Origin of the sequence: Streptomyces cyaneus, from assembly GCF_004028635.1 — a bacterium.
Taxonomy (GTDB): Bacteria; Actinomycetota; Actinomycetes; order Streptomycetales; family Streptomycetaceae; genus Streptomyces; species Streptomyces cyaneus.
In genome coordinates, this window is sequence record NZ_ML138680.1 from 1 (window position 1) to 57,671 (window position 57,671).

The window sequence follows — 57,671 nt, forward strand, 5'->3', positions numbered from 1 at the left end:
GGCGACGGCGGCACCAGGCGACCGCCCGCATGTGCCACTACAAACGGCGCACTGCGACGACAAGTCACGAACCGCCATCACATGACGCATCGCCAGTCAGGTAGCCTCAGAAACAGCACCCTGACCAGCACAGATACCGAAACGCTGCTGGAGTACTAGGTGCTGTCTCTTTGGTCATCTACGGGCCCAGATGAGGATGGCCGCGAGGTGAAGTGCGGCCTGGTAGGCGATGGCGAGTTTGTCGGTGCGCATGGCCAGGCCACGCCACTGCTTGAGGCGGTTGATGCACCGCTCGACCGTGTTCCGCTGCTTGTAGGCATCGGCATCGAAGCCCAGTGGCCGACCGCCACGCGGGCCGCGCCGGAGCCGGTTGCGGACCTGGTCCACGGGCTGCGGGATGACCGCCCTGATGCGCCGTTGCCGCAGGTGGGACCGGATCGCGCGGGAGGAGTACGCCCGGTCCGCGATCACCATGTCCGGTCTGGTGCGGGGACGCCCCCGCCCGGCGCGGGGCACTCGGAGCGCGGCCATCACGGCGGTGAACGACGGTGCGTCACCTGCCTGCCCGGCGGTGACCGTGATGGCCAGAGGCCGTGCCCGGCTGTCGCTGGCCAGGTGGACCTTGGTGCTCAGGCCGCCGCGGGAGCGTCCGAGGGCGTGGTCGGCGGGCTCTCCACGGATCAGTTCACCCTTTGCGGGCTCCGGCAGCGTGCTGGTGGGCCCGGCAGACGGTGGAATCCACCGAGGCAGTCCAGCCGATATCGTCGTCGGCGTCCGCCGCGGCCAGGACGGCGGCGAAGATCTTCTCCCACGTTCCGTCGACGGCCCAGCGCAGCAGTCGCTTGTGCGCGGTCTTGAAGGAGCCGAGTTCTGCGGGCAGGTCGCGCCAGGGCGAGCAGGTGCGGTACTTCCACGCGATGGCCTCGATCGTGCGGCGGTGGTCGGCCCATCGTCGTCCACGGACCGGATCGGCCGGCATCAACGGCTCGATCCGGTCCCACATCGCATCACTGATCACCAACCGGACAGACACATCCGATCAACTGCTCAGCGCATCAAAGAGGCACGCCTTAGCCCCCGCTACTAGCTCCCCCTGCTAATCCCTCGCTGCCATGCGCGTGGCCGCCGCGAAGACCAGGTCGGCGTGGAGTTCGAACATGGCCACCAGGTCGACGCCGTGGCGTCCGGGAGGGCATGGAGGTGGTCTACCTCGAACGCATCCACGGCCACGAGGCCCTGCGGCTGCCCTCCTGCATCGGCGGCAGCCTGCCGCTGAACTGCGCCGACGTGGGCAAGGCCCTGCTGGCCTTCTCCGGTGCCGAGTTGATGGAGGAGGTGCTGTCCCGTCCGCTGCAGCTGCACAGCCTCACCTCGCACTCGATCACCGACCCGGCCCGCCTGCGCATGGTCCTGGAGAAGATCCAGGTGTCGGGCCTCGCCTACGAGGAGCAGGAGGCCGCGCCCGGCGTGAGCTGCCTTCGGGGCCGGGGGTCCGTGCGGCGCGTCAGGGGCTCGGTCGAGGGGTCGGGTCGGCCGGGGCGAGGAGGTCCGAGTGCAGCGGATCGAGGCCCGTCGAGCGGAGTTCGTCGCGGGTTCGTGAGCGCTGGATCTTGCCGCTGGTGGTGCGGGGCACGCTCATCGGTCCGACGATGACGACTTGGACGGCCAGCCGCAGTTCTTGGGCCAGGCGCTTTCTGATGAGGTCGGCGAGGGCTGCGGGCGTGCGGCCGCTCAGGTGGAGCGGTCGGAGCTCCTGGACGAGGACGATCTGCTCCTGGCCGGAGGCGTCGGGCAGGGCGAAGGCGGCGCAGGGGCCGGTCGCGGGGTCGGTTGTCTCGCTGATGCGTTCAATGTCCTGGGGGTGGATGTTGCGGCCGTTGACGATGATCAGGTCCTTGGCGCGGCCGGTGACGTAGAGCTCGCCGTCCTGGAGGAAGCCGAGGTCTCCGGTGCGCAGGTACGGGCCGTCGCCGTCGGCGGTGACGGCGCAGAAGTGGTCGGCGGTGGCGTGTGGGTCGTTGAGGTAGCCGTCGGCGATGCTGTCGCCGCGCACCCAGACCTCGCCGACCTGTCCGTCCGGTAGGGGAGAGGAGGTCGTGGGGTCGACGATCCTGACCTCGGCGCCGGTGGGGCGGCCGCAGCCGACCAGGGCGACGCCGTCCGGGGTGGGCGCGGCGCGCCCGGTCTCCAGGGCGTCCCGGTCGAAGCGCGTCACGGTCGGGCCGCTGCCGCAGGACGTGCCGGTCACCATGAGGGTGGCCTCGGCCAGGCCGTAGCTGGGCGCCCAGATGTCCGGACGGAAGCCGATGGGGGCGAGTCGGCGGGCGACCGCGTTCAGGACGTCGGCGCGGACGGGCTCGGCGCCGCTCAGTGCGAAGCGCAGGCAGTCCAGGTTCAAGTCCGGGTTCAAGTCCGGGTCCAGGTCGGTGAGTTGGCCGTCCTTGAGGCTCCTCAGCAGCCAGTCGTAGCCGAAATTCGGGGCGAGGGTGTAGAAGGCCCGGTACCGGCTGATCATCTGGAGCCACAGCAGCGGGTGGGCGATGAAGGACACCGGGGAGCAGAAGACTAGGTTGCCGCAGCTCGTGAGCGGGCTGAGCAGCATGCCGACCAGGCCCATGTCGTGGTAGTGCGGGAGCCATCCGGCGCCGCACTGCGACGGGTCGAGGCGCAGTTCGTCCAGGACGTCCTCGGGGAGGAGCTTCTCCCTGATCGCCAGCAGGTTGTGCAGCAGGTTCCGGTGGGTGATGACGACACCGCGCGGCTCGCTCGTCGACCCGGAGGTGTACTGGATGTAGGCGGTCGCGGAGAGCTCCAGGGCGAGGGGGGACCAGGCACCGGGGTCCGGCAGGACGGTCCCGCCAGTCCCGCCGTTCCTGTCAGTCCCGCCGTTCCTGTCAGTCCCGTCGGTCGCGATGCACTCCGTCCGTGATGTGCGGCCCAGACCCGCCAGCCAGGAGCCGAGTCTCGGCTGGTGAGAGGTGTCGCTGAGGACCAGCCCGACGTCCGCGTCGCGGATGATGCCCTCGGCGCGTTCCAGGGCCCGCCGGTCGGTGGCCGGCAGCGGTGCGGGGATGGCGACCCGTCCGGAGTACAGGCAGCCGAGGAAGACCGCGAAGAACTCCAGGCCCGCCGGATACATCAGCAGCACGCGTGCCCCGGGCGGTGTCCGCTCGGCCAGCCATGCCCCCACCGCTCGGGCCCGTGCGTCGAGTTGGGCGTACCCGAGACGTTCCACCTCGACGAGCTCGCCCCGGACGCTGTCCGCCCGCGCGTACCAGCGGGTGTCGCCGAAGAGCCACATCTTCTCGCGCAGGAACCGGACGAGCTCACTCACCGCCGGCTCCGACCCGTCCGGCCAGGGCCTCCTCGACGTATCCGACCACGGCACCGACCGTGTCCAGCTCCCAGGCGACCTCGTCGGGGATACGCACCCCGAACCGCTCCTCGGCGACGACGGTCATCCGCACCAGGACGAGCGAGTCGAGGGCGAGGTCCGCGATGAACGCGGTCTGCTCGTCGACCTGTTCGGGGTCGACGTCACCGAACTCGGCGAGCATCGCCCTCAGTTCGGCGAGGATCTCGGCACGGTTCACCGAACCGCCCCTTTCTGGGGCTTCTGCATCTTCTGCAGCCTCTGTCCCTTCTTCGCCTTCTGTGTCCTCTGTGTCTTCTGCGCTTTTCGTGGCAGGTCCCAGGCGACGGGCAGGGCGCTGAGTCCGCGCTCGAACATGCTGGGCCGCCACCGAGGCGTGCCGTCCAGCCGCAGGCCGGGCAGCCGGCGCAGGACGGTGGTGACGGCGGCCTCGGCCGTCATCCGGCCGATGAGGGCGCCCAGGCAGTAGTGCGCGCCGTGCCCGAACGCCAGATGGCCGGGGGTGGGCCGGTGCAGATCGAGCCGGTCGGGGTCGGGGAAGCGGGCGGGGTCCCGGTTGGCCGCGCCGAGGCACAGGAACAGGGACTCGTTCGCCGGGACGGTCACCTCGCCGAACTCGACCGCTTCGAGGGTGCCCCGCCAACTCGTGAACGGCAACGGGCTCTCGTAGCGGAGGAGTTCACCGATGCCCGTCTCCAGCAGGGTCGGGTCGCCACGGAGTTCGGCGAGTTGGCCGGGGTGGGAGAGCAGGGCGTACAGGCTGTTGCCGACGCTGTTGATGCTGGGGTCCTGGCCCGCCACCAGCATCATCATGACCTGGCCGTGCAGCTCGTCCTCACCGATCAGACCGTCCTCGTCGCGGGCCCGGACGAGCAGCGAGATCAGGTCGTCGCCGGGGGCGCGGCGCTTCTCGGCGACGGCCCTGCGGACGAACGCGTCGATCTCGTGGGCGAGCGCCGCCACGTAGGGGACGTCGTTGTTCCATTCGGCGGTACGCCAGATCATCGCCCGCAGATGGTTCATCCGGGGCGGGGTTGCGCCGAGGACGGAGAACAGGACGTTGCCGCCGAGCGGGTAGGCGACGGCCGCCATCAGATCGGCACGGCCCCGGTCCACGATCTGGTCGATCCGGGTGTCGACGACGCGCTGCACCCGGGAACGCCACTGCTCCTGGCGCGCGGGTGTGAAGAACGGCCGCATGATCGCCCGCAGTTCGGCATGGCGTGGGTCGTCACTGTCCAGCAGGTGGGTGAAGAGCCGCTCCCGCAGCTCGGACGGCCAGTGCCGCAGCCACATACGGCCGGCGGTGATGCGTTTGCTGTCGCAGCTCACCCGCGGGTCGGTGTGGGCCCGGCGGACGTCGTCGTAGCGGGTCAGCAGCCAGCCCGGACCGTCCGGGGCCATGATCCGGCTCACCGGCCGGTGCTCGCGCAGCCAGTGCAGCGTCGGGTACGGGTCGTGCTGGAACGCCTCGGTGAAGGGGGCCGGCAGCCCGCCGGGCAGCTCCTCGGGCGGCCAGCCGGGCGGGTACTCCCGGACCGCCTCGACCCTGGGCCTGCGTCGCGCCGGGAGGTAGGGGGCGACGCCGTCGGACTGCGCGGGCGGGGACTGCGCCACGGACACGCCCTGGAGGCGGCTGGTGCGCAGCATCGGGTAGTTGAGCTCGCCGAACCGGTCGCCGCTCAGCCCCGGGCCACCGTGGTTGGACAGGTACGGAACACCCGCGAGGTGCGAGTCGTTCACCCGGAGCTGGCCGCACGAGCGGACGTCCCGGACGAACCGTTCGACGACCGCCGGGTCCTCGGCCCACAGGGAGTTGCGCAGACCGTAGGCGCCGGCGGCGACGAACGACACCGTCTCGGCGAGGAGTTCGTCGTCACCGGCGGGCTCGGGGACGACGACGGTCAGCATCGGGAAGAACGTCTCGTGCCGGACCGACCGCAGCTCCCGCGCCCGGGCGAGCCCGTCGACCCGGATGAGCGCCGGCTCCGCGAAGACGGCGACGTCGCTCTCCCGGCCGCCCACGTCCAGATGGCGTCCGCCGGTCAGCACCCGGGCGCCCGCCCGCCGGGCGTCGGCGAGCGCGGCGTCGTATCCGGCGGTGTTGGGCGTGGCGGCCAGCACCACCTCGGGATCGTCGGGGAAGCCCGGCCGCAACGCCCCGACCCGTTCGGCGAGTTGGTCGGTCAGCCGGTCGGCGATCTCCGGATGGACGAGCGCGATGTTGGGCGCACAGCAGATCTGCCCGCTGCCGTGGTACGACTCCAGCAGCGCGTCCACGGCCCGGTCGAGGGGCGCGTCGCGCCACACCACGACCATGTCGTTGCCGCCGAGTTCGAGGATCGGCTTCTTGCCCGCGACGAGGCACGCCTTCTCGATCTGTTCGCCGCGGATCGAGTCGCCGAAGTACAGCACGTCGTCCACCAGCGGACTGTCCAGCCAGGCGTCCAGCGCCTGGGCCGGATCGGTGCACAGCGCCGACAGGATTCCGGGCGGGGCACCGGCCTCGGCCAGCGCCGGCACGGCGATCCGCTCCAGCAGATACATCGCGGCGATCGGCGCCTGCCGGGACAGCCGCACCACCAGCGCGTTGCCCGCCAGCACGGACTGGAAGGCCGCGCCGACACTCAACGCCGGCGTGTTCTGCGGCGGCTGCACGCATACGACGCCGTCCGGCACCCGGCGCAGCGACACCGTCCGTCCGCCGGTGGTGTGCCGTGTCTCCAGCTGCCGCAGACACCAGTCGGTGGTCTCGGCCCCGAAGAAGGTGACGAGGTCGGCGACCTCCATGCGGGCCAGCCGGACCGGGTGCCCTTCCTCGACCAGGAGGTCGGTCAGCGCGTCCGCGTGCTCTCGCAGCCGTGTGCGGAACGCGTCGGCGACGGCGGCGCGTCGGGCTCGCGGACTGCCGCCCCATTCGTCCGCGGCCGCCCGTGCGGTGCGCAACGCGGTCTGCATGAGGCCGGGTCCGGCGACGGCGCAGCGCCCCAGGATCGTCTCCGGGTGGGCGTCGGGGCCCATGCGCCCGGCGTTGAGCGCGTTGCGGTAGCAGCCGCCGCCGATGGGGTCGTCGATCAGCGCGCTCGCGCGCAGTGCGTAGACCCACTCGGTCGGGCTGGGGACGGCGATGCCGCCGATGAGGGGACCGAAGCTGAGAAGGCCTTCGATGCGGTCCGCCGCCGGGGCATCGGCCGTCGGGGTGTCGGCCGTCGGGGTGTCGGCCGTGGGGGTGTCGGCCGTGGGGGTATCGGGTTCCTGACAGGTCACCATGACGGGCCTCCCTTTCAGCCGTTGGCGGTGTCGGTGGTGCGCACGCCGAGGCGCAGCAGCACATGGCGGGCGAGATCGGTGACGGTGACGCCGCCCTGGAGGAGTTCGAGGGGCGGGATCTCGACATCGAGGCGTTGCCGCAGTGTGGTCAGCAGCTCGGCGGCCATCAGTGAGTCGACGCCGTAGTCCTGCAGCGGCAGCTTCGGGTCGAGGCGGGCGGCGTCGGTCTGCAGGATCTGGGCCAGGTACTCGGCGAGTGTGTCGCTGACCGTCTTCAGCGCCTCTTCGGCGGTACGGCCGGCCAGGGCCGCCACGAGGTCCTGGCGGGTGTGGCCGCCCATGTCGCCGTCGGCGGGCAGCAGCGCCGCGAAGCGGGGTGTGGTCAGGGTCGGCAGGAAGGTGCGCAGCCGGGCCCAGTCGTATCGGCCGACGCCGGCGACGGCGCTGCCGGACGCCGCGAGCGTTGCCAGGGCGGACAGCGCCTCGCGCGAGCCGATGGGGACGGTGCCGAGCGCCTCCATGGAAGGTGCGAGGCCCTCGCGGGCGATATGGCCGCAGTCCCCGAGCGCACCCCAGTTGACGGCGAGAGTGGGTCGCGCGCCGTGCCGTGTGCGGGCCAGCGCCTCGGTGAACAGGTTGCCGCCGACGTAGGCGGACTGCTTGACGTTGCCGACGGCCGTGGCGAAGGAGGAGTACAGCCAGAACAGCCGCAGGTCGTGCTCGCGGGTCAGTGCGTCGAGGATCGCCGCGCCGGCCACCTTGGGGGCCAGTACCGCGCGGATCCGCTCGTCGGTGAGTTCGGTGAGCGGGGCGTCGTCGAGCGTCATCGCCGCGTGGACGACACCCGCGAGCCGGTGCCCGGTGGCGTCGACTCGGCTGATCACCTCGGCCATGGCGGCCGCGTCGGTGACGTCGGCGGCGTACGGGGTGGCGGTCACACCCAGCGCGGCCAGGTCGGACAGCACCTCGGCAGCCTCCGGACCGTCGGCGCCCCGCCGGGAGACCAGGGCCAGACGGCGGGCGCCGCGGTCGGCGAGCCAACGGGCCGTCGCGGCGCCGTAGCCGCCCAGCCCGCCGGTGACCAGATAGGTGCCCTCGGGGTCGAGCCGGGGCGGCTCGGGCCGGACGCGGACGGGAACCGGGCCGTCCTGCGGATCGAGGCTCACGACGACCTTGCCGATGTGCCGCGAGTGCTGCAGCAGCGCGAACGCCTCGCCGACCCGTGCGGCCGGGTACACGGTGTGCGGCAGCGGCCGGTAGCGGCCGTCCGCCACCCGTTCGGCGACCCCGGACAGCAGACGCCTGCCGTGTGCGAGCCCGGCCGCGTCGCACAGCAGGGCGGTGACGTCGACGCCGAAGAAGGCGATGTTGCGGCTGAACGGCCGCATGAGCAGCGGCTTGTTGGCGTAGATGTCGCGCTTGCCGAGTTCGATGAACCGGCCGCCGGGCCGCAGCGTCTCCAGGCCCCGGTCGATGGCCTGCCCGGCCAGCGAGTTGAGCACCACGTCGACCCCGCGCCCACCGGTGATCCGCAGCGCCTGACCGGCGAAGTCCAGGCTCCGGGAATCCAGTACGTGCTCGATGCCCAGCGCGTGCAGCAGGTCGCGCTTGGCCGGGCTGCCCGCGGTGGCGATCACCGTGGCCCCCACCAGACGGGCGTACTGGACGGCGGCCAGCCCCACCCCGCCGGCGGCGCCGTGCACCAGCACGGTCTCCCCGGCCGCGAGCCGCGCCAGATCGTGCAGCGCGTAGTGGACCGTCAGGAAGGCCACCGGCAGGGTGGCGGCCGCCGCGAAACCGAGACCGTCGGGGATCTTCACGACGGCCGCCGCGGGAGCCACTGTGTGCGAGGCCAGACAGGCCGGCGCGACCGCGCAGACCCGGTCCCCGACGGCCACGTCGCCCACGCCCTCGCCCACGGCCGTGACGATCCCGGCGCATTCCAGCCCGGGTCCGTCCCCGCCGAAGCCCCCTTCGCCCGCCTCCGGGGGCAGCAGCCCCGTCGCCTGCATGATGTCGCGGTAGTTCAGCGCGGCGGCACGCACCGCGATCACCACCTCACCGGTCCCGGGAGCGACGGCCGGGGTCCGGGTCCAGACCGGCTCGTACGACAGCCCGGGCGCGCGGATCTGAAGGGCGAAGCTTTCGTCACCGCCCCGCTCGATGTACTCGCCGGACGGGAGTTCGCGTTCCCGGGGTACGAAGCGGCCGCCCGAGGTGATGACGATCTCGTCCTCACGTGCGGCAGAGCCCTCCTCGTCACCGAACGACACGGCGGGTTCCAGCAGTTCGCGGGCCAGCCGGTGCGCGTCGACGGCAGGGTCGCCGAGGCGTTCCAGCGACAGCCGGGTCACCCGCAGGTCGGGGTGCTCGTTGGCCAGCGTGCGGGCCACGCCCCAGGCGGCGGCGTCCTGCGGATGGGCGGCGCGTTCGGGTGCGGGCAGCGCGCCGCTGGGCCGGGTCACCAGCCACAGGGCGGGCCGGGCGCCGTCCGGGAGGCGCCGGCAGGCCGCGGCCAGGCCACGCAGCGTGGCCGCACGCCGTACGGCCCGGTCGAGCATCGCCTGCGGATCGGCAGGGGAGTCGACAGGGGAGTCGGCGGGGGAGTCGCCCAGCACGAGCACCACGGCCGGGTCGCCGTCACCGGTGAGCGACGCCGTCCAGGCCGCAGGGTCGACGGGAGCGGGCGTCACCGGGACGGACCGTGTTCCGCCGTCGGCCAGGAGCGCGGCGAGGTGCTGGGCAAGCGGCGTCTCGGTCTCGCTCTCCGCGGCCACGATCCACCGGGTGCCGTCGTCCGGGCGGGGCAGCGCGGGTGGGGCGGTCTCGTATGCGGGAGCCGAGGCCAGCAGCACGGAGAGGCCGTCCCGGGCCGGTGACTCGATACTGCCACCGAGGCAGACGACATCGCCGAGGCCGCATGCGGGCAGCACATCGGCCCACTGGTCCCGGCTCAACAGGGGCGAGTCCGCACGCAGTTCGTCGTCGTGGCTCCAGAAGCTGTCCAGCGTGCCGAAGAACGGCAGCAGATAGTCGGTGTCGTGTACCTCGAGGGCCACCAGTCGGCCACCGGGGGCCAGCAGCTTGCGTACCCGGTGCAGAGCCGCCCGCAGGTCCGTCGCGGTGTGCAGGGAATTGGCCGCGACGATCAGGTCGTAGGCGCCGTCGGCGAAGCCCTGTTCGGCCAGGTCGGCGTTCAGGTCGAACGGGTGGTAGTCGACGAAGTCGTGGTCGCCGAAACGGTGTCGGGCGCGGGCGAAGAAGCCCGCGGAGACGTCGGTGAAGTGGTAGACGGTCCGCTCTGGCGGCAGTACCGGCAGCACCGTGGCGGCGGTGCCACCCGTGCCCGCGCCGATCTCCAGGATCCGCAGGGGCCGGTCCTCGGGCCAGGTCCGCGCGATCTGTGCCGTGAGCGCGGCGACGATCCGGTTGTGGAACCGGCTCGACGGCGCCACGTCGTAGAACTGCTCCAGGGCTTCCTGCGACCCCTGGCCGGTCAGCAGGTGCAGTGGGTCGCGCTCGCCGCGCAGCACCTGCGGCAGGTGCGACAACTGGCCGGTCGCCAGCTGCACTTCGGCACTGTAGGCCGGGAAGTCCATGGGCAGCCGGGCCAGGAGGTACCCCGGGTCCGGGGCGCCGGAAAGCCGCCACCGTCCGTCCTCGCCGGCCGCGGCCAGACCGTGACCGGCCATCAGGGCGAGCAGGGCCCGCGCCAGCCGGTCGTATCCGGGGAGCATCCCCTGCCGGATCAGGTCGGCGGCCGTGAACCCGGCCACGTCCGCGGGCAGCAGATCCCCGAACGCGGCGGCGGCCACATGGGCGGTCACCTGCTTCAGCCGGTCGACGAAGTCCGCGAAGCGCGCGCAGCGCCAGCCGGCGTCCAGCGCGTCGACGCTCCCCACGGCGGCAGCGGCGAGGTCATGGTTGCAGGGCAGCGGCGAGGGCGCGGCCGGCAGGTGGAGATGCGGCGCGGCCCGCAGCACGGTCTCGTACCGCAGGGGCGCCCGGTCGGCCGGTCCGGGCACCCGCCGCATGCGTACGCCGTCCAGTTCGGCGGTGACGCTGCCGTCCGGGTCGGTGACGGCGATGTCGAAGCAGAGCTCGGCGGTGCCGCGCGTGCGGTCGCGGACGTGCAGCATCCCCGTCACGGACGGACTCCGCCACACGCGTACAGCCCCGATCGCGGCCGGAAGCCAGCATTGGCCGGTGCCGGCCCGGGCGGCCACGAGCGGCACGCAGGCCTGCAGAGCGCCGTCCAGCAGCGCCGGATGCACCACGTACTGCGCGGTGTCGGCCGCGTCCGTGGTGTGCCGGTAGGCCGCCAGCACCTCCCCGTCCCCGATGTGCAGCCGTGCGAGCTGCCGGAACGCGGGCCCGTAGTCCAGGCCGGCCACGGCCAGTTCGGGGTACAGGGCGTCGGCGTCGCCCCGGCGGGTGCAGCGGGCGCGCACTGCGGTCAGGTCGATCCGGACGGGTGGGTGGCCGATCAGCTCGCGGACCCGGCACCGGGCGTGCGGACGGGGCCGAGTGCCGTCGGCCTCGTCGCCGTCCGTCGCCTCGGTGCTGGTGATGGACACCATGCCGTCGTCGGGGGAGAACCCGAGCTGCAAGTGGACGTCCCCGGCCCGGTCCCACGGGACGACCAGCGGGCGGCTCACCTCCAGCCAGGCCAGTTCCACCGGGCCGTCCAGCAGCCGCCGGCCGGCGGCCAGCGCCATCTCGACGTAACCCGTCGCGGGGAGCACCACCGACCCGGCGACCTTGTGGTCGGCCAGCCAGGGCACCAGCACCGGTTCGACCGGCCCGTGCCAGGAGGGCTCCGCCGTCGGCAGCCGCTCGCCCAGCAGGGGGTGGTCCAGCCGTCCCGATCCGCTGCTGATGATCCACTGCTGCGGGGTGCCGCTCCAGTGCCGCTCCCGCTGCCACGGATACGCGGGGAGGTCCGCCACCCGGGCGGGGCGCGGGAACCAGCGCGTCCGGTCCATCTCCGCCCCGGCGGCGATCAGCGCCTCGACCGACCGGCGCAACGTGGCCGGGCCGGCGGCGCCGCGGCGCAGGGTGTCGAGTACGGCCACCCGGTCGCGTCCGGCGGTGATCCGGCGCAGGTACGTGCGCAGGACGGCATGGGGGCCGACCTCCAGCAGGACGTCGACGCCCGCGTCCAGGGCGTGCTCGACGGCGGCGGCGAACCGGACCGGCTCGCGGACGTTGCGCCACCAGTACTCGGCGTCCAGGCCGCTCGCGGGCACCGGGCCGCCGGTGACCGTGGAGATCAGCGCCTCGGTGCTGCCGCTCGGGGCCAACCCGTCGAGGCCGACGGCCAGCGGGGCGCGGACCCGCTCCATGACCGGGCTGTGGAAGGCGTAGTCGAGGTCCATGAGCCGGAAGAACACCTCGCGGGCCGCCAACTCCTCGCCCAGCGACTTGAGTTGGTTCACCGGCCCGGCGATCGTCACGTCCCGGGCACTGTTCACGGCGGCCACGACCAGACCCGGGTACGGCGACAGGGCCCGCTCCGCCTCGGCCGACGGCAACCCCACCGCGGCCATCCGGCCCCGGCCGGCCGTGGCCGCCTGGGCCCGGCTGCGCTCGGCGACCACCCACGCCGCCTCCTGCAGCGTCAGCGCGTCGACGGCGTACGCGGCGGCCACCTCACCGACGCTGTGCCCGAGCGCGACCGTCCACTTCAGGCCCCGTGCACGCAAGGCCGCGACGATCCCGGCCTGCACCGCGAACAGCAGCGGCTGCGCCACCTCGGTGGCCTCCAGCCCCCACTCGTCCGGCGGCCGGCGCAGCTGCGCGGCGACCGACCAGCCGATCCGGGGCGCCAACGCGCCGTCGACCGCCTCCACCTGGGCGCAGAACACCGGGTCGGCGTCCAGCAGGTCGGCGGCCATCCCCGCCCACTGCGAGCCGTTGCCCGCGAAGACCAGCCCGACCCGGCCGCGTTCGACCGCCTCACCGGTCACGCCGTCGTCGGTCAGGATCCGCGCGGCCTCGTGCGGGGACGAGGCGAGCGCCACGCGGCGGAAGCGGTGCCTGGCGCGGCGGACGCCGGTGGTGGCCGCGATGTCGTAGAACTCCGCCTGCTCCGTCGGATCTGCCGACTTCTCCGGTGCGGCGCCCGTCAGCCGGGCGGCCAACCGCCGCGCCGCCTCCTCGGCCGCCTGCGGGGTGCGCCCCGACGCGATCACCGGCAGTTCGCCGACCGCATCCGCACCCGGCCGCGGGGCGGGGGACGGCGGCGGGCCGACGACGACATGGGCGTTGGCCCCGCCGAACCCGAAGGAGTTCACGCCCACGAAGCGCCGCCGGCCCCCCGACGCCAGCGGACGCGCCCGGTCGACCGGCTCCAGCCCCAGCCCGGCGAAGTCGATGCCGGGGTTGAGCGGTTCCAGATGCAGTGAGGCGGGGATCGTGCCGTACCGCAGCACCGCGAGGGCCTTGAACAGCCCCGCCATGCCCGACGCCGGCTCCAGATGCCCCACGTTGGACTTCACCGACCCGATGGGCAGCGGCCCCACCGTCCGTGCGACGCCCAGCACTCGGCCCAGCGCAGTGCACTCGGCCGGATCGCCTGCCTGCGTGCCGGTGCCGTGTGCCTCCACGTACCCGACCTCGTCGGGCGCGATCCCGGCCCGCTCGTACACTCGCCGCAGCAGGTCCTCCTGGGCCCGCGCGCTGGGCAGGGCCAGTCCGACGGTGTGCCCGTCGCAGTTGCTGCCGGCTCCGGCGATCACCCCGTGGATCCGGTCGCCGTCGGCCAGGGCGTCGGCCAGCGGTTTCAGCACCACCACGCCCGCACCCTCGGCCCTGACGAACCCGTCGGCGTCCGCCGAGAACGCCGCGCACCGGCCCCGCTTCGACAGCATCGACGCCTGGCTGAACCCGACGAATCCCGCAGGGTTCAGCAGTACGTTGACCCCGCCCGCCAGCGCCACACGGCTGCCGCCCGACGCGAGCTCCTGGCAGGCGCGTTCCACGGCCACCAGCGACGACGAGCAGGCGGTGTCGACGGCCATGCTGGGCCCGCGCAGGTCGAAGAAATGCGACAGCCTGTTCGCCGCGATCGAATGGGCCGTGCCCGCCATGGAATAGGCATTCAGCCGCCGCGCCCTGACCATCTGCAGCCCGCCGTAGGAGAAGTCCGAGACGCCGACGAACACACAGGTGTCGGAGCCCGCCAACGTCCCGGGGTCGATCCCCGCGTCGTCCAGCGCCTCTACGGCCGTCTCCAGCAGCAGCCGGTGCTGCGGGTCCATCTGCGCCGCCTCCCGCGGCGAGATCCCGAAGTAGTCCGCGTCGAACCCGGCGATGTCCGCCAGAAACCCGCCGCGCGCGGTGTACGACTTCCCCGGCCGCGTCATCGCGGTGTCGACGAACCGCGCACTGTCGAACCGGTCCTCCGGGACCACCCCGACGAGATCCCGCCCGGCCTCCAGCGCCTCCCACAACCCGGCCAGATCCACGATCCCACCGGGCAGCCGGCACCCCAGACCCACGATCGCGAACGCGTCCGTTCCGTACGAATCCCCCGACATCCTCACGCCCCCAGCCTCGGAACTCTCTGTAATCGTGCGACTACGGGATCACCATGGCTGGGGTGCTGGGGCAGGTCAAGCGGAACCCGGGGCATTCTCCTTCCGCTTCACGCCGTGACCTGCGACAACTCCCTTGCGAACGACGGCAATCGGGGTCAACCTGTGGAGCCGGGAGAACCGAGTGGGGGAACGGTGCCTGGTTGCGGCAAGTGACACTCCCTGGAGCGGCGCAGCCCCTGCGGATCCGCGCGGAGTATTGACATCCCCTTACGGAGGGCACAGCATCGCGCCTGCACACATCAATTGAATCGATTCAAACAACTACTCCTGATCCTGCTCCTGATCTTGCTCCCTGCTCCCGCTCCTGATTCAGTCCCGCCCTTGCTGAAGGAACCGCAATGAAGCGTGTGTCCCGCCGGTCCGTCCTGCGCTCTGCCATAGCCGTGTCGCTCGCTCCCACTCTCGGCTCGGTGCTCCTTCCAGGGCTCGCATCGACGGCGTCGGCCGCCGTCTCCTGGACCGCGAAGTGGATCTGGGCCCCGGCCAGTTCGGCGAACCAGTGGGTGGCGTTCCGCAGATCGTTCACCCTGCCGTCGGCACCGTCGAAAGCCGTGACACGGATCGCGGCCGACTCGAAGTACTGGCTGTGGGTGAACGGCACGCTGGTGGTCTTCGAGGGCGGCCTCAAGCGCGGCCCCAACCGTACGGACACCTACTACGACGAGATCGACCTCGCCCCGTACCTGACCAGCGGGACCAACACGGTGGCCCTGCTGGTGTGGTACTTCGGCAAGCAGGGCTTCTCGCACAACAGCAGCGGCAAGGGCGGGCTGCTGTTCCAGTCCGAGATCACGACGGGCGCGACGACCACGCGGGTGGTCAGCGACACCAACTGGAAGCACACCGTCCACCCGGGCTACTCGAACAACACCAGCGGCACGCAGGTCAACTTCCGGCTGCCCGAGTCCAACATCTTCTACGACGCCCGAGCCGCCGCCGTCGTGTCGGGCTGGCGGTCCCCCGGCTTCAACGACGGCGCCTGGACGGCACCGACCGACTTCGGTGCCGCCGGTGCCGCACCCTGGAACGACCTCGTCCAGCGGCCCATCCCGCAGTTCCGCTACTCCGGTCTGAAGTCCTACACCAACGCCGCCTCGCTGCCGACCACGGGACAGGGTCCCACCGCGATCTCGGCCACCTTGCCGACCAACATCCAGGTGACCCCGTTTCTGAAGGTGGACGCTCCGGCCGGTGCGGTGATCGGCATCCAGACCGATCACTACGACGACGGCGCGGGCCTGACCGGGATCGAGCCGGGGACGCAGTACAACATGCGCGCCACCTACGTCTGCACCGGCGGGGTCCAGGAGTTCGAGCCCCTGGCGTGGATGAGCGGTACGGCCGTGCGGTACACGATCCCGGCCGGCGTGACGATCCTGGAGCTGAAGTACCGGGAGTCCGGCTACGACACCGATTTCGCCGGGTCGTTCAGCAGCAGCGACGCCTTCCTGGACACCCTGTGGACCAAGGCCGCCCGCACCATGTACGTCAACATGCGGGACAACTACATGGACTGCCCCACCCGCGAGCGCGCCCAGTGGTGGGGCGATGTCGTCAACCAGCTCAAGGAGGGCTTCTACACCTTCGACACCCGCTCCCACGCCCTCGGCGCGAAGGCCATCTCGCAGCTGGCCGCTTGGCAGAAGGACAGCGGCGCGCTCTACTCCCCGGTCCCCTCGACCATCTGGACCGCCGAACTGCCCGTCCAGATGCTCGCCTCGGTGTGGTCGTTCTGGACGTACTACCTCTACACCGGCAACGCCGGCGCGGTCACCGGCGCCTACCCGGCCGTGAAGAAGTACCTGAACCTGTGGAGCCTGGACGGTGACGGCCTGGTCAACCACCGCGCCGGGGACTGGGACTGGGAGGACTGGGGCAGCGACATCGACGCCCGTGTCCTGGACAACTGCTGGTACTACCTGGCCCTGGACACCGCCGCCAAGCTGGCCGACCTCAGCGGCAACACCGGCGACGTCGCCGGCTGGAAGGCCAGGCGCGACAGCATCAAGGCCAACTTCGACCGCGTGCTGTGGAATTCGTCCCGGAACGAGTACCGCTCGCCCGGCTACACCCGCGACAGCGACGACCGGGCCAACGCCCTCGCCGTCGTCGCAGGCCTGGCCCCCGCCTCCCGCCACCGGGCGGTCACCGAGGTGCTGCGCACCCACCTCAACGCCAGCCCGTACATGGAGTTCTACGTCCTGGAGGCGCTGTACCTCATGGGCGCGGCCGGCGTCGCCGAGGAGCGGATGCGCAACCGCTTCGCCGCGCAGGTCGCCGACCCCGCCTGCCACACCCTGTGGGAGCTGTGGACCAAGGCCGACGGCACCGACAACCACGCCTGGAACGGCGGCCCGCTGTACGCGCTGTCCGCCTACGCCGCCGGTGTCCGCCCGACCGGGCCCGGCTGGACGACGTACGAAGTCGTCCCGCAGACCGGCACCCTCACGAAGATCAACACCGTCACGCCCACCGTCAAGGGCGACATCCGCTTCGGCATCGAGCGCGACGGAACCAAGGCCACGCTCACGCTCACCTCGCCGAGCGGCACGACCGCCCGGGTGGGCGTGCCCACTTACGGCGGCTCCCAGCCGGCCGTCACCGCCAACGGCACCACGGTGTACACGAACGGCTCCTCCACCGGCAGCGTCAGCGGCCTGACGTACGACGGCAAGGACGCCTCGTACATCTACTTCACCGTGCGGCCGGGCACCTGGACCTTCACTGCCACCGGCACGGGCCGGCTCGACAACCTCGCCCTGGGCCGGCCGGTCACCAGCAACAACAGCCTGGAGAACGGCGACTGGGGCAGGAACCGGCTCACCGACGGCAAGCTCACCGGCGTGACGGGCGCCAAGGGCTACACCAGCAACGAGTTCTCCTCGGCGGACGTCAGCGCGAACCCCGTGTGGATCGAGATCGACCTCGGGGCCGACACCGACCTCGACGCCCTACGCCTCTTCCCGCGCACCGACACCGCTGCGGCCGGCGGTGGAACCGCGGGCTTCCCGGTCGACTTCACGATCCAGACCCGCCCCGACGGAGCCGGCACCTACACCACCGTCCGCACGGTCACCGCCGAACCCAACCCGAGCGGGCTCCCGCAGACGTACGGCTTCAAGACCACCACCGCCCGGTACGTCCGTCTGCAAGCCACCAAGCTCGGCACGCCCGCCGCCGACGAGACCACCAAGTACCGCCTCCAACTCGCCGAGCTCACGATCCCGACCGCCGCGACGACCGTCACCGCCAACTACACGCTGGAGAACGGCGACTGGGGCAAGACCCGGATCCTGGACGGCACCGGCACCAGTGTGGGCGGCGCCAAGGGCTTCACCAGCATCGACTTCCCCGCCGCCGACGTCAGCGCGACCCCGGTCTGGATCGAGGTCGACCTCGGAGCCGACCGGGCCATCGGCTCCGTCGCCCTCCACCCGCGCACCGACACCGGGGGAGCCGGCGGAGGCAGTGCGGGCTTCCCGGCCGACTTCACGATCCGGACCCGCGCCGAGGGGGCCGCCTCCTACACCACCGTCCGCACCGTCACCGGCCAGGCCAATCCGGGCGGAGCCGCCCAGACGTACACCCTCACGGGGGCGACGGGCCGCTACCTGCGGATCAATGTCACCCGGCTCGGTACGCCCGCCGCCGACGAGACGGCCAAGTACCGCCTGCAGCTGGCCGAGATCCGCATCAGGTGACAAGGCACCGGCCGGCCGGGGGCTGGGCGTCGGCACCGACACCCAGCCCGGCTGCACGCCCAGACTGATGCAGCGCATGCCGTGCTGGGCGGCCATCGTGAAGAAGTAGCCGAGGGCGGAGGACTTGTCGCCGTTCTCGGCGCCGGAGGCGGCGGTGTGGCCGTAACCCGAGTGGAAGGTCCGAGGTACGGAATGGAACGGCACCTTGCTGCTGTTCAGCCACGGCTTCGGCCCCCTCGTCGCCAGGAACGCCCCCACCGAGGCCGTACGCGCGGAACTGCTCGCCGAGGGCTACGCGATGGCAGGCTCGTCGTACGACCCACAGGTCGGCTGCCGCGGCCGGCGTGGCGCCGCCGCCCATCACGGCATTGAGGGTGGGCAGGCCGCCGGCGACGGCGGCGACGGATGCGAGGACGGTGCGTCTGCTGGCGTTGTTCACAGGGCGATCCTGCATCATGGCCCGACATCCCCACGTCACGTTTGCTGCATCGCGGGGGCAGGGCGTTCGCCCGAGCCGCGGACGATCAGTCGGGTGGGGACGGTGATGGTGCGGGCGCGGGAACGGTCGCCGTCGAGGCGGGCCAGGGCGGTGGCCGCTGCCGATCTGCCGATTTCCTCCGGGTCCTGGGCGACGACCGTCAGGGCCGGTTCGAGCGCCTCGGCGAGTTCCAAGTCGTCGAAGGCGACGACCGCGACGTCCTTGCGGTTGCTGCGGGCGAGTTCGGTCACTATGCCCAGGGCGACGATGTTGTTGCCGGCGAAGAGGGCGGTGGGCGGATCCGCCAGGCCCAGGAGCTGGGAGGTCGCGGTGGAGGCCCCGTGCTGGTCGTGGGCATCGGTGACCAGGGAGCGGTCGTACGGGATGTCGGCTTCCTGCAGGGCCGCGCGGTATCCGGCCATGCGCTCGCGGCGGGTGTAGAGCTTGGTGGGGAGGTCGCCGACGAAGCCGATGCGTCGGTGGCCGTGGGCGACGAGGTGGGCGATGCCGTCGTGGGCGCCCGCGCGGTTGGAGCTGACGACGCTGTCGGTGGACAGGCCCGCTCCCGGACGGTCGAGGAAGACGACGGGCAGGCCCGCGGTGCGGTGGGTCTTGAGGTGGGAGTGGTCGGCGCCGACGGACGGCACGACCATCAGGATGCTGACCCGGCGGGCGAGGAACTTGTCCGTCAACGCGCGTTCGCGGTCGGGGTCGTCTGCGGAGGAGCCCATGAGCAGGGTCAGTCCGCGGTCGCGGACCGTGTCCTCGATGCTCCTGGCCACGGCCCCGAAGAAGGGGTTGCCGAGGTCGGGGATGACCAGTCCGATGGTGGTGTCGGGTCCGCCGACGCGGATGTTGCGGGCCATGAGGTTCGGCTGGAAGCCGAGCTTGGCGACGGCGGCGAGCACCTGTTCCCTGGTCTGGGCCGAGGCGGGCCCGTCCTCGTTGAGGACGCGGGAGACGGTTTTGGCGCTGACGCCCACTTCTCGGGCGACGTCGGCCAGGGTGGGGCGGCGGTTCGCTGCCATGGAGGAACGGTCTCCTGTGCTCGTCGGTTCCGGCCGCGGCCTCGGCCGGATTCCGTCGAGTGTCGAGTGATGTGGTCAGGTGGCCTGGACTCCCGCGGCCTTCGCCGCCTCGGAATCCGCTACGACAGTATCTCCGGCCGCGTCCACGGTGAGCGCGCCGGTCATGATGGCGACGACCTCCGCCATGGAGTAGTCGGACGGCTTGATCACGGCAGCGCGCTTGCCCAGCCGGTGGACGTGGATCCGGTCGGCGATCTCGAAGACGTGGGGCATGTTGTGGCTGATCAGGACGACCGGCATGCCCTTGTCGCGGACGCGGCGGATGAGGTCCAGGACCTGACCGGACTCCTTGACGCCGAGCGCGGCGGTGGGCTCGTCCATGACGACGACGCTGCGGGCCCAGGCGACGGAACGGGCGACCGCGACGGCCTGTCGCTGTCCGCCGGAGAGGGTCTCGACCGACTGCGTCAGCGAACGCAGGCCGATCTTCAGGTCGGCCATGTGCTCGGCGGCCTCCTGACGCATCCGCTTCTTGTCCAGCATGCGGAAGACACTGCCGAGGACGCCGGGCCGGCGCAGTTCACGGCCGAGGAACATGTTGGAGGCGATGTCCATGGAGGCGGCCACGGCGAGGTCCTGATAGACCGTCTCGATGCCATGGGCGCGTGCGCTCTGCGGCCCGGAGAACTGGATCGGCTTGCCGTTGAGCCGGATCTCGCCCGCGTCGGGAACCACCGCACCGGTAAGTGCCTTGATCAGGCTGGTCTTTCCGGCGCCGTTGTCGCCGATGACGGCGAGGACCTCGCCGGGCAGCAGGTCGAAGTCGGCACCGTCGATGGCGGTGACATGGCCATAGCGCTTGACCAGACCGCGGGCCTGCAGCACCGGGGTGGGGGAGGAGGTGGCGGTCATCGGGCCTTCTTCCGGGAGATCTGGTCGACGGTCACCGCGAGGATCACCAGGACTCCGGTGATCAGCGTCTGGTAGATGGAGGCGACGCCCATCAGCTGCAGGCCGTTGCGGAAGACGCCCACGATGAGGACGCCGATGAAGGTGCCCAGCACCGAGCCGCGGCCGCCGAAGAGGCTGGTGCCGCCGAGGACCACCGCGGTGATGCTGTCGAGGTTGTCGGTCTGGCCGGCCTGCGGGTCGCCGACTCCGGTGCGGGAGATGAGCAACAGGGCGGCGATGCCGTAGAGCAGGCCGGCCACCGTGTAGACGCCGATGGTCAGGCGGGAGGTGCGGATGCCGTTCAGGCGCGCCGCTTCCTGGCTGTTGCCCAGGGCGTAGACGTGCCGGCCCCAGCCGGTGCTGCTCAGCGCGTAGGCGAGGAGGAGGAACAGGGCGATGGTGACCAGGGAGCCGTAGGTGATGTCGGTGTGGCCGAGCGGGAAGGTCTGCCCGAGAGCCGTCAGCGGGCCGGGCAGGTTGGTGACCGTCTGCTCCTCGGAGTAGATGTGGGTCAGCGCGAACGCCACGTTGAGCATGCCGAGGGTGACGATGAACGGCGGCAGCGGGATCTTCTGCACCAGCAGCCCGTTCAGCAGGCCGAAGCCGCCGCAGACGGCTATGCCCAGGGCGATGGCGACGAGCGGGGGCAGGGAGCCCTCGGCGGCCATCTTGGCGATCATGATGCTGCCGAACGCCATCACCGCACCGCACGACAGGTCGATGCCCGCGGTCAGGATGATCAGGGTCTGACCGATGGCGAGCGTGCCGACGACCATGACCTGCTGCACGATCAGCGAGAAGTTCCCGCCGGTGAGGAACTGGTCGGTCGAGAAGGAGAAGAAGGCGCAGGCGAGAAGGAGGGCGACCAGCGGGCCGGTGGTCGGTGCCGTGAGCAGTTGGCGGGCCGTGGTCGGCGCTTTGAGCTCGGCGTACGGCGAGGACGTGCTCGGAGGCGTGGACGTGGCGGTCATGCGAAGTCCTTGTCGGAAGACTGAAGTCCTTGTCCGGCCTTGCCGGAGAACAGGGAGGGCAAGGAGGCGAGGGGGCGGCCGTCCCCGGTCGGGGAGGAGGGGCCGGCCGCCCCGCTGAGGGGAGGGGCGGCGAACGTACGGTCCTCGGGGCCGGCTCAGCCCCAGCAGTTCTCCAGGCCGAAGGCGGTGTCCTTGGACGTGACCCCGTCCTGCGCCTTGTCGGTGATCAGGGTGACGCCCGTGTCGGTGTAACCGGACGCCTTCTTGCCGTCCTTGGCGTACGTCACGACGGCCTTGACGCCCTCGGCGGCCATCTTCAGCGGGTACTGCTGGGAGGTCGCGGCGATCTTGCCGTCCTTGACGGCCTGGGTGCCGGTGCAGCCGCCGTCGACGGAGACGATCAGGACGTCCTTCTCCCGGCCCTTGGCCTTCAGCGCGGTGTACGCGCCCAGGGCGGCCGGCTCGTTGATCGTGTAGACGACGTTGATGCCGGGTTCCTTCTGGAGGCAGTTCTCCATGGCGGTCTGGCCCTTGGCCTGGTCGCCGCCGGTGTCCTGGGCGCATGCGACGTCCTTGTCGGTGGCGCCGAAGCCCTTGAGGAAGCCGTTGTGCCGCTGGACGCCGACGGAGACGCCCGGCGCGAGGTCGAGGGCGGCTATCTTCGCCGTCTTGCCCTTCATGGCGGCCTTGGCGTACTCGCCGATCAGCTCGCCGGCCTTGAGGTTGTCGGTGGCGAAGAGGGCGTCGACGGCGCTCTCCGGCTCGGTCGGGGTGTCCAGTGCGATGACCAGGACTCCCTTGGCCTTGGCCTTCTCGATCGCGGGCACGATCGCCTTGGAGTCGCTGGGGGTGATCAGGATGCCCTTCACCCCGGCGGCGACCATGTTCTCGATCGCGGTGACCTGACCGGCGTTGTCCCCGTCGAACTTGCCCGCGGCGGTCATCAGTTGGACGCCGTCGGCCTTGGCGGCCTTCTCCGCGCCTTCCTTCATCTTCACGAAGAACGGGTTGGTGTCGGTCTTGGTGATCAGACCGACCTTGACGCTGCCCGAACCGGAGCCGGCGGTGTCCGTTCCGGAGCCGGATCCGCAGGCCGTCAGGGTGAGGGCTGCCAGGCCGGTGCACGCGGCGGCTCTGAGGAGGGCTGAGGGCAGACGAGGGGTGCGAGACATGAACGACTCCTGCGGGATTGCGGGCGGTGCGGCGGCATCGGAGCATGCCGTCCCGAGGTGTCATCGTTGACTTATGTCATCGTTGACACTGCTTGCCGAGGATGATGGACTCCGCCTCCCGGCAACGTCAATGCCTTGCACCCGACACAAGTCCGTAACGGTCGCGGCGGATGCCCGGTTCGTGCCCGCTTTCGCCCGTGCGTTCGCAGAGAAGAGCAGCCCATGAGCCCGCGCCAGATCACCGTCCTGGGAGAGTGCGTCGCGGACGCGTTCACCGAACCCGCGAGCACCTCGAACGAACTCGCCCTGCGTGTCCTGCCCGGCGGCGGACCTGCGAACACGGCCGTCGCCCTGGCCCGCCTCGGCACCCCGGCACGCTTCCTCGCACGGCTGTCCGGCGATGTGTTCGGCCGCCTGTTCCGGGCTCACCTGGAGGCATCCGGGGTGGACCTGTCGAGCGCCGTCGAGGCCGCGGAGCCCAGCACGCTGGCCGTGGCGGAGCTGGACGAGCAGGGGCAGGCCACCTTCTCCTTCCATGCGCAGAACACGGCCGACTGGCAGTGGACGGCCGAGGAGCTGAAGCGGGTGGACCTGTCCGAATCCGCCTGCGTGCACACCGGATCCCTGGCTCTGGTCCGGGAGCCCGGCGCGGCGGTGGTGGAGGACTTCCTGGCGGCGGCAGCCCCTCGGGCGACCATCAGCATCGACCCCAATGTCCGTCCGCTGCTGGTGGACCCGGAGGTCTACCGCGCCCGGCTGGCCCACTGGTGCGACCTCGCCGATGTGCTCCGGCTGAGCGAGGACGACCTGGAACTCCTGCTGCCCGGTACGTCGCCCGAGCGGGCGTGCGACATCTGGCACGCGGCCGGGGCGCGGCTCGTCGTGATCACACGCGGTGCCGACGGCGCCCTGGCCTCACTCGACGGCGAACGGCTGCAAGTGCCCGCGGTGGCGACACGGGTGGTCGACACTGTGGGTGCAGGGGACTCCTTCGCTGCCGGGCTGCTGCACCACCTCGGGGCCCGCGGCCTCCTCGGCGGCCGGCTGACGGAACTCCGCCTCGACGATGTCGCCGAAGCCTGCCGCTTCGCCACCCAGGTTGCGGCCCTGACCTGCTCGGTCGCCGGTCCCAACCCGCCGTGGCAGAGCGAGTTGGCGCAGCCCGCGCCGGCCGGGCGCGCATAAGCAGGCAGCCGAGCCGCGCCGGGTCAATCAGGATCGCACCCGTTGACGCAATGGCCGGATGCCTCCATCATCGGGCCAATCGATGTCATCGATGACACAGGTCAACGATGACACCACCTTGCCAAGGCGCCGTGGACGACGGTGCCGGCGAGGCGTCACTCTTCGGTCCGTCCGTGCCGGGCAGCAGGCTCCGCAGCGTGGACGGCCGCAGCACAGGAGACACCATGAGCTCTGGACGCGTATCCCCGCATGCCCGCACGCGGCTGGTCGCGGCGGTGGCAACCGTCTGCGCCCTGTCCGCAGCCCCGCTCGCCGCCCCCCGAGCCGTCGCTGCCGACACCCCGCCGTACGCCGAGACCTATCGCCCCCAGTTCCACTTCACCCCGGAGAAGAACTGGATGAACGACCCCAACGGCCTCGTGTACTACAAGGGCGAGTACCACCTCTTCTACCAGTACAACCCGAACGGCAACTCCTGGGGTGACATGTCCTGGGGGCACGCGGTGAGCAAGGACCTCGTGCACTGGGAGGAGTTGCCGCTCGCCCTGTCGCACGACGACGAGGAGATGGTCTTCTCGGGCAGTGCCGTCGTCGACTGGAACAACACCACGGGCTTCGGCACCACGAAGAACCCGCCCATGGTGGCGATCTACACCAGCGCCTACAAGAACGGCGGCACACAGGCCCAGTCACTCGCCTACAGCACCGACCGCGGCCGCACCTGGACCAAGTACCAGGGCAATCCCGTACTCGACATCGGCTCCAGGGAATTCCGCGACCCCAAGGTCCAGTGGTACGCCCCCACCAAGAGCTGGCTGATGACGGTGTCGCTGTCCACCGAGCACAAGGTGCAGTTCTACTCGTCCAAGAACCTCAAGGACTGGACGCAGCTCAGCGAGTTCGGGCCGGCCGGTGCGACGGGAGGCGTGTGGGAGTGCCCCGACCTGTTCCCCCTCGCGGTCGACGGGGACCCGGACAACATCAAGTGGGTCCTGGTCGTCAACATCAACCCCGGAGGCATCGCGGGCGGTTCGGCCGCCCAATACTTCATCGGCGACTTCGACGGCAATAAGTTCACCGCCGAGGACAAGGGCACCTACACACCGCCCACCGGCACGGTGGTGCAGGACTTCGAGAGCGGCGACTTCGGTGCGTGGACGACCACCGGCACCGCGTTCGGTCAGGCACCGGCAGCCGGGGCGCTGAACGGTCAGGGCACGGTCGACGGCTTCGACGGCAAGGGCCTCGCCAACAGCTTCCACGCGGGTGACGGCGCCACCGGCACCCTCACCTCGCCCGAATTCACCGTCGACAGCCGCTACTTGAACTTCAAGGTCGGCGGCGGCCGGCACGCACACGTGCCCGGAACCGTCATGGAGCAGGGACCGCCGCCCGAGGGCACGGTCCTCGCCGACTTCGAGGGCGGCACCTACGGCGGCTGGACGACGACCGGGGATGCCTTCGGCACCGCACCGGCCACCGGCACCCTCCCCAACCAGCAGGAGGTCTCCGGATTCCTGGGCGACGGCCTGGTCAACTCCTACCTCAACGGCGACTCCACCACCGGCGCCCTCACCTCACCCGAGTTCACCATCGACAAGGACTACGTCAACTTCCTCATCGGCGGCGGCAACCACCCCGTCGGCTCCGACAACCCCACCGCCGTCGAACTCCTCGTCGACGGCCAGGTGGTCCGCAGCGCCACCGGACAGGACGCCGAGGCACTCAACTGGGCCTCCTGGGACGTCCGCGACCTCGCCGGCAAGAAGGCGCAGATAAAGATCGTCGACGACAACACCGGCGGCTGGGGCCACCTCAACGTCGACCACATCATGCTGTCCGACACCCAGGCCAAGCCGGTCTCCCAGGAGACGTCCGTCAACCTGATCGTCGACGGCAAGATCGTCCGCAGCGCCACCGGATCCAACAGCGAGACGCTGGACTGGGCTTCCTTCGACATGCGCCCCTACACCGGCAAGAAGGCGCAGATCCAGGTCGTCGACATGAACACCGCCGGCTGGGGCCACATCCTCGCCGACCAGTTCACCGCCGCCGACACCCCCGCCCTCTCCGTCGTGCAGCGCGCCGACTGGGCCGACTACGGCAAGGACTACTACGCGGCCGTGTCCTGGGAGAACGCCCCCGGCGGCAAGCGGTACATGATCGGCTGGATGAACAACTGGGACTACAGCGGCGCCATCCCCACCTCCCCGTGGCGCGGCGCGCAGAGCATCCCCCGCGAGATGGCCCTGCGCACCATCGACGGCCGTGTCCGACTGACCAGCAAGCCGGTGAACACCCTGACGTCCCTGCGGCCGAAGCTGCCGGCGTCCGCTACCGGGATCACCGTCAAGAACACCGCACAACCCCTGATCGGCCCCGCGGCCAAGGGCAAGGCGCTCGACATCGAGGCGACCTTCTCCCTCAAGGACGCCGAACGGTTCGGCCTGAAGGTGCGCACCGGCGACGGGGGAGAGGAGACCGTCATCGGGTACGACACCACGACGCAGGAGCTCTACGTCGACCGCACCCACTCGGGTGCCGTGGACTTCAACAGCACCTTCCCCGGCGTCCAACGGGCGCCGCTGCAGGCCAGCAACGGCAAGGTGAAGCTACGGATCCTCGTCGACTGGTCGTCCGTCGAGGTCTTCGGCGGCAGCGGCGAGGCCGTGATCACCGACCAGATCTTCCCCGACCCCGCCAGCCAGGGAGTGCAGGTCTTCGCCGAGAACGGCTCCGTGAAGCTGGACCAGGCCCGGGTCTGGCACCTCGATTCCATCCACGACTGACAAGGACACCAGACCGTGAAGAAGACCCTGCTCGCCGAGTTCACCGCCCGCAAGGGAGCGGAGGACGAGGTCGCCCGCCTGATCCGGGACTACGCCGGGAAGGTGCGCGAGGAGGAAGGCAACCTCGTCTTCGACGTCTACACCAAGGCGTCCCATCCACGCGCCTTCTGGATCTTCGAGGTGTACCGGGACGAGGACGCCTTCCAGGCGCACCTCAAGGCCCCGTACGGCGGCCCGTTCAACGCCGCCCTCTCCCCGCTGATCGAGGAGGACGCCTCCGTGCTGACGTTCCTGGACCGGGTGGCCTGACGCCGCCGCCCGGGCTCACCCGTTATCGGAGGGGGCGGTGACCGGTGCGCTGGGACCAGCGGACGGCGATGAGGCCCAGCGCAGCCACAAGGATCACGATGCCGATGATCAGCAGGTAGCCCAGCCCCTCCGCCGCCACTCCGATGATTCCCAGCACGACGGCGACCAGAACGAGAAACAGCAAGAGGGCCATGACGCGTCCACCTCCCTTGGGTGGCTGAGCGGGCGATCAGCGGCGCGCGAGGATCATGGCCTGCCTCCTGAGCCGTTGATCCGTGCCGGTACGAGCCGCCCTCTCGGGCAGTCGCAGCCCGCTGAGCCCGGTAGCCCTTTGTTCTTCCAGGTTATCCGGGTATCTCTGCGTCGCGCCCTCACGCGGCAAGCGTTCCGAACGTGGTAGTCGACAGGCATGCCGATGAAGCCTTCCGGCCCCGCGGACCGTTCATCTCGCTTCGGGCCGCTGCGCCATATGATCAGCCGTTCGCCGGTCGGGCGCGGATGGCGGCGGAGCAGGGACATTGAGCTGTGGTCGCGTTCGCTGGGCTTCGCCGCGCTGGGGTTTCTCACGCTGGTGCCGCTGCTGATCATTGTCTCCGCTGCCGATCCCGAACACGGGAGGGGGTTCGCACAGTGGCTGGGGGAAGGGCTCGGCGTGTCGACGGCCTCCAGGCAGCAGGTCGAGCAGTTGTTCACCCCGCCCGGCCAGGCACTGCGGACCACGACTGCGTTCGGTATCGCCGCCCTTGCCGTGTTCGGTCTGAGCTTCGGCGCGGTGGTGCAGACCGGCTACGAGAAGGTCTGGGGCCTGCCTCCGGCCCGCTGGTGGGCAAGGTGGCGGCATGTGGTGTGGCTCGGCGTCCTCACCGGATACCTCTACGTCTCCGCCACCACCACGCTGCGGCGTGAGCCCCTGGCAGGTGGTGCCGTCGCGTCGCTGAGTGCCGTGCTGTTCCTGTGGTGGTCCCAGCGCCTGCTGCTCGGCGGGAGGATCCGCTGGCGTGCCCTGCTGCCCGGCGCCGTGGCCACCGTGATCGGGCTGCTCGGCCTGAGGGTCTTCTCCAGGCTCGTCTTCTCGCCGTTGATCGCATCCAACGCCGTCACCTACGGACCTGTCGGAACCGTCCTCGTCATCCAGTCCTGGCTGGTCGGCGTGGGTGTCATCGTATTCGGCGGTGCGCTGGTCGGCCGACTGCTGTACGAGGAACTCCCACGCATGACACAGGTACTGAAACGGCGCAGATGAGATGCGGCCCTGCAACTGGTCATTTCGCGTGCCTGGCAGGACGCGCTCACGTCGCACGCTGTCCGTAACCCTTGGGCAGGACTACGCTGTGGAGTGAGGCCCCAGTCCCCGGTATCGATGCCCTGTCCCGCTCCCGGGGAGGCCCCTCGTGTTCGTCCTGCTCCTCATCCTCGTCACGGTCCTGTTCGGCTTAGGTTTCCTCGATCCCATTTGGTGGGTGGCTGCGGCGGTGCTGGTCTATGCCGCCACCCGCCACGGCCGCGATCGAGGCGGCGGCCGGAGCCGCAGCGGCAGTTTCGATCTCGGGGACTACCGGGACTATCAGGAGCGCCGGAATCGCCAGGAACGCTGGGACCGCCGCTACAGCCGTCAGAATCGGGCGCGCTGGCGGCGCGAGGACCGTCGGGATCGCGAACACCGCAGGTGATCCGTGAAGTGGCCAGGTAGCCACGGTTGCGTTCGGAGGTGGCCGGGGTCCTGGTCGCGGCCTGGGAGGGCAAGTCGCTCCCGGTGCGGATGCGGTGTGCGCTGCGGCGATTTCACGCGGAGAACCAGGGGAGAACCAAGGGGGCTGCGTGCCAGGAACCAGCAGTTGGGTCGGGCGATGGCGAACCGTGCGGTCATCGACCAGGCACGAGGCATGGTGATGGCCCTGGCGCCACGACGAAGGACCGGATGCTCCCGGAACCGATGCAGCGGGAGCTGCGCCGAGCACTGAGGCGCCTCCACCCGGCGGACCGGAGATGACGGCGTGCGCGCCCAGGGGACGGCGAGCGATCCACGCCATGACCGGAACTCAAACCGCCGTCAGGACCCCAGCCCGGTGAGGGGTTCGGAACCGTCGATGAGGGCGCGGGCCACATCGGCCAGGCGCCGGTTGTGGGAGCGGGCGTAGCCGCGCAGCGCGCTGAACGCCTGTTCCATGTCGATGTCCTGGCGTTCGGCGAGCTTCCCCTTGGCCTGTTCGATCAGTACCCGGCTGTTCAGCGCCGTCTGCAGTTGTTCGTTGAGCACCGTGCTGCGTTGAGCGGTGCGTTCTTGCAGCAGGCTGATGGTGGCGACGTCGGCCAGGGCCTGGGCGACGGGTGTGGCGGCCGGGTCGAAGGGGCCGGGGGTGGTGCGGAAGAGGTTCAGGGCGCCGACGATCTCGTCCCGCAAACGCATGGGCAGGGCCTGGACCGCCCCGAACCCGCCGCGCTGGGCCGCCACCGCGAAGCGCGGCCAGCGGGCGGTCGCCGTGCCGAGGTCGGGGACGATCACCGGTACGCCGGTGCGGAAGCATTCGAGGCAGGGGCCTTCGTCGTTCTGGAGCTGGAAGAGCTCCAGCAGGCGCACCTGTTCGTCGGAGGCGGCCATGACGCGGAGTTTGCCGTCCCGGTCGGCGAGCAGCACCCCGGCGGCGCTCACGTCGAGCATGCCGACGCAGCGGTCGGTCAGCAGGCGCAGGAAATCGATGAGGTCGAAGTCGGCGACCAGATTGTCGGCCAACTCGACGAAGGTCTTGGCCAGAAGCTGTTGATCCATCGTGGGCACCCTCGATTGAGACTAGTCCCTGCCCGAAGGGGCGGGAAGTACGGCACGTTCCTCGGCCGGCACCGAACGTCAGGTTTCCTCCTTGCCCTGATCCGGCTCGGCGTCCGGGGAGAAACGAAGCCGTCTGGCCACCACGTCGGCGGCCACGTCCGCGAGCCGGCGTCCCCGCGCATAGGCATGGGCGCGGAGCCGGACGAAGGCTTCTTCGATGCCGACTCCGAGCTGAGCAGTGAGCATTCCGCTGGCCTGGTCGATCTCTGCTCGGTGTGCGCCCAGGTCCTCGATGCTGTGGTCCGGCACAGGCCCGCCGGTCGGCGCGCCGGTCTCGTCGATCCTTGTGTCGAGCAGGAGCAGCGTCGCGAGATCGGCGAACGCGAGTGCGTCGGCCAGTTCCTCCGTGTCCAGTACGGTCGGAATGTTGGCGTACAGGTCCAGAACTCCCGGGCTGATCGCCCCCTTCTGCAGGGGGAGCGAGAACACCGCGCGGGCTCCGGCTTCCAGGGCCGCGTCGGCGAACACGGCCCAGTGATCCTGAAGTTCAGTGATGCGCAGATCGGGTGTCAGGACGGCCGAGCCGCGTACGAAGGCGTCCACGCAGGGCCCCTCGCCCAGGGTGAGCTGGAGCTCTTCCAGTTGCTCGCTGATGTCGTCGGTGCTGCACAGCGGATGGCTCGGCGCTGCCTTGGACATCGCCGACAGCCCGGCCCCGCCGACCGGCAGCGCGGCCACGGCCGCGGTGCATACGTCCACCACACTCACCCGGGCACCTCGTCGGACCGCCTGCTCGGCCACCAGCATCCGAATGCGGGTCGACCGCCTGTCAGGGCCGACCGGGGCCACCGCCTCCAGGCATCGTGACAAGGCCCTCCAGCCTCGCCGTGGTGCGTTCCCCGAAGGGAAGTACCAGCGCGCGGAACGTGGTGGCGCCCGCCGGCCTGCGAAGCTCTCCGACATCCAGCCACCCCCAGGAGCGGAGCGCGGCGAGGGTCGGGCGATCGGCCCGGTCCACCAGGGTGGCGCCGAGCGATGCCTGATGGTCGGTCAGCAGCCGCTCCTGCACACGACGGGCGAGTTCCCGGTCCTGCGGGTGCGGCCGGATCAGGATGGCGGCGAACGCGAAGACGTTGCCGGACGCTGTGAGTTGTTCGATGCTGCGCGGCAATGCTCCGTCGAAGCCGAGCCACCAGGAGCCGTCGCCGCCCACCGGGAATCCGAAGGCGCATCCCGTCAGGCTGTCCGTCTCGGCGATCACCATGGCGAATCCCGGCCGGCGCATGTCCACGGTGAGACGGTTCAGGAAGTTCTGGCGGCTGGGACGGCGGTATGGATCCCCTGGCGCCGTTGCATGGGACTCCACATACAGCCTCGCCAGATCCTCACGCAGGCCCTCCACCAGCCAACGGCTCAGCCGACGCAACCGCGCCGGAGCCACGGCGGGCGGCTGGCCGTCGCCCGGCTCCCGTGACTGTCCCCGCCCGGGTTCGGCCGTCATCGCACATCGCCCGAGAGAACAGGCATAAGCGGGACAGACCGGTGGGGCGGGGCTGGACGGGGCGCGGTCGGGGTGTCGCCGAGAGGAGATGGCAAGTGGTCGCGCGGAAGGTCGAGGAGCAGGAACCCACAGCCGGCCAGGTCGAGAATCCGAGCCAGTGTCGTCGGCGGATGGTGCAGTCGCAGGGTCCCCCCGGCCTCGGTGGTCTGCTGTGCAGCGTGGAGGAAGGCGTTGAGTCCGCTGCAGTCGCAGAAGGTGACGGGGGTGAGGTCGACGTCGATGGTGTGGATACCGTCCCGCAGGCACCGCTGCAGGGACTCGCGCACCAACGGCGCGGATTCGAGGTCGATCTCACCGGACAGGGTGATCAGCGCCTGTTTCCTTTGGTCACGGCGGTGGACGGTGAGCTGTGAGAGGGGCATGACGCCTCGGTTCGGAAGACCATCCGGCAGCGGCGCGGTGAGCCGGAGTTCCGGCACCCTGAGCGCGATCCCGGCAGGGGCGTACTTTCGGCGGAGGCAGAGCAACGGCCGGTCCGCCGGCCTGCGCAGCAGGACAGAGGACCCACCCAGTTCCCTCCAGGGAAGCGCCGGGTGACAGACGAAGAGTCCGCACCCCGCAGCCATCTGTGTTCAGCAACAGCATGCCGCCGGGGTCTGGGACGTCTACACAGCAGCGTAGTCCCTCGCATCGTGTGACGGAGCCGGTTGTGCGGTTGTCGGCTCACTACAGGAGCGCGAGGTGGTCGGCGGCGCCCCCTCGCCATTCGATCAGGAAGAGGGTCGCGTCGTCGGTGGTGCGGCCGCCCCGTTCCTGCTTCAGGGCGTGGGAGAGTGAGCGCACCACCGCTCGTACTCCCTTGTCTGTGTGTTCGATGCGGTTGACCCAGTGGATGAGTTGCTCTTCGCCGAATTGCTCTTCGCCGGCTTCGTGCTCCTCGATCAGGCCGTCGGTGAAGCACAGCACCCGGTCGCCGCGTTGGAGCATCAGCCCGCTGATCCGGGGCTCCTCACCGCCGAAGCCGACGGGCAAGGTGGTCGGACCTCCCAGCTGCCGGACGACCTTGTGGTCACGGATCAGCAGTGGTGCGGGGTGGCCCGCGTTGACCCACTGCAGGTGGCCCGTCGTGATGTTCAGACGCATCATCTGGGCGGTAACGAAGTGGTCGGGCCCGAACTGTTCGGCGATGGCCCGGTCCATGAACGTGTAGATCTCGGACAGGCCGATGCCGGCACGTCTGGCGTGCCGGTAGGCCCCGACGGCGACGGTCGCCATCGTGGCCGCGTCCAGGCCGTGGCCCATCGCATCGACCATGGCCACGTGCAGGATGTCCTCGTTGAGGGCGTAGTCGAAGCTGTCGCCGGCGACGTCGTAGGCGGGCTCCAGGATTCCGGCAACCGCGACCTGAGGGACGGCCATCGCCAGCGGCGGCAGCAGGGACCACTGGATCTCCGCGGCCACGCTCATCGGTTCGCGGCGCCGGGCGAAGAAGAACTGATCGGTGTAGCTGTGCTTGGTGACCAGCATGTCGGCGACCAGGCCGGCGAGCCTGCGCAGCAGTCGCCGGTCGTCGTCATCGACGGTGTCCAGGGTGAGGGCCATCACGCCCACCTGGTCGCTGCCGTCCAGCAACGGCAGATACATCCGGACGCTGTCGGACTGCGGCACCTCGACGGTGGTCGCATGCAGAAAGGCTGTGCCGGCAGGAGAGTCACCGATCGGCTCAGGCTCGCCGACCACCAGCCGCCGCCCCGGCAACGGCACCAACACCAGCTGGCCGTAGTCCTGCAGCAGGATCGAGACGTCGCGGCCACCGACCCTGGCCACCTCTTCCGCGATCAGCGGGGCGATCAGCTGCGGCGGCATCTCGTGTGCCCGGTCCAGCAGCACCCCCAGCAGCCGCTCACCGAACCCTTCCGAACGGTCCAGCACGCCCTCGTCGGGTCGGCGCTTACCTTCCGCCATAACCGCACTCCCGCACCGGCGTCGTCGAAGCTTCGGCCGCCGTGTCCATGCTCACCTCGTGCCGCGAGTCCAGCGCCCGCACCGACACGCGCGGCCCGTCCTGCGGTCACAGCGGATGCGCTCGACCCGCTCACGTGATCTGTACACACGGGCTCCTGACACGACCGCGATCAACCCGCACAGAGTGACGCGGCGGGCCACGTCGAACGGCCCATTACGCCAGAGGCGGCATGTCACACACGATCGGAACAGATGGCTCGATGGCTCTCCGTCCCGTTGTGCACGGCGACGGAGACCGGCTGGTCACCTGGGGTGAGTGGTACGGCTGCGTCGGCGGCGCGGCGGGAAACGGCCGCGGCCTCCGTCGCGGTGGTCCCGCCGTTCGCCCGTGGTCGGCGACTCGGACCGGTCCGGTCCCATCGGAGGCTGCGGGGTGCCGCGGCCGCGGCGGCCGGGCAGGGGGGCGCTGTACCGGTGCACGGCGATTCTCTCGGCGTGCTGGATGTTGAGCCGGTGGATCACGTATGCCGCCACTGCGATGAGAACCACGAAGGCGGCGGCCGTCAGGAAGGCGTTCATTGCGGCCACCTCACAAACCGATGATCAGGCGGCCGGCCCGACCGAGCGGACCGGTCCTTTCCGGAACCGCCGCGGACACCGCGGAGGCACCGCCCTCGTACTCCCATGCCTCGTCCGGGTCCAGCGGCCCGTCGGTCACGGAGACGCCGTGCCGGGCCTCGTCCGCGGCGATGAGCGCGCTCGCGGTCAGCGGCGGGCCGTCGTAGTCGGACGCGGCAGCCATCAGCCGGGCCGCCGACTCCGCGTCGGTCTCGGGCGGGATGATCAGCAGGTCCCAACGGCCGGTGCCGTAGGAGAGCAGCAGCAGTTTGTGCGGGTCGATCTCCGGGGTGAACCAGCCGACCTTGACGATATGGCCGTCCACGGGAACCTTGCGGGGGATGACCGGCCAGTGCTCCGGGTTGACGGCGATGCGGGTGATGCGGCCCCACAAGGGGTCCAACACGTCGGTCAGTGCCGGCAGTTCGCTCAGCAGATCCCGGGAGCGGGGCCACCAGGCACCGTCCAGGAGACCACGGGAGGCGCCGTCGGTCTTCAGGGCGAGACGCGCGGCCGGGGCTGCGACGGGCTCGGGGTGCGGCAGTGGTGGAAGCAAGGTCGCCGACATGATGCGGACCCGTCTCCGGGCCGCCTCTTGCAGCGGCCCGGGTTTCATCTTTCGCCGAGAACGACCCGGCATGGTAGCCGGTGTACGAAATGCCCTCGGTACTGTCCACACTACTCCGCGCAACGCCGCGGCGCGGAGTAGTGGCCGCCTAGATGTGGAGCAGTCGCTGGGTGATCTCCCGATACTGCCTCAGTGCGAGCCGCAGTCCGTCGGACTGTGTCTCCAGGTCGCGGGCCTGCCAGCCGGCGCGAAGGAGACGCCGCCGTTCCGCGAGGGCGTTCACGAGCTGGGCGGTGGCTTCGTCATAGGCGCTCTCGGCCTCTTCCAGTGCCTCGAGCGGGGTGTCGGCGAAGGTGTTGAGGGCGTGCCGGAGGCGTTGGACGATCTTGTCCTGCTCGTCCGACGGGAGCAGTGGTTCCGGGCCTGGGGTACGGCGCTCGGCGGGGCCCCGGGCCTGGCCCGCGGGCTGCTGTGCGCGTGTCCGGTCGTACATCATCGGGGGCTGCTTCCGTTCCGCCTGAAGGCGCCCTTGGCCTTCGTCGCGGCCTGCTTCAGGCTTCCGGAGACCCGGTCGGTCGTGCCTCGGCGTTGCAGTCGCCTGTTGCGGGTGACCCGGCCGAGCTCCTCCGTGATCCTGCCCTTCATCGTCTGCGCCTGGTTCCTGATGGTCCGTGAAACGGTCATGGCCGGCCTCGCTGTTGTCGGGTAGGTGGGTTCCCGCGAGGTCTGGGCGAGGCGGGAAGGCGGAATGCTTCGCCGTGTGTTCCGGGGTCGCATGGCCCTGCACCGTGCTGCCAGTCAATGCCCGGCCACGGTCCGTGTCAACGCGGTGGTCACGCGATCCGGCCCGCCTCGTCTCGGAGCGTGCGGGAGTACGGTGGAGAAAGCGAGGGCTCTTCGTATGCCGGTGTCCGATCCGGCCCCGCCCTCACGACTCCCATCCCATGGGCAGCCCGTGACCCCGGCCGCGCCATCCGCATCCAGGCCGAGGAGCCCACCTATGCCACTCAGTCCGACCACGTCCACGACGGTCACACCGTCGGACCCCGCCCCGCCGCCCCGGAGCTACGACGGCACCTCCCCGTTCCCGCCGGACGGCCCGGTGCCCGCGCGCGATGGCGGTGAGTGGCTGTACGTGACGGTGACGGCGGTGATCGTCATCCTGCCGTTCGTGGCGCTCGGCCTGGCCGGCTGGCTGTTGTGGGGGAGTCTCATCCATCCCGCCGACATCGTGCTCGCCCTCGTCCTCTACACGATCACGGGTCTCGGCGTCACGGTCGGCTTCCACCGTGGCCTCACCCACGGCGGCTACCGGGCCGTCCGACCCGTGCGGATCGCGCTCGCGGTGGCGGGCTCGCTGAGCGTCCAGGGCGACGTCATCGGCTGGGTCGCCACCCACCGCCGCCACCACGCCTTCACCGACCAGCCCGGCGACCCGCACTCCCCGTACCGCTACGGCACGCACCTGCGCGGCCAGTTGCGCGGACTGGTCCACGCCCACGTCGGCTGGCTGTTCCGCAACGAGCGCACCCCGGCGGAGCGTTACGCCCCCGACCTGCTGGCCGACCGCGACATCCGCGCCGTCTCCCGCGCCTTCCCAGCGCTGTGCGTCCTCACCCTCGCCCTGCCGTTCGGGGCGGGCTGGGCCATCGGCGGTACCTGGCGGTACGGGGTAACCGCCTTGCTGTGGGCGGGATTTGTGCGCATCGCGCTGCTCCATCACGTCACCTGGAGCGTGAACTCCCTCTGTCACATGATCGGTGAGCGCCCGTTCCGCACCCGGCGCCACGACCGGGCCACCAACCTGTGGCCCCTCGCCCTGCTCTCGTTCGGCGAGAGCTGGCACAACCTCCACCACGCCGACCCCACCAGCGCCCGGCACGGCGTCGACCGCGGCCAGCTCGACCCGTCCGCCGCCGTCATCCGCCTCCTCGAACGCCTCGGCTGGGTGCACGACGTCCGGTGGCCGACGGCGGACCGGGTCGCGGCCCGTCGCGTCTGACATCAACCACTCGTCCGTGCACGTCGGTTGGCAGGAGTCTTCCCGTCAGCCGGCCGGGCCGGCCGGGCCGGACAGTGGTCGCCGCGCACGACGAGGATGTTTTGCCGGCCTGTTCCGCCGCCACGAGGGCGGTCGCGGTCGTCGGCGGGCCGGTGTTCGCGCTCGCGGCTGCCATCAGCCGGGCGGCCGAGGGGGCGCCCGTCTCCGGGGGGATCACCAGGAGGTCCCAGCGGCCCGCGGTGTAGGACAGCAGCAGGATCTTGTGCGGATCCTGCTCCGACGTGAACCAACCGACCTCCACCACATGGCCGTTGACGAGGATCTCGCGCGGGAGTGTCGGCCAGTAGCGCGGGTTGACGGCGATATGGGTGATCCGTCCCCACAGTGGATCCAGTACGTCCGCCAGAGCGGAGAGTTCGTGGGTCAGGTCACGTGACCGAGGCCACCAGGCGCCGTCCAGCTCCACGTGCCCTGGTGAAGGACTCACGGATTTCAGCGCGAGGCGCGCGGTCGGGGTCCTGAAGGGAACGGCCCGTAGCGGGGGAGGAGAGGTGGTCGCGGACATCGCGCGAACCCGTCTCCGGACCTCTGCGCGAGTGCAGCTGCCCGGTGTCGTTGCTCACTGGGAACGACACCGGCATCGGAGCCGGTGTGCGAAATGCTCCCGATGCATTCACGCTACTCCCCGAAGGGGCCGGACGGACCGCTCCTGGACGTCGGCTCGCTTCCGTCGGCGTCGGCGGTCGTCCTCCGAGGAGCGGCTGGTCTCACCGCCGCCGGTTGCCGTGCTCGCGGGTGTGGAAGAGGTCGCCGAGTTCCCCTCACCGTCGGCGAACCGCCCTGCGAAAACCGGCGTCATCCCGGTGAACAGGCCAACCGCGGCCATACCCATCGCGCGCTCCTCGCCCGCTTTGGCTCCGGCGAGCGATTACTCGAGCCGCCGTTCTGGTTGTTCCCGGTCATCCGCTCGATGGCAGCGATCACGTTCTCTCTGACGTCGCCCGCGACCTTGATGATGGAGACGCCGTACTCGACGACGAGCTCCAGGTCGACCGTGGTCTGTACCTCGCCGACCTCGACCTTCACCCCGCTGGTGACGGACTTCCCGCCGGCATCGCCCATCGCATGGACGCCCGGCACGCAACAGGCAGCCTGTCGTGCCCCTTCCTTCATGCCAGCGGAGAGTGCCTGACCCGGCAGGTCGGGTGCCCGTGACACAACGGCCCCGGCGTATACACACCGGGGCCGCCCTTCCGGGTCGTTGCACGTGAGAGTGCGCGGACCCACTCACCAGGGTATGCCCGGGACGTCTTTTCAGTCATATGGGAGGACATGAGCCCTGAGGGCGGCCCGTGCCGTGTCAGTCACTGTCCTTCTCCTCGGTCTCCATGAACTGGATCCCCTTGTGCGTCAGTGTGGCCATCGCGGGTGTGTTTCCTCTCGCCCAGTCGACCTGGATCAGTCCCTCGGCCGCCAAGTACGTGCAGGCGGCCGCCAGGTCCTCCTCGGGCATGGCCAGGTCCTCGCGCAGCTGTGCCCCGGTGAGGCCGAGGAGGCGATTGCCTTCCATGGCCTCGTACAGGCTCTTCATGATCGCCTCGCGGTAATGCTGCCGCTCGTGCAGTGTCGCCATGGTCGCCTGCCTCTCGTGCCGGCACTGACGGAAACCCGGACGTCCGGGGCGGTATCCACCTTCCCCGCTGAGGGGCATCTCCTCGGATTTCGTCCGGCTGTGTGTGATCGTCCCGGGAGGACTGGCTGGTCAACAGCCAGGAGCGCACCGGCTCCGCAGGGGCGACGTGTCGGTGGGTGTGACGGCCGTCGCCCCACGCGATGTTCAGCGGAACGCCCCGATCCTTGAGCCGGTGGGTCAGGAATGTTCCCGCGATGATCACGAAGATGATCACGGCGACGGAGGATGACGGGGACCTTGCGCGGGATGACGGGCCAGTGGGCCGGGTTCACGGTGACGTGGGTGTTCCGGCCCCAGCACACGTCCAGCGCGTTCGTCGGAGTGGGGATCTCCCGGATGAGATCACGGGAGCGGGGCCACCAGGCACCGTCCAGGAGCGCTGGAACCGAGCCGCTCGGGGCCAGGGACAGCCTGGCCGACGCCGAAGGCAGGCGTTCTTCGATGATCGTAGGTTCGATGGTCGCGGTCATGACGCGGACCTGTCCCCGGCCTCCTCCTGGAGGTCGGTGTTGCTGCTCGCCGGGAACGACACCGACGTGGCGACCGGTGTGCGAAGTGCTCCCGTTCGCTTCACTGTACGCCGCTCCAAGGCCCCGGGGCGCCCTCGTGAGCAGGCACTTTACCGAGAGGCAACGAGTCCGGCACCGCCGGCAAGCGCAGCCGGTGCGGCGGCGCGATTCTCGCGGCGATCCTCGCCGCCGTCACCATTCCCGCCCACGCGCTCGCACTCCGAGCTCCCTGGCCGACGGCACCCCGGCCACAGAGCGAACGGACCAGCGAAGTCAGGCCGGGTGCCCGCAGCTGCCCGTTCCTCTTCCTCGCTGGCGCACTCACTCTGAACGGCTTCGCGATGTACGCCGTCGTCATGGCCCTCGGCTCCGCCGCCCTCAGCGCCCCGGCCCAGGCGCGCCGCGTGACCGCCCCGCTGGACGAACTCGCCCGAATGCTTCAGTGATCCGGAGACCCGCCGCTCACTCCCCGGCTGCCCGGGAGCGGTGGACGTACCGGAGGCTGAGCAGTTCGGCGACGGCCTCCAGCCAGCGGGCGGCCTCCTCGTCGCCGTCGAGCCCAGCGGCGGCGGTGGCCGCAGACTCCAGCCACGCACGCACCATGGACACCGCCTCATCGCCCGGCACCGGCTCGCGCAGCTCGGCCGCGTACCGGACACCGCCGCTGCGCACCACCTTGGCGAGGAAGGCCACCGCCCGCGGCTGGATGCCGAGCCGGTCCAGCAGGACGGCGGCGCCCACCGCGCCGTCGCCGAAGAGGGCGGTGCGTTGCGGTCCGGCGAAGGAGAGGCCGTAACGCAGCATCGCCGGGATGTCCGACTGCGCCAGTTCGTCGTCGGTCCGGCCGGGCGGCGAGGTCTGCGGCGCGGGGGTCATGGCTTCCTCACGGTGACGGTGTAGGTGTGGATGGTGGCTCGGTACTTCCTCTGGGGGGTGGGACTGCCGCTGGGGACAGGGGAGGGGGTGACGGGACCGCCGGCATCGCCGCCGCCGGCGCAGGCACCGTGCGGGCACTGGATGAGCCGGATCTCCGTCGTGCCGGGACCGACGGCCTTGAAGTCGAAGAAGTCCGTTCCGCTCCCGCTGCCGACGGCGTCGTCGTCGGCCTCGATCTCCTCCCGCTTGTCCGTCTTGCGGACCACGTCGGGGTCGGGCTCCGGCGATGTCAGGTACCACCACTCGCCCATCGCGGTGTCGACCGGAACGGACAGCGTGAACTCCTCCCCCGCATCCACCTGTATCTGCTTCTCATCCAGCTCGTAGGTGTCCGGCCCGGTGAGGCCGCAGCCCGCGAGCACGGTCATCAGCAGGGCGGGAAGGGCGAGTCGGCGCAGGGCGCTGGTCATGACGCTCACTTATCGGTCGGCGGGCAGGTGGACGGCGTACGCGTCGGGCATGCGGGAGTCGGAGGCCTTGTCCATGTGGCCGTTGACGAAGTCGTCCTCGCTGACCCAGGTCGTCTGGCCCCACGGGTTGTAGATCTGCAGCATGTCGCCCTCCTGGCCGATCACCATCATCTGGTGTCCGTGCCGGCCGTCCTTGTCGTACCCCTCCACTTCGATGGGAACGGGTCTGCCCTCGGCGACGGACTTCTCGATGTCCGTCAGCACGTCACGGCGCTCGTCCGCACCGCGCACCTGCTGGTATTCGTACGTGCTGCCGGTGTGCGGGCTGATCTCGTCGTTGGCGATCTCGTTCTGCCCGTCGCTGTCCATCCCGTCCGGAACGTCGGACCAAAAGTGCGTGTAGTCGCCGTCGCCTTCCTCGTGCAGGCGCAGCTGTTCGTCGTGGAGACGGTCGCGGAAGGCGTCGGGGTCGTTCTCCTGCCCGGACGGTCCGCCGGTCAACTCCAGGGCGTAGAGGGGATCGACCATGGCGCGGGCGGTCACGGTGCTCGACGGCACACAGGTGTTGCCCTCCTGGGACCACTTCTCGTCGCCGAACCACTGGTAGTCGGTGTTCTTGTTCGACCCGTCCGGGTTGAGCCCCTCGTTCACCTTGCCGTCGCCGGCCGTGACGATCGGGCTGAGGTGCTGCTGAAGCCAGTACGGGTCCTTGCCGTGGATCTTGTCGCGGAACTGGCCGACCTGGTCCACGTCATAGCCCGCGGCCAGCGCCTTGACCAGATACGCCCGCTCCTGCGGCGTCTTGGCATCCGCGAGCATCCGCTCGAAGCGGGCCTCGTCCCGCGCGTTCATCCTCTCCATGAAACGGCCGGAACGTTCGAGGTCGCCCGCGGTGAGGAGTTCGTTCTGCTCCTGCGGGCCCCCGAACACGCCGACGTCGGCGAGGACGAGGCGGTCGGCGGCGGAGATGTTGTCGGTGTGCATCTGCCCGGCACGGGCCTCGGCCGCGTACTTGTTCAGCTCCCGCGCCGCCGCCCGCGCCGCGTCGTCCGCCTCCTGCGCGGCGGCGTAGAGCAGGTTGGCCCCCGCTCCCGCGATGTCCTGGGCCCGCTTGCGTTCGGCTTCCTCGTCGTCCTTCTCGACCATGTCGTCGAAGAAGCCGTCCTCGCCGCCGAGCATCGTGCGGGCCCGGCGCAGCTGCTCGCGGCCGTCGCCGTCCTTGGACTGGGCGGAGGTGAGTGCGTCAGAGAGGTCGTAGAGGGCCTTGGACGCCTTACGGAACGCCTCGGCCATCTGCTCGGCGGAACGGCCGGCCGCCGCCACCACCTCTGCCGCCTTGGCGCCGGTGCTGCCCACCCACACCGACGGAAGCCCTGACGCGGCGACCTTCTCGACCCGGTCCTGTACGTCCGCGGCATCGTCGGCCTGGCTCTTGTAGCGCTGGGCGATGGCGTCCAGGGTGCTCGGGGAACCGACCGGCGCGGAGACACCGAGGAGGTTGTCGATGGCGTCCAGGACCTCGTTCTTGCTGCCGGCCGCCGCGAGGTCTCCTATGTGACGGTCGATCCTTTCCTTGCGGTCGGTGGTGGATTCGCCTGCGTCAGCCATGTGGTGAGAGCCCCGCTGTCCTTGCTCAGGTGTCAGGTGGAAGCACACACGTCGGCCGGGTGCGCGCGGTCGCCGTGTGTCGATCTGTATGTCGATCCGTGTGGCGTGTGCCGGTCGGTGAGTCAGTCGAAGTCGGCGAGGCTCGCTGGCGGCGCGCCCGGGGTGGGCTGGGTGCCGATGGGCGGCCCGCCGAGGGCGGCGGGGCGCGCGCCCGGGGTGAGGCCCGTGGTCGTCCCCGGGTGGGCAGCGGCGGGTGCGGGCATGGTCGTCAGGCCGTCGCCCGCGCCCGCGGAGTGCAGCGCGACGATGGTCTCGTGGTCGGCGCTCACGTAGTTCCGCTGGGAGATGCTGACCTTGTCCGCGAGTTCGTGCAGTGCGGCTTCCAGCGTCTTCGCCTCGTCCTGCCAGGCGGCGGCGAAGTTGTTGTACGCGGGGCCGGAGTCGGAGCCGCCGAGAGCGTCCGGTGCGTAGCACATGTGGTCTTCCACGGCCTTGCGTATGGCGCCGACGTCGTCGCCTGCCCGGTCGAGCTTTCCGGCCTCGCCGTCCATGCCGCTCGCATGGATCCTGTAGCCGTCCGAGCCCGCACCTGACATGTTCCCGCCCCCTGATCTGAACGGCCGCACACCCCCGTGGCGGTCCAGGCCTTCTGACCAGCGATGATAGCCGATCTTGTGTCATGAGCACGGCGGACCCGATCGGCCGACCCGTAAAAACCGTTGGCCGGACCACGGCGGCCACTGCTACTTTCCGGAGGCCGTGCCAGAGACGAGGAGGTGGTACCCGTGAACGCAGTATCGACGTGGGTGCTCCCCTCCGGGGTCGCGGTCGGGCGATAGGTCGTCCGGGAGCGCCGTTCAAGCGCACTCCCGAAAGGCACGACCATGCGATTCACTTCTGAACAGCGTCTCGACGACGGCGTCCTCGAACGCGAATTCACCCTCGGCGAGATCCCCGGCACCCTCTGGACGCCTGGATCCGCATCCTCGTCCGCACCGGCTCCGCTGATCCTGATGGCCCACAACAACGGCCTGCCCAAGGGGCAACCCCGGCTGGTGGCCCGGGCCCGCCAAACCGCTGCGTACGGCTACGCGGTGGCCTCCATCGACGCCGCCGGGTGCGGTGACCGGCCCCGTTCCGCCGCCGACGAGCAGGCCCGCGCCGACCTCCGCCGGGCGATGCAGGCCGGCGAGCCGGTCGACGAGATCTTCGAGTCCCTCGTCGGTCCGCTGGTCGAAAAGGCCGTCCCGGAATGGCCACCCACCCTGGACGCCCTCCTCGCGCTGCCCGAGATCGGCGGCCCGGTCGGATACTCGGGGTGGACCGCCCTCGGCATCCGCCTTGCGGTGGTCGAACCGCGCATCGCGGCCGCAGGCTTCTTCGCCGGGGGTTACGTGCCCCGCACCCAGCGCGAGGAGGCCCGGCAGGTCACCATTCCGCTGCTGTTGCTCCTGCAGTGGGACGACGAAGGGAACCCCCGGCAACGGGCCCTGGACCTGTTCGACGCCTTCGGCAGCAAGGAGAAGACGCTGCACGCCAATATGGGCGGGCACACCGGCACCCCGTGGTTCGAGCTGGAGGACGGGGGCCGGTTCTTCGACCGGCACCTGAAGTGAGGCCGGGCCGTCAGGCCGGCAGACGCTGAGGCGGTGCCGGCCAGGATGCCGCCGACCTCCTGCCACACGCCGCTCCCGCGACCAGCGCCGCCGCCTCCAGCTCGTGCCGCAGGACCCGCTCGTCATCACCACGACGTACGCAGCTTCTCCCCGCCGGGCGCCACCCCCGTGGCCAGCGCGACGGTCACCGGGTGTGTGGGTGAGCTGAACAGCTGTGTGGTGGGGCCCGAATCGACGATGCGTCCTTCGGACATCACGACGACCGAGTCCGTCCGGTCTGCGACCAGGTGCAGGTCGTGGCTGACGAGGATCAGTGACAGGTCGCGCCGGTCGCGGAGTTCCGTCAGCACGTCCATGACGGCGACAGCGGTGTCCGCGTCGAGGGCGGAGGTGACCTCGTCGCAGATCAGGACATCGGGGTCGGCTGCCAGTGCACGGGCTATGGACACACGTTGGCGTTGTCCGCCGGAGAGCTCGTGTGGGTAGCGGTCGGCGAAGGCGGCGGGCAGGCCGACCTGTTCCAGGAGTTCCAGGACCCGGCCCGGGGCCTCGGCCCGACCCGACCGGCGGTGCAGCAGGAGGGGGCGGCGCAGGGCCGCTCCGACCGTGCGGCTGGGGTTGAGCGTGCCGAGCGGGTCCTGCGGTACGAGCTGGAGGCGGCGGCGCTGGTCGCGGGAGCGGCGGTGGGCTGTGGGGGCGAGGCCGGTGCTCTCCAGCTCGATGCTGCCGGCGGTCGGGACGTGGAGGCCCACCAGGGCGCGCAGCAGGGTCGTCTTGCCGGAGCCGGAGGCACCGACGACGCCCAGCCTGCTTCCGGCGGCGAGCGTGAGGCCGATGTCGTGCAGGACGGGGACGCGGCGGCCCCGGTGCAGGTGGGCCGCGTGCAGGGCGGTCACGGTGAGGGTGGGCGGGCCGTCGGGCGCAATGGGCGCGGGCTTGGGTGCGACCTGCCGCACCGTTGCCGTCGGGCGTGCGCCGCTCAGGTCCACCACTTCGTCCGCGAGCCGATCGACCAGGGCCGGGTCGTGGCAGGACAGGCCGATGGCCAGCCGGTGACTCTCGGCGAGGTGCCGTAGGAGGTCGGCGATCTCGTCGCGCAGGGCCGGGTCGAGACCGGCCGTCGGTTCGTCGAGGAGGAGCACCGCGGGGCGGCGGGCCAGGGCGCGGGCGAGGGCCACCCGGCGTTGCTGACCACCCGACAGGCCCCCGATGCGGCGGTCCGGCAGGCCGTCGTCGACCGGCAGGCGGACTTCGGCGAGTTGTGCCCGGATCGCCTCGGCGCTCTTGTCCACGGCGACTTCGGAGAGGAGCCGGCGCACCTTCATACGGGGGTTGAGGGCGGAGCCGGGGTCCTGGCCGACGAAGGCGAGGTGGTGGCGGCGCAGGGCGCGCAGGGCGGGGGCGGGGAGGGCCAGAGGGTCCTGGCCGAGGACCGTGATGCTGCCGGTGGTGCGTTCGGTGCCCTGAGGCAGCGTGCCGGTCACGGCCCGCAGCAGGGTCGTCTTTCCGCAGCCGGAAGGGCCGACGACGGCGGTGACATGGCCGGGGGTGAGCTCCAGGTCTGCCCCATCCAGCAGGAGACGGCCGTTCGGAGCGGTGACCGTCAGGCCCGAGACGCGCACCGCGCCCTTCCCGTCCGACGCTCGGCTGTCGGAGTACCAGTCGGGTGTGTGGTTCACAGTGCGGGCACCGCCTTCCGGCCGGTCATGGGGACGAGGGCGGCGGCCGCCAGGTTGACGCTCATGGCGAGCAGGCCGATGGCGATGCTGGGGGCGAGGACGGCCCAGGGGTTGAGGAGGATGCCGCCGGAATTCTCACGGATCATCAACGCCCAGTCGGCGGCCGGTGGTTGAGGGCCGACCTGGAGGAAGCCGGCGGTGGCCACGAGGTACACGGCCGCCACGAACCGCAGCCCGAACAGGGCGAGCAGCGTCGCACGCAGGTTGGGCAGCACCTCCCGGACCACCAGGTACCACAGTCGCTCCCCGCCGATGGCCGCTGCCTCCACGTACCCGGAGGCGGCCACGGGCGCGGCCGCGCCGGCGACCAGGCGTACCGCATACGGCACGCCCAGGAAGAAGGAGGCGGTCACGACGGCGAGTCGTCCGCCGTCCGGCCAGGACAGGGTGATGAGGAGGATGCCGAGCACGGCGGGCAGCAGCATCAGCACGTCGGCGGCGCGCTCGACGATCCGTCCGACGGCCGGGCGCAGGGCGCTGACCGCGCCGAGCACGGCGGCCGCCGCCGTGACGAGGACGGCGACGAGCAGGGAAGTGACGACGAGTTCGCGTCCTCCGGCGAGGACGCGGCTGAGTACGTCACGCCCCAACTGGTCTCCGCCGAACGGGGCTTCGCCGCCGGGTTCCGCATACGGCGCGGTGACCGGGGCGTCGATGGCGTGCGGGGCGAGCCAGGGGCCGGCCAGGGCCAGCGCGGTGAGCAGCAGGGCCGGCAGAACGCGCAGGGCGAGGCGGTGACGTGCCGGAGCGGCGACAGTCACGGTGGTGTCGGTCATGCCCGCCCTCCCGAGGCCCAGGCGCGTACGAGGTCGGCGAGCAGGAGTACGCCGGTGATGACGACCCCGGTCACGGCGACGACTCCGGCGATGACGGGGCTGTCCCGGTCGGCGACCGCACCGGCGAGGACGGAGCCGATGCCGGGGTAGTTGAAGATGGTCTCCACCACGACCGCGCCCCCCAGGAGCATGCCCGTGGAGGTGGCGAGGCCGGCCGTGATGGTGGGCAGGGCGCCCGGCAGCAGGTGGTGGGTGAGGATCCGGCCGCGGGGGAGTCCGTCGAGGACGGCGGTCTCGATGTGCGGAGCCTTGGCCTCGTCGGCCAGAGCGGCCCGCACGATGCGGGTGTTCCAGCCGATCTGCGGGATCGCCAGGGCGAGGACGGGCAGCACGAGCATCTCCCAGGAGGCGGGCGAGCCGTCGGCGTCGGTGAGCGTGACGGCGGGGAGCCAGTCCGTCCAGAGCGCGAAGACGAGGACGAGGGCGACCGCGACGACGAACTCGGGCAGCGCGAGGATGCCGGTGGCGCTCGCCGACACGGCCCGGTCCAGCGGTCCGCCCGGCTTGGCCGCCGCCCAGCAGCCGAGGGCGACGGAGGCGACGAGAGTGAGCAGCAGGGCGAGCCCGCCGAGCAACAGGGTGTTGGGGAAGGGGCGGGAGAGCAGGTCGGCGACCGACTCCCCGCGCGCGGAGGTGCCCAGGTCACCGGTGGGCAGGCCGGTCATCCAGTCCCAGAAGCGTTCGAGGACCGGCCGGTCCAGGCCGAGCAGATGGCGCCGCTCGGCCAGGTCGGCGGCGCTCTCTCCGCGTTCGGAGGTGGCGTTGGCGGCGTCACCGGGGAGCAGTTCCACGGCGGCGAAGACGACGGCGAGCAGCACGGCCAGCAGCAGGATCCGGCGTACGACCACACCGGCCGCGGACAGGGCGGCGTGCGTCAACCGCCCTGCCCCCGCGGCCGGTTCGTGCTGTGCCGTCGTCGTCAGCGAGCCAGCCATGCCGTCTCGAGCTGGACGCGCCCGTAACCGGGCAGGGTGGGCAGGTTACGCACGGCCGCGCCCGCCAGGTCGATGCCGTCGGCCATGCCCCACAGCAGATAGCCGGACGCGTCGTACTCGATCTGCTGGAGCTCGCGCAGGATCTTGGCCCGGGCCGCCGCGTCCTTGGTGGCCATGGCCTTCTTGTACGCCGCGTCGAACTCGGCGTTCTTCCAACCGGCCTCGTTCTGCCCGGAGTCGGACACCAGCGTCTTGCTGGCGAAGAACACCACGGAGTCGTTCGTGCCCCAGTACGTGGTGTACAGGTCGCCCTTGAGCCAGGTCTTCTCCCAGAAGGTGGCCGACTCCTGCTTGACCACCTCGACCTTGACGCCGGCCTCGCGCACCTGAGAGGCGAACAGGGTCGCCGCCTCGGCGAGACCCGGAATGTCCTCGGTGGTCAGCAGCTTGTACGTCTTCGACAGGTCGAAGTCGGCTTCCTTCAGCAGCTGCTTGGCCTTGGCCAGGTCTCGCTTGCGCTGCGGGATGTCCTTGGCGTAGGCGGGGTCACCGGTGCCGAGGATGTCGTTGGCGACCGTGCCGTATCCGGACAGCACCTGCTTGACCATCGCCTCGCGGTCCACGGCCAGCCGCAGCGCCTCCCGCACCTTCGCGTCAGCGAACGGGCCGTCGGTGGTGCGCATGACGATCGGCATCGCCATGTCGTTGGGGCGGCGCACGATCTGGATGTCGCCGCGCTTCTCGGCCGTACGGGCCGCCACCGCACCGACGTTGGAGGCGACGTCGATCTGCCCGGCCAACAGGGCGTTCGCCATGGCCTGAGGGCTCTCGAAGATCTTGACCTCGATGGCGTCGAGGTACACCTCCCCGCCGTACCAGTCCTCGTTGCGGACGAGACGGGCGTTGCCGGAACGGAACCAGTCCAGCTTGAAGGGGCCGGTGCCGGGTGCCTTGCCGAGGTCCTTCTCCGCGGTGTCCTTCTTCAGCACGAACGTCGTCAGGCGGGTCAGCTGGGGCAGTTCGGCGTTGGCGTAGTCGGAGACGAGTACGACCGTGTCGTCGCCCTCGGCCTTGATGTTCTCGGGCTTGATGCCCGGCAGCCGGGAGGCACCGGAGGGCGTGTTGCGCAGCCGCTTGAGCGACCAGACGACGTCCTCGGCGGTGACCGGGGTGCCGTCGTGGAACTTCGCTCCCTTGGCGAGTGTGAAGGTCCAGGTCTTCAGGTCGTCCGACGCCTTCCAGGAAGCCGCCAGCCGGGGAACGGTGTTGGGCTTGGTGCCCGGAACCGTCAGGGTGTCGTGGACGAGGGAGATGATCAGGTAGTCGCTCTCGTTGGCCTGCGTGCCGTGCGGATCGCGGGTGATGGCCGAGGCGCGGCCCAGTGCGCCCACCCGCAGAGTGCCACCGCGGCGGGGCTTCTCGTTCGCCTTCGCCGGCGAGTCGGAGGAGGTCTCGTCACCGCCGCCGCACGCGGCGAGGAGCACGGCCGCTCCGATCCCGCCACCGGCCCACAGTACTTGACGCCTGTTCACGTTCACTTACGACCTCGTTCCAGCTCGCACGGGTGCAGATTGCTTAGGTGTGCCTACCCTAAGAAGATCCTTTGCGCAAGCTATGCGGAGCGGTTTCCTCGCTTTTGTCGGAGCGTCAAATGGCGCACAGGGGCGCGGGTTGGCATGAACGGCACGGTTGTGTCGCTGGGGGGCGCATCCAAATGGTTAGGGTTGCCTAACCTAAATTCCACTGATACGTTTTCGGCCGCGATCACACAGCCGACCCACAGGGAAACGAGGTCGGCGTTCAGAGCCACCTGCACCGCACCCGCACCCGGAACGGATGACTGCGCCATGCCCACGGGAGCCGTACCCCTGCGCCAGCTCGATCCGCACGCCGTCGACGAGCTGACCGACACCGCCCACAAGATCCTCGCCGAGTTCGGCAGTTCAGCCGCCCGGCCCGAACTGCTCCGCCGTATCGCGGAATCCACCGCCCGATTCGGCGAAACGATCCTGCATCCCTGCCGCCCAGTCGACACCGACGACGGCCTGTACGTCCTGCGCGGCCTGCCCCTCGAAGACTCCGACGTCGGCCCCACGCCCGAAAGCTGGGCCACGGCAGGTGACCGCGCGGCCGCCTGGGACGTGATCCTGCTGCTGCTCGCCACGGCCATGGGCCACCCGATCGCCTGGGAGGGCCAGCAGGAGGGCCGGTTCGTGCACAACATCGTGCCCTCGCCCGGCCACGAGGCCGAGCAGACCGGCGCCAGCAGCACCGTGCTGCTCAGCCCGCACACCGAGGACGCCTTCCACCCCGGCCGAGCCCATCTGCTGCTGCTCGCCTGCATGCGCAACCACGACGCCGTCGCCACCACCGCCGCCAGCGTCCGCAAGGTCCGGCTCGACCCGGCCGACGTCGCACTGCTGTCCCGGCCGATGCTGCCGATCCTCCCCGACGACGCCTACGCCGAAGCCCAGTCCTTCACAGGCGAGGAACCGCCGAAGGTCCCCGCCCTGTGGCAGACCGAGGCCGGCCCGACCCTGCGCTACGACCCCGCCTACACCCCGCTCGACGAGGCCCCCGCCGACTACCGCGCCGCCTACGACCGGCTGACCGCCGAGCTGGAACGCGTCTCGGTCGCCGTCGCCCTGGAGCCCGGCGACATCCTGGTAGTCGACAACGACCTGGTCGTCCACGGCCGGGTGCCCTTCAAACCCCGCTACGACGGCACCGACCGCTGGCTCAAGCGCGCCTCGGTACGCGTCCCCGGCCGCCGCAGCCGCCCCCTCGCCGAGGCCGACGAACACGGATACGGCCAGGCCGCGCTCGTCGCCCTCGTCTGATCCGCCGCCAACTCACCGTCGCACGAAGGGACCCAGCTGTGACCGGCATACCCGCCGACGACAAGACCCTGCGCATCCTGAGCACCAGCGACCTCGCGGGCATCGACATCTCCCTGGCCGACGTGGTCGACGTCGTCGAGCAGGCGTACCGCACGCTGGCCGACGGCAAGTCGGCCAACCCGCGCAAACTCACCGTCAAGCCCGAGGACGGCCACTCCGTCTCGTACGCCATGCTCGGGCGCGACGGCGTCCGCCAGGTCGTCGCGATCAAGACGTCGTACAAGCACGGCCTGGACCGCTCCCGCGACGAGCAGCACTACTACACGACGCTGACGATCTACGACGACGTCACCGGACTGCCCGTCGCGATGATGGACTGCGGCCGCATCGGCTCACTGCGCACCCCGGCTGTCTCCGCGCTGCTGGCCCGCGAGTGCGCGGCGCCCGGCAGCCGCAGCGCCCTCGTCATCGGCACCGGCACCCAGGGCCGGCTGGCCCTGCCGTTCCTGCTCACCACACTGCCGGACCTGGACCGGCTCATGGTCTACGGCACCCACCCCGACGGCCTCGCCGCGGTCCGCGAGCAGCTCCACCGTTACTTCCCCGAGCGGGAGTTGGAGGTGGTGGACGACGTACGGGCCGCCGCTGCCGACGCCGACATCGTGGTCGCCACCGCAGGACAGCACACCCCCGCCGCGGTCGAGGCGGCCGACCTGAAACCGAGCGCGCTGTCGATCCTCGTCGGGCACGGCATCGCCCCCTCGACCCTGCAGGAGGCGGACCGGGTCATCGCCACCAGCGAGGCGCAGATGAAGGTCACCGGCACCGACATGGCCGACGCGGACGGCAACTTCCCCGCCGTGGACGCGGAGTTCCCCGAGGTGGTGGCAGGCCGCGCAGAGGGGCGGCGCTCCGCCGACGAGCGGATCTTCGCGTACAACAGCGGCCTGGTCGTCACCGACATCGCGCTCGGGCACCGGTTCGCGCAGCTGGCCATCGAACAGGACCTGGGAACGCGGGTGCGGTTGTGGCAGTGACCCGCACATCCGTGGCGGCACCGCCGTTGCCCGCCCATCCGGATCCGCAGCTCGACGCGATCCTGCGCGGCGCACTGCCGCGCGAGCTGTCGTACGCGCTCGGCGGCCCGTTCCACCTGCTGCTGCCCGACCGCTTCGACGCCAACGTGGCCGCCTTCAGCCGGGTGTTGGAGGAGGCCGGTGTCGAAGGCCGGGTGTACTACGCGAAGAAGGCCAACAAGGCCGCCGTATGGCTGGAGCGCTGCGCGCTGTCCGGGACGGGCGTGGACGTGGCCAGCGCCGGTGAACTGCGGGACGCGCTCGGGCACGGGGTGCGCGGCGAGCGGATCGTGGTCACCGGGCCCGCCAAGGCCGAGGGCCTGCTGCGAGTCGCCGTGCTGCAGGGTTGCCTGATCGCCGTGGACGCGCCGGACGAGCTGGAGAGCGTCATCGGCCAGGCGCGGGCCGTCGGACGTCCGGCGCGGGTGCTGCTGAGGCGGCTGCCGCCGGCCCAGCCGCACAGCCGATTCGGGCTGGACGACATGGAGTTGGAATCCGCCCTCGCCCGGTGCGCGCAAGCCGGGGAGGAGGCCGTCGTGATGGAGGGCTTCTCCTTCCACCTGTCCGGCTACGACACCGAACCACGCGCCCGACTGGCGGGCGAACTCGTCGACCTGTGCCTCAAGGCGCGGGCGGTCGGCCTGAGAGCGGACCGGATCAGCATCGGCGGCGGCTTCGCCGTCGACTACACCGACGCCGAGCACTGGGAGGGCTTCCTGCGCGAGCAGCGGCCCGACCACTACCACGCGGGCAAGTCCTTCGCCCCGGGGGACTTCTACCCGTACCACTCGCCCGTGGCCGGCGCCGAGGCTCTGCGTGCCGTCCTCGGCGCGCACGACCTCGCCGAACGTCTGCGTGCGGCCGGTGTGAAGCTCCTGCTGGAACCGGGGCGGGCGCTGCTGGACCGCGCCGGGTGCACGGTGTTCCGAGTCCAGGGAGTCAAGGACCGCTCCTCGGGATACGGCATCGTCACCGTGGACGGCAGCAGCCTGAGCCTGTCCGAGCAGTGGTTCGACAGCGAGTACCTGCCGGATCCGGTGCTGCTCTCGGACACCGACGGCGGCCCGTCGTACGCCGCGTGCGTCGGCGGCGCCACCTGCCTGGAGTCGGACATGCTCACCTGGCGCAAGGTGCTGCTCCCCACCCGGCCGAGCCCAGGCGACCTGCTCGTCTACCCCAACACCGCCGGATACCAGATGGACTCCAACGAGTCCCCCTTCCACGAGCTGCCGCTCCCCCCGAAGGTCGTCCTCGACACCGACGGCGGCCCCACCCGCTGGCGGCTCGACCGCCCTCCACTCGCCTGACTCTCTCCCCTCGAACACTGGAGCCATCCGATGGACAAGGCGCTCTCGCGTCCCTCCGTGGTCAGCCGGGTCTCCGACCTCATCGGCCACACCCCGCTCTTCGAGCTGTGCCGCACCGACACCGGCAGCCGACTGCTGCTCAAGCTCGAACAGTTCAACCCGACCGGCACCGCGAAGATCCGCATGGCCCGCCAGATGGTCCTCGACGCCGAGGACCGCGGCCTGCTGCGCCCCGGCGGCCGCGTCGTCGAGTCCACCTCCGGCAACACCGGACTCGGCCTGGCCGTGATCGCTGCCGAGCGCGGCTACACCTTCACCGCGGTCGTCGACCATCACGCCGCCGCCGACAAGCTGCGCGGCATGAAGGCGCTCGGCGCCGAACTCGTCTACGTCGCCGAGGAGGGCGACGAGGAACTGGCCACGGCCGCCCGCGAGGAGTTCGCCGAGAAGCTGGCGGCCGAGAGCGACAACGCCTACTTCACCGAGCAGCACAACAACCCGGCCAACGGGGACGGTTACCGCCCGGTGGCGCATGAACTCGACGCCGCCCTGGACGGCCGTATCGACATATTGATCGGCGCGGTGGGAACCGGCGGTGGGCTCTTCGGGACCGGCGGCGAGCTGCGCAAGACCGTGCCGGACGTGCGGATCGTCGGGGTCGAGCCGAAGGGATCGATCGCCTTCGGGCCGCCCGCCCACGACTACTACCAGTCCGGCACCGGCACCCCCGAGGGCGCGACCATCGGCGCGATGGTGGACTACGACCTGCTGGACGAGGGCGTGAAGGTCGGAGACGTGGAAGCGTTCGCCACCGCACGGGTGGTGGCCCGCCGCACCGGGCTCCTCATCGGCGGCTCCGCGGGCGGAGTCGTGTACGAGGCACTGACCCGCATGTCCTCTCTCGCACCGGGCACGACTATGGTCGCGCTGATCAACGACGGAGGCGAGAAGTACATGGACACCGTCTTCGACGACGACTGGATGCACGCCCGTTCCCTCATCGACCCGGCCGTCGAGCGCGAGATCGACGAGCTGCTGACCAAACTCCGCGAGAACTGACACCGATGCCCACACCGCTCACCACCCTGCTCCAGGACAGCCGCGCCCTGGCGACCCTGGCCGTACCGCTTGCCCTGACCCAGCTCGCCCAGGTCGCCCTCACCACCACCGACACGGTGATGATGGGCCTGATGGGCGCCGAGGCACTGGCCGGCGGCGGCCTGGCGCTGGTCATCTTCAACCAACTGCGCACCATGGGCGTCGGCCTGGTCACCGCCGTCGGCAACCAGGTCTCCGCCGCCTCCGCGCGCGAGGACGAGGACGACGACCTCACCGACGCGGCGGCGGAGGAGGTCCGGGACGTCGTCCGCGCCGCCCTGGCGCTGGCTACCCTGGCCGGCGCCGTCGGCGCGCTCGTCATCCTGCTGATCGGGCGAGCCGTCGCCTACCTCGGCCAGGACCCCGAGGTCGTGGACACGGCCTGGCCGGTCCTGCTCGCCCTCGCCCCCGGCCTGATCCCCTGCCTGTGGTTCCAGGCGATACGCCAGTTCACCGTGGGGCTGCGCCGCCCGCAGGCCCTGCTGCGGATCACGGTCGCGTCGGTCGCCGTGAACGTGGCCCTCAACTGGGCGCTCATCCACGGCACTTGGATCCTGCCCGAGCTGGGCCTGCCCGGCATCGGCGTCTCCACCTCCCTGGTGTACGCGCTGACCTGCCTGGCCCTGTACGCCTCCGCGCGCCGCGACCCCCGGCTCGCCCCGCTGCTGGACGTACGGATCTGGAAGGCCCGCCCGGCCACCCTGCGCCGCCTGACCGGCCTCGGCGTGCCGATCGCGGCGACCTACGGCTCCGAGGCGGGCTTCTTCTCCGTCGTCGCCCTCCTGATCGGCACGTTCGGCAGCGCCGCCCTCGCCGCGCACACCGCCGTCAACCAGCTCATCTACATCGTCTTCCAGATCGCCGTCGGCCTGTCCCACGCCGCGTCCCTCAACGTCAGCCGCGAACTCGCCCTGGACCGGATCGCCGCCGCCCGGCGCATCAAGAACACGGCGCTGGCCTGCGCGGCGGCGGTGATGGCCGTGGTCGGCGTCCTCTACCTCACCGTCCCCGGCCTGGTCCTGCGCCCGTTCCTCGACCCCTCGGCCACCGACGGGCACAGCGCCACGGACATCGCCACCAACCTTCTTCTCATCGCAGCCGTCCTGCAGTTCTTCGACTGCACGCAGAACATCGGCGTCGGACTGCTGCGCGGCCTGGACGACACCAAGAGCGGCTTCCGCATCACCCTCGTCGGCTACTGGTTGATCGGCCTGCCCGCCGCCTGGCTCTTCGGGCACCTCGCCGGGTGGGAGACGGAGGGAGTCTGGCTCGGTCTCCTGACCGGCCTGGCCGCCACGGCCCTCCTCCTGCTGCGCCGCTACCACCAGTCCCTGAACCTCCGGGTGGCCCAACAGCCGGCTGTCGCCTGACGGCTGCCAGGGCCGAGGTGTCCAAGTAGGCACGCGAGCCGCCATGGTGTGGGGTGCCGGTGCCGGTGCCGGTGCCGGAGGCGGAGGCGGTGCCGGTGCCGGAGGCGGTGCTGCGCGGACTCGGACGGAGCGGCCAGGAGGGATCGCAGGGCGGGGGAGTCCTGGCCGTTCAGGGTGAACACTCCGGGCTGCACCTGCCGGGCCCACCCTCACTCCATGAGGCGTTTCGCCTTTGGTAGTCCGGCGCCTCCATGCCTTCGGCCCGCTGCGGCACCACCGCCACCGCGCTCCGCGCAGGCTCCGCGACAACGCAAGACGGTTCGGCCAGCACCTCAGCCACCGTTGCACGGGCATCCAACAGCCGCTGAAGCGCAGCCTCCGCCTCGCCGAGCGCGGCCCGCAACCGCGCGACCCTCTTCCCGGACCTTCTTCTCCCGAGCCTCCAGCAGACCGAGCACCGACGGCACCAGTCTCCCGCCGTCAGCCGGAGGTCACCAGTTACGCCGCATGTCGGACTCGACCCAGTTGGGCCGGCCAGTCGGCAAGACTGTCGCCGTGCTGGTGTATGAGAGCCAGGACGATGCGCTCCAGACCGAAGGCCGCGCAACTGCTGTGTGCCGGGCCACCACCTGGAGCGCCGATGGCGAAGCGCAGCCCGAGGTGGTCCTTGTGCAAGTTGACAGAGGCGATCGCGGTGCCGTCGTCACCGTCGCATACGGGGGCGACGAACTCGTACTTCAGACTCTGCTGCAGCTGACTGGACCGCATGAAACGCGCACCGGGTCCGAAGAACGGATCGCTGGCAGCCTGGACCTGTACATCGAGCCCGATATCGGTGAACAGCCTGCGACAGCGTTCCATCCAGTCCGCACGCCAGCTGAGTGCGGTGTCTTCGGTACCTACAGCAACGAACTCACGCATGCGGAAGGAGCGGAACCGGCCGACCTCGCTGGTCTCCTCATGCCGGTAGCAGGAACCAGCCACGTCGAAGTACTGCGATGCCTCCAGGGTGCGGTCGGCCATGGAGGGATAGAGGCTGTAGCAGGCGGCGGGGGTAAGCACAGCTTCGGTGGGCATACGTGCATCCTCGCCGGGCATGGTCGACTGGGCGGTGCCCGGCGGGAGTGCGTGGACCGCGGCGAGGAGGTGCGGGAAGGCTTCGGCGTACTCGGCACGCTCGATATGGGTGCGAGGCATCACAGGGGCGAGAAAGGAAGGGCCGGGAGTGCCCGTCGGATGGGTGCGCGTGAGTGTTTCCTGCAGCGCGGAAACCGCGGACTCGAACTTCGCCGTGAAGCCGAGCAGGCCCGCGACGCCTGTGGGCAACAGCCAGCCGGAACTGATGAGGCGGGCAAGTGGCACATCCGCATGCGCTTCCTCGACAGGATTGGCCGGCAGCGTGCCGTCCACCGGCTCCGTCGTGGCGTGGGAAGTCACGTCTGTGAACTCCTTCGGTTGGTCGGGTTGCAGGACATGTGATCGTCAGGTGGTCTGGGCCCCTCGGAGAGGCAGATTTCGACTGGAGATCACCCAGACTGTCCGCAGGCGCGGCATCGGCCGCGAACAGGAAAATGCAGCACCGCCGATGTGATTGTCTCGATCTTCACCCCCAGTACGGCACCGGGAACTCGCACGGGCCAGGCAGCGCGGCGGCAATTCACCTGCCGCCGGCCTTGCCTGTCGCGGCAGAGCGGCACCGCCTAATCGAACCAGCACAGCACCTGGGCGCCCGGCCGTGCTGATGCTGCGCCGACGGACGGCTAGTAACGCGCACTTCGGAGAAGTACGAGCCGCAACCGAGAAACCTCTCTGAGTCGAGAAAGCCTCTCTGAGTGGTGTGCAAGTGTGCAATGGGCGCAGTTGCACGGACCTTGCGTGCACCTCGCCCCTGTGCCATAAAGATTCGGATACCGGGGTCCGACGTGGGGAGTCTCGACTATGACCGATCGAATCCTGCAACTAATTGTGGCGACGATCGAGGGGATCAATGAAATGCGCGAGGAAAATATCCCCACCGACAATATATTCGACCTGTGCCTGTACGGCGATAACGGGGTATTCGAGTCGATGTATCTGGTGGCATTCCTTTCGCAGCTGGAAGAGGGACTTGAGGACGAGTTCGGCGTGGAAGTGTCGCTCGTTTCTGAAAAGGCCGTTTCTCTGCGGGTGAGCCCGTTCAGCAGTGTCCGTCGATTGATAGGATTCATTGAGGGGGAGCTGCACCTGGCTGGCGCGACCGCATGAATATCTTGATCACCGGTACGCGCACTGGAGTTGGTAAGTACCTGGCCGAGCACTTCCTTGAATCGGGCCACCAGGTCATCGGCTGCAGCAGAAGGCCCTCATCCATCGAACACCCGAAATACCATCACCATCAAATAGACCTCTCGGAGATTTCTCAGGTAAAGAGGATGTTCCGGGAGGTTCGTCACGAGCATGGCTATCTCGATGCACTTATCAACAATGCCGGCACGTCCACCATGAATCATTTCATGACGACTCCGGACGAGACAGCGAGGAGAATCTTCGACCTCAACTTCTTCGGAGTCCTGAACTCCTGTCGGGAAGCGGTGAAGCTGCTTCGCAAATCGAGGGAGCCATCCACGGCAATCTTGAACATTTCCACGGTTGCCGTGCCGTGGGCACTGGAAGGGCACCTGGTGTACACGGCCAGCAAGAGAGCGGTCGAACAGCTCGTCTGGGTCATGAGCAAGGAGCTGGCCGGGTTCGACATCCGAGTCAATGCGCTCGGGTTGCCTCCGGTGCGTACAGTCCTGACCAGGACGGTATCCCAATCGAAGATCGATGCTCTGGTGGAGCGCCAAGCCATACGCCGAATGTGCACAATGCCCGATATTTTGGGCCCTGTCGAGTTCCTCATAGGCCGGCAGTCGGCATTCGTCACAGGGGAAACCGTCATGCTTGGGGGAGTGCGCTGAGATGCGTGATGAATTAATTCGTCGCTTCGATGACTTCGGCACCCGCATCGCGCTGTACGACCAGCAGGTGGCCTTCACATATGCCGACCTCCTGGACCGGATCCGTTGGACTCAGACTCAACTCAGCGCACACGGCGTGGCGCCGCACGACACGATCATCGTTCAAGGTGACCACTCGCTGAACTCCATTGCGGCACTCTTCGCGTTGTTCATCAACCGGAATGTCGTCGTGCCGGTCTCCACCCTCAACGATAAGAACCTCGAAGCCATCACCGAGTACTGCAATCCCAAGTACCTGGTAAAGCCGGGCATCGAATTTGATGTGCAGGCTCTGGAAAAGCCGAATCGGCGTTCCGCAGATTTGCTCAGTAGTCTCAGTGCTCAGAACGCCGCCGGTCTCGTGCTGCTCAGCAGTGGCAGCACCGGCACCCCTAAGCTCATTCTGCATAATCTGGACGACTTGATCGGCGAGAAACTTCAAAAGCGCCCTCGACGCCGATCAAAATCGTT

General features: G+C 70.3%; 45 protein-coding genes and 4 pseudogenes (1 of these 49 running past the window's edge). 17 read left to right on the forward strand and 32 right to left on the reverse strand.

Annotation, left to right across the window (positions count from 1 at the left end; genetic code table 11):
• Positions 1–174: 174 nt before the first annotated feature.
• A protein-coding gene (locus tag EHO50_RS08530; RefSeq protein ID WP_425472145.1) for an IS5 family transposase occupies positions 175–1,003 on the reverse strand; the annotation gives its coding sequence in 2 pieces (ribosomal slippage) (positions 175–694 and positions 693–1,003; 831 coding nt in all).
• A 176-nt stretch (positions 1,004–1,179) separates the two neighbouring features.
• On the opposite strand from EHO50_RS08530, the pseudogene EHO50_RS44835 reads away from it, so the two are divergent.
• Positions 1,180–1,479 (forward strand): annotated as a pseudogene (locus tag EHO50_RS44835) (IclR family transcriptional regulator domain-containing protein); the annotation flags it as partial.
• Between the two features lie 25 nt (positions 1,480–1,504).
• Here EHO50_RS44835 and EHO50_RS44840 read toward each other — a convergent pair.
• Genes EHO50_RS44840 through EHO50_RS08560 form a run of 4 tightly spaced genes read right to left on the reverse strand, consistent with a single transcriptional unit; the run spans position 1,505 to position 14,184 of the window.
• Complete coding sequence (locus EHO50_RS44840) at positions 1,505–3,334, reverse strand: fatty acyl-AMP ligase (RefSeq protein ID WP_128429280.1); 1,830 nt, start codon at positions 3,332–3,334, stop codon at positions 1,505–1,507.
• Positions 3,327–3,593, reverse strand: coding sequence for an acyl carrier protein (locus EHO50_RS08550; RefSeq protein ID WP_128429281.1), 267 nt, complete (start codon positions 3,591–3,593; stop codon positions 3,327–3,329). The genes EHO50_RS44840 and EHO50_RS08550 overlap by 8 nt, the downstream gene beginning before the upstream one ends.
• Positions 3,590–6,643, reverse strand: coding sequence for an aldehyde dehydrogenase family protein (locus tag EHO50_RS08555; RefSeq protein WP_128429282.1), 3,054 nt, complete (start codon positions 6,641–6,643; stop codon positions 3,590–3,592). Before EHO50_RS08555 ends, EHO50_RS08550 begins: the two co-directional genes overlap by 4 nt.
• Positions 6,644–6,657: 14 nt before the next feature.
• Positions 6,658–14,184, reverse strand: coding sequence for a type I polyketide synthase (locus EHO50_RS08560; protein WP_128429283.1), 7,527 nt, complete (start codon positions 14,182–14,184; stop codon positions 6,658–6,660).
• Between the two features lie 398 nt (positions 14,185–14,582).
• Here EHO50_RS08560 and EHO50_RS08565 point away from each other — a divergent pair, with 398 nt between their 5' ends.
• Positions 14,583–17,945: an alpha-L-rhamnosidase-related protein gene (locus EHO50_RS08565; protein ID WP_128429284.1), complete on the forward strand. Its 3,363-nt coding sequence runs from the start codon at positions 14,583–14,585 to the stop codon at positions 17,943–17,945.
• Positions 17,946–18,419: 474 nt separating this feature from the next.
• On the opposite strand, the gene EHO50_RS08575 is transcribed toward EHO50_RS08565, so the two are convergent.
• The 4 genes from EHO50_RS08575 to EHO50_RS08590 all read right to left on the reverse strand — a co-directional run bounded on the left by EHO50_RS08575 (position 18,420) and on the right by EHO50_RS08590 (position 22,545).
• Positions 18,420–19,451 carry a LacI family DNA-binding transcriptional regulator gene (locus EHO50_RS08575; protein ID WP_128429286.1) on the reverse strand — a complete coding sequence of 344 codons (1,032 nt, stop codon included), beginning with the start codon at positions 19,449–19,451 and terminating at the stop codon, positions 18,420–18,422.
• A gap of 75 nt (positions 19,452–19,526) precedes the next feature.
• The gene (locus EHO50_RS08580; protein WP_128429287.1) at positions 19,527–20,363 is read right to left on the reverse strand and encodes an ATP-binding cassette domain-containing protein; all 837 of its coding nucleotides are present in this window, start codon (positions 20,361–20,363) and stop codon (positions 19,527–19,529) included.
• Entirely contained in the window at positions 20,360–21,373 is a 1,014-nt protein-coding gene (locus EHO50_RS08585) for an ABC transporter permease (RefSeq protein ID WP_128429288.1), read from the reverse strand. The genes EHO50_RS08580 and EHO50_RS08585 overlap by 4 nt, the downstream gene beginning before the upstream one ends.
• Positions 21,374–21,528: 155 nt before the next feature.
• Positions 21,529–22,545: a sugar ABC transporter substrate-binding protein gene (locus tag EHO50_RS08590; protein ID WP_128429289.1), complete on the reverse strand. Its 1,017-nt coding sequence runs from the start codon at positions 22,543–22,545 to the stop codon at positions 21,529–21,531.
• Between the two features lie 222 nt (positions 22,546–22,767).
• On the opposite strand from EHO50_RS08590, the gene EHO50_RS08595 reads away from it, so the two are divergent.
• From EHO50_RS08595 to EHO50_RS08605, 3 genes are all read left to right on the forward strand, one after another.
• Positions 22,768–23,730: a carbohydrate kinase family protein gene (locus tag EHO50_RS08595; protein ID WP_128429290.1), complete on the forward strand. Its 963-nt coding sequence runs from the start codon at positions 22,768–22,770 to the stop codon at positions 23,728–23,730.
• 224 nt (positions 23,731–23,954) lie between these two features.
• On the forward strand, positions 23,955–26,519 hold the full coding sequence (locus tag EHO50_RS08600) for a glycoside hydrolase family 32 protein (protein ID WP_128429291.1): 2,565 nt from the start codon (positions 23,955–23,957) through the stop codon (positions 26,517–26,519).
• Between the two features lie 15 nt (positions 26,520–26,534).
• Positions 26,535–26,828 (forward strand): putative quinol monooxygenase, encoded by a 294-nt coding sequence (locus EHO50_RS08605; RefSeq protein WP_128429292.1) that lies wholly within the window; start codon positions 26,535–26,537, stop codon positions 26,826–26,828.
• Positions 26,829–26,850: 22 nt separating this feature from the next.
• On the opposite strand, the gene EHO50_RS43930 is transcribed toward EHO50_RS08605, so the two are convergent.
• On the reverse strand, positions 26,851–27,021 hold the full coding sequence (locus EHO50_RS43930) for a hypothetical protein (RefSeq protein ID WP_164904791.1): 171 nt from the start codon (positions 27,019–27,021) through the stop codon (positions 26,851–26,853).
• A 276-nt stretch (positions 27,022–27,297) separates the two neighbouring features.
• Here EHO50_RS43930 and EHO50_RS08610 point away from each other — a divergent pair, with 276 nt between their 5' ends.
• Positions 27,298–28,071 (forward strand): YihY/virulence factor BrkB family protein, encoded by a 774-nt coding sequence (locus EHO50_RS08610; protein WP_246101072.1) that lies wholly within the window; start codon positions 27,298–27,300, stop codon positions 28,069–28,071.
• Positions 28,072–28,219: 148 nt separating this feature from the next.
• Complete coding sequence (locus EHO50_RS08615) at positions 28,220–28,498, forward strand: hypothetical protein (RefSeq protein WP_128429294.1); 279 nt, start codon at positions 28,220–28,222, stop codon at positions 28,496–28,498.
• 380 nt (positions 28,499–28,878) lie between these two features.
• Here the strand turns inward: EHO50_RS08615 and EHO50_RS08620 are convergent, their stop codons facing one another.
• From EHO50_RS08620 to EHO50_RS08660, 9 genes and pseudogenes are all read right to left on the reverse strand, one after another.
• Positions 28,879–29,595 carry a GAF and ANTAR domain-containing protein gene (locus EHO50_RS08620; protein ID WP_128429295.1) on the reverse strand — a complete coding sequence of 239 codons (717 nt, stop codon included), beginning with the start codon at positions 29,593–29,595 and terminating at the stop codon, positions 28,879–28,881.
• Between the two features lie 78 nt (positions 29,596–29,673).
• Positions 29,674–30,333 (reverse strand): ANTAR domain-containing protein, encoded by a 660-nt coding sequence (locus tag EHO50_RS08625; RefSeq protein ID WP_246101073.1) that lies wholly within the window; start codon positions 30,331–30,333, stop codon positions 29,674–29,676.
• 91 nt (positions 30,334–30,424) lie between these two features.
• Positions 30,425–31,096, reverse strand: coding sequence for a hypothetical protein (locus EHO50_RS08630; protein ID WP_246101074.1), 672 nt, complete (start codon positions 31,094–31,096; stop codon positions 30,425–30,427).
• Positions 31,093–31,518: an STAS domain-containing protein gene (locus EHO50_RS08635; RefSeq protein ID WP_128429297.1), complete on the reverse strand. Its 426-nt coding sequence runs from the start codon at positions 31,516–31,518 to the stop codon at positions 31,093–31,095. The genes EHO50_RS08630 and EHO50_RS08635 overlap by 4 nt, the downstream gene beginning before the upstream one ends.
• A 304-nt stretch (positions 31,519–31,822) precedes the next feature.
• Complete coding sequence (locus EHO50_RS08640; protein ID WP_128429298.1) at positions 31,823–33,061, reverse strand: PP2C family protein-serine/threonine phosphatase; 1,239 nt, start codon at positions 33,059–33,061, stop codon at positions 31,823–31,825.
• A gap of 303 nt (positions 33,062–33,364) precedes the next feature.
• The gene (locus EHO50_RS08645; RefSeq protein ID WP_128429299.1) at positions 33,365–33,640 is read right to left on the reverse strand and encodes a hypothetical protein; all 276 of its coding nucleotides are present in this window, start codon (positions 33,638–33,640) and stop codon (positions 33,365–33,367) included.
• Between the two features lie 10 nt (positions 33,641–33,650).
• Positions 33,651–34,356, reverse strand: a pseudogene (locus EHO50_RS08650) (DUF5994 family protein).
• A gap of 39 nt (positions 34,357–34,395) precedes the next feature.
• A complete protein-coding gene (locus tag EHO50_RS08655) occupies positions 34,396–34,743 on the reverse strand; it encodes a hypothetical protein (protein WP_128429300.1) in 348 nt (115 codons plus the stop codon).
• Entirely contained in the window at positions 34,740–34,931 is a 192-nt protein-coding gene (locus tag EHO50_RS08660; protein WP_128429301.1) for a CsbD family protein, read from the reverse strand. The genes EHO50_RS08655 and EHO50_RS08660 overlap by 4 nt, the downstream gene beginning before the upstream one ends.
• A 316-nt stretch (positions 34,932–35,247) precedes the next feature.
• Between EHO50_RS08660 and EHO50_RS08665 the strand changes: the two genes are divergently transcribed.
• A complete protein-coding gene (locus EHO50_RS08665) occupies positions 35,248–36,249 on the forward strand; it encodes an acyl-CoA desaturase (protein WP_128429302.1) in 1,002 nt (333 codons plus the stop codon).
• On the opposite strand, the gene EHO50_RS44625 is transcribed toward EHO50_RS08665, so the two are convergent.
• The 8 genes and pseudogenes from EHO50_RS44625 to EHO50_RS08710 all read right to left on the reverse strand — a co-directional run bounded on the left by EHO50_RS44625 (position 36,167) and on the right by EHO50_RS08710 (position 42,001).
• Positions 36,167–36,814: a DUF5994 family protein gene (locus EHO50_RS44625; RefSeq protein WP_220096423.1), complete on the reverse strand. Its 648-nt coding sequence runs from the start codon at positions 36,812–36,814 to the stop codon at positions 36,167–36,169. The genes EHO50_RS08665 and EHO50_RS44625 overlap by 83 nt on opposite strands.
• Positions 36,815–37,203: 389 nt before the next feature.
• Positions 37,204–37,536 (reverse strand): annotated as a pseudogene (locus EHO50_RS45970) (Asp23/Gls24 family envelope stress response protein); the annotation flags it as partial.
• A gap of 73 nt (positions 37,537–37,609) precedes the next feature.
• Positions 37,610–37,882 (reverse strand): hypothetical protein, encoded by a 273-nt coding sequence (locus EHO50_RS08680; RefSeq protein ID WP_128429304.1) that lies wholly within the window; start codon positions 37,880–37,882, stop codon positions 37,610–37,612.
• Positions 37,883–38,169: 287 nt separating this feature from the next.
• A pseudogene (locus EHO50_RS44630) lies at positions 38,170–38,412 on the reverse strand (DUF5994 family protein); the annotation flags it as partial.
• A 501-nt stretch (positions 38,413–38,913) separates the two neighbouring features.
• Positions 38,914–39,327, reverse strand: coding sequence for a hypothetical protein (locus EHO50_RS08695; protein WP_128429305.1), 414 nt, complete (start codon positions 39,325–39,327; stop codon positions 38,914–38,916).
• Positions 39,324–39,797: a protease inhibitor I42 family protein gene (locus tag EHO50_RS08700; RefSeq protein ID WP_128429306.1), complete on the reverse strand. Its 474-nt coding sequence runs from the start codon at positions 39,795–39,797 to the stop codon at positions 39,324–39,326. Before EHO50_RS08700 ends, EHO50_RS08695 begins: the two co-directional genes overlap by 4 nt.
• A 9-nt stretch (positions 39,798–39,806) precedes the next feature.
• The gene (locus EHO50_RS08705) at positions 39,807–41,405 is read right to left on the reverse strand and encodes a peptidoglycan-binding protein (RefSeq protein WP_128429307.1); all 1,599 of its coding nucleotides are present in this window, start codon (positions 41,403–41,405) and stop codon (positions 39,807–39,809) included.
• A gap of 122 nt (positions 41,406–41,527) precedes the next feature.
• Complete coding sequence (locus EHO50_RS08710) at positions 41,528–42,001, reverse strand: WXG100 family type VII secretion target (RefSeq protein ID WP_128429308.1); 474 nt, start codon at positions 41,999–42,001, stop codon at positions 41,528–41,530.
• A gap of 288 nt (positions 42,002–42,289) precedes the next feature.
• On the opposite strand from EHO50_RS08710, the gene EHO50_RS08715 reads away from it, so the two are divergent.
• Entirely contained in the window at positions 42,290–43,021 is a 732-nt protein-coding gene (locus tag EHO50_RS08715; RefSeq protein WP_128429309.1) for a dienelactone hydrolase family protein, read from the forward strand.
• A 125-nt stretch (positions 43,022–43,146) separates the two neighbouring features.
• Here the strand turns inward: EHO50_RS08715 and EHO50_RS08720 are convergent, their stop codons facing one another.
• The 4 genes from EHO50_RS08720 to EHO50_RS08735 are packed head-to-tail and all read right to left on the reverse strand — an operon-like array spanning position 43,147 to position 48,069.
• Positions 43,147–44,700, reverse strand: coding sequence for an ABC transporter ATP-binding protein (locus EHO50_RS08720; RefSeq protein WP_128429310.1), 1,554 nt, complete (start codon positions 44,698–44,700; stop codon positions 43,147–43,149).
• Positions 44,697–45,536 carry an ABC transporter permease gene (locus EHO50_RS08725; RefSeq protein WP_128429311.1) on the reverse strand — a complete coding sequence of 280 codons (840 nt, stop codon included), beginning with the start codon at positions 45,534–45,536 and terminating at the stop codon, positions 44,697–44,699. The genes EHO50_RS08720 and EHO50_RS08725 overlap by 4 nt, the downstream gene beginning before the upstream one ends.
• Entirely contained in the window at positions 45,533–46,531 is a 999-nt protein-coding gene (locus tag EHO50_RS08730) for an ABC transporter permease (protein ID WP_128429312.1), read from the reverse strand. The genes EHO50_RS08725 and EHO50_RS08730 overlap by 4 nt, the downstream gene beginning before the upstream one ends.
• Positions 46,516–48,069 (reverse strand): ABC transporter substrate-binding protein, encoded by a 1,554-nt coding sequence (locus EHO50_RS08735; RefSeq protein ID WP_128429313.1) that lies wholly within the window; start codon positions 48,067–48,069, stop codon positions 46,516–46,518. Before EHO50_RS08735 ends, EHO50_RS08730 begins: the two co-directional genes overlap by 16 nt.
• 309 nt (positions 48,070–48,378) lie before the next feature.
• Between EHO50_RS08735 and EHO50_RS08740 the strand changes: the two genes are divergently transcribed.
• From EHO50_RS08740 to EHO50_RS08760, 5 genes are read left to right on the forward strand one after another with little or no spacing between them, the layout of a single operon-like run.
• Entirely contained in the window at positions 48,379–49,371 is a 993-nt protein-coding gene (locus tag EHO50_RS08740; RefSeq protein ID WP_128429314.1) for a TauD/TfdA family dioxygenase, read from the forward strand.
• Positions 49,372–49,409: 38 nt separating this feature from the next.
• Positions 49,410–50,408, forward strand: a complete 999-nt coding sequence (locus EHO50_RS08745; RefSeq protein ID WP_181449584.1) for an ornithine cyclodeaminase family protein — start codon at positions 49,410–49,412, stop codon at positions 50,406–50,408.
• Positions 50,399–51,754, forward strand: coding sequence for a Y4yA family PLP-dependent enzyme (locus EHO50_RS08750; RefSeq protein ID WP_128429315.1), 1,356 nt, complete (start codon positions 50,399–50,401; stop codon positions 51,752–51,754). The genes EHO50_RS08745 and EHO50_RS08750 overlap by 10 nt, the downstream gene beginning before the upstream one ends.
• A gap of 30 nt (positions 51,755–51,784) precedes the next feature.
• Positions 51,785–52,813 carry a cysteine synthase family protein gene (locus tag EHO50_RS08755; protein WP_128429316.1) on the forward strand — a complete coding sequence of 343 codons (1,029 nt, stop codon included), beginning with the start codon at positions 51,785–51,787 and terminating at the stop codon, positions 52,811–52,813.
• Between the two features lie 5 nt (positions 52,814–52,818).
• Entirely contained in the window at positions 52,819–54,222 is a 1,404-nt protein-coding gene (locus tag EHO50_RS08760) for an MATE family efflux transporter (protein WP_128429317.1), read from the forward strand.
• 498 nt (positions 54,223–54,720) lie between these two features.
• On the opposite strand, the gene EHO50_RS08770 is transcribed toward EHO50_RS08760, so the two are convergent.
• Positions 54,721–55,659, reverse strand: coding sequence for an aminoacyl--tRNA ligase-related protein (locus EHO50_RS08770; protein ID WP_246101076.1), 939 nt, complete (start codon positions 55,657–55,659; stop codon positions 54,721–54,723).
• A gap of 501 nt (positions 55,660–56,160) precedes the next feature.
• Between EHO50_RS08770 and EHO50_RS08775 the strand changes: the two genes are divergently transcribed.
• The 3 genes in view from EHO50_RS08775 to EHO50_RS08785 are tightly spaced (at most 1 nt apart) and all read left to right on the forward strand, a layout consistent with a single transcriptional unit that may run on beyond the window.
• Complete coding sequence (locus tag EHO50_RS08775; protein WP_128429318.1) at positions 56,161–56,466, forward strand: hypothetical protein; 306 nt, start codon at positions 56,161–56,163, stop codon at positions 56,464–56,466.
• Complete coding sequence (locus tag EHO50_RS08780; protein WP_128429319.1) at positions 56,463–57,161, forward strand: SDR family NAD(P)-dependent oxidoreductase; 699 nt, start codon at positions 56,463–56,465, stop codon at positions 57,159–57,161. The genes EHO50_RS08775 and EHO50_RS08780 overlap by 4 nt, the downstream gene beginning before the upstream one ends.
• 1 nt (position 57,162) lies before the next feature.
• A protein-coding gene (locus tag EHO50_RS08785; RefSeq protein WP_128429320.1) for a class I adenylate-forming enzyme family protein crosses the window boundary here: on the forward strand, positions 57,163–57,671 show its start. 871 nt of this gene lie beyond the right edge of the window; the window shows 509 of its 1,380 coding nt (coding positions 1–509); the start codon lies at positions 57,163–57,165; the stop codon falls past the right edge of the window.

Bases quoted from the DNA above. Each gene is read 5' to 3' on its own strand.
- EHO50_RS08555 (WP_128429282.1), bottom strand. From the start codon at position 6,643: ATGGTGACCTGTCAGGAACCCGATACCCCCACGGCCGACACCCCCACG.
- EHO50_RS08560 (WP_128429283.1), bottom strand. From the start codon at position 14,184: ATGTCGGGGGATTCGTACGGAACGGACGCGTTCGCGATCGTGGGTCTG.
- EHO50_RS08565 (WP_128429284.1), top strand. From the start codon at position 14,583: ATGAAGCGTGTGTCCCGCCGGTCCGTCCTGCGCTCTGCCATAGCCGTG.
- EHO50_RS08575 (WP_128429286.1), bottom strand. From the start codon at position 19,451: ATGGCAGCGAACCGCCGCCCCACCCTGGCCGACGTCGCCCGAGAAGTG.
- EHO50_RS08580 (WP_128429287.1), bottom strand. From the start codon at position 20,363: ATGACCGCCACCTCCTCCCCCACCCCGGTGCTGCAGGCCCGCGGTCTG.
- EHO50_RS08585 (WP_128429288.1), bottom strand. From the start codon at position 21,373: ATGACCGCCACGTCCACGCCTCCGAGCACGTCCTCGCCGTACGCCGAG.
- EHO50_RS08590 (WP_128429289.1), bottom strand. From the start codon at position 22,545: ATGTCTCGCACCCCTCGTCTGCCCTCAGCCCTCCTCAGAGCCGCCGCG.
- EHO50_RS08595 (WP_128429290.1), top strand. From the start codon at position 22,768: ATGAGCCCGCGCCAGATCACCGTCCTGGGAGAGTGCGTCGCGGACGCG.
- EHO50_RS08600 (WP_128429291.1), top strand. From the start codon at position 23,955: ATGAGCTCTGGACGCGTATCCCCGCATGCCCGCACGCGGCTGGTCGCG.
- EHO50_RS43930 (WP_164904791.1), bottom strand. From the start codon at position 27,021: ATGGCCCTCTTGCTGTTTCTCGTTCTGGTCGCCGTCGTGCTGGGAATC.
- EHO50_RS08610 (WP_246101072.1), top strand. From the start codon at position 27,298: ATGATCAGCCGTTCGCCGGTCGGGCGCGGATGGCGGCGGAGCAGGGAC.
- EHO50_RS08620 (WP_128429295.1), bottom strand. From the start codon at position 29,595: ATGGATCAACAGCTTCTGGCCAAGACCTTCGTCGAGTTGGCCGACAAT.
- EHO50_RS08630 (WP_246101074.1), bottom strand. From the start codon at position 31,096: ATGACGGCCGAACCCGGGCGGGGACAGTCACGGGAGCCGGGCGACGGC.
- EHO50_RS08635 (WP_128429297.1), bottom strand. From the start codon at position 31,518: ATGCCCCTCTCACAGCTCACCGTCCACCGCCGTGACCAAAGGAAACAG.
- EHO50_RS08640 (WP_128429298.1), bottom strand. From the start codon at position 33,061: ATGGCGGAAGGTAAGCGCCGACCCGACGAGGGCGTGCTGGACCGTTCG.
- EHO50_RS08645 (WP_128429299.1), bottom strand. From the start codon at position 33,640: ATGAACGCCTTCCTGACGGCCGCCGCCTTCGTGGTTCTCATCGCAGTG.
- EHO50_RS08655 (WP_128429300.1), bottom strand. From the start codon at position 34,743: ATGATGTACGACCGGACACGCGCACAGCAGCCCGCGGGCCAGGCCCGG.
- EHO50_RS08660 (WP_128429301.1), bottom strand. From the start codon at position 34,931: ATGACCGTTTCACGGACCATCAGGAACCAGGCGCAGACGATGAAGGGC.
- EHO50_RS08665 (WP_128429302.1), top strand. From the start codon at position 35,248: ATGCCACTCAGTCCGACCACGTCCACGACGGTCACACCGTCGGACCCC.
- EHO50_RS44625 (WP_220096423.1), bottom strand. From the start codon at position 36,814: ATGTCCGCGACCACCTCTCCTCCCCCGCTACGGGCCGTTCCCTTCAGG.
- EHO50_RS08680 (WP_128429304.1), bottom strand. From the start codon at position 37,882: ATGGCGACACTGCACGAGCGGCAGCATTACCGCGAGGCGATCATGAAG.
- EHO50_RS08695 (WP_128429305.1), bottom strand. From the start codon at position 39,327: ATGACCCCCGCGCCGCAGACCTCGCCGCCCGGCCGGACCGACGACGAA.
- EHO50_RS08700 (WP_128429306.1), bottom strand. From the start codon at position 39,797: ATGACCAGCGCCCTGCGCCGACTCGCCCTTCCCGCCCTGCTGATGACC.
- EHO50_RS08705 (WP_128429307.1), bottom strand. From the start codon at position 41,405: ATGGCTGACGCAGGCGAATCCACCACCGACCGCAAGGAAAGGATCGAC.
- EHO50_RS08710 (WP_128429308.1), bottom strand. From the start codon at position 42,001: ATGTCAGGTGCGGGCTCGGACGGCTACAGGATCCATGCGAGCGGCATG.
- EHO50_RS08715 (WP_128429309.1), top strand. From the start codon at position 42,290: ATGCGATTCACTTCTGAACAGCGTCTCGACGACGGCGTCCTCGAACGC.
- EHO50_RS08725 (WP_128429311.1), bottom strand. From the start codon at position 45,536: ATGACCGACACCACCGTGACTGTCGCCGCTCCGGCACGTCACCGCCTC.
- EHO50_RS08730 (WP_128429312.1), bottom strand. From the start codon at position 46,531: ATGGCTGGCTCGCTGACGACGACGGCACAGCACGAACCGGCCGCGGGG.
- EHO50_RS08740 (WP_128429314.1), top strand. From the start codon at position 48,379: ATGCCCACGGGAGCCGTACCCCTGCGCCAGCTCGATCCGCACGCCGTC.
- EHO50_RS08755 (WP_128429316.1), top strand. From the start codon at position 51,785: ATGGACAAGGCGCTCTCGCGTCCCTCCGTGGTCAGCCGGGTCTCCGAC.
- EHO50_RS08760 (WP_128429317.1), top strand. From the start codon at position 52,819: ATGCCCACACCGCTCACCACCCTGCTCCAGGACAGCCGCGCCCTGGCG.
- EHO50_RS08775 (WP_128429318.1), top strand. From the start codon at position 56,161: ATGACCGATCGAATCCTGCAACTAATTGTGGCGACGATCGAGGGGATC.
- EHO50_RS08780 (WP_128429319.1), top strand. From the start codon at position 56,463: ATGAATATCTTGATCACCGGTACGCGCACTGGAGTTGGTAAGTACCTG.